General features: G+C 60.7%; 56 protein-coding genes and 1 tRNA gene. 46 read left to right on the top strand and 11 right to left on the bottom strand.

Annotated elements, in window-relative coordinates:
- Positions 1 to 403 precede the first annotated feature (403 nt).
- From GIW02_RS15135 to GIW02_RS15105, 7 genes are read left to right on the top strand one after another with little or no spacing between them, the layout of a single operon-like run.
- Positions 404 to 1,363: a sugar ABC transporter substrate-binding protein gene (locus tag GIW02_RS15135; RefSeq protein WP_236411126.1), complete on the top strand. Its 960-nt coding sequence runs from the start codon at positions 404 to 406 to the stop codon at positions 1,361 to 1,363.
- 57 nt (positions 1,364 to 1,420) lie between these two features.
- The gene (locus tag GIW02_RS15130; protein ID WP_236411124.1) at positions 1,421 to 2,974 is read left to right on the top strand and encodes a sugar ABC transporter ATP-binding protein; all 1,554 of its coding nucleotides are present in this window, start codon (positions 1,421 to 1,423) and stop codon (positions 2,972 to 2,974) included.
- Positions 2,971 to 3,948 (top strand): ABC transporter permease, encoded by a 978-nt coding sequence (locus GIW02_RS15125; RefSeq protein ID WP_016978155.1) that lies wholly within the window; start codon positions 2,971 to 2,973, stop codon positions 3,946 to 3,948. The genes GIW02_RS15130 and GIW02_RS15125 overlap by 4 nt, the downstream gene beginning before the upstream one ends.
- Positions 3,949 to 3,951: 3 nt before the next feature.
- The gene (locus tag GIW02_RS15120; protein WP_236411122.1) at positions 3,952 to 4,974 is read left to right on the top strand and encodes a LacI family DNA-binding transcriptional regulator; all 1,023 of its coding nucleotides are present in this window, start codon (positions 3,952 to 3,954) and stop codon (positions 4,972 to 4,974) included.
- Positions 4,975 to 4,997: 23 nt separating this feature from the next.
- Positions 4,998 to 5,915, top strand: coding sequence for a ribokinase (gene rbsK / locus GIW02_RS15115; RefSeq protein WP_236411120.1), 918 nt, complete (start codon positions 4,998 to 5,000; stop codon positions 5,913 to 5,915).
- Complete coding sequence (rbsD, locus tag GIW02_RS15110) at positions 5,912 to 6,316, top strand: D-ribose pyranase (protein ID WP_236411117.1); 405 nt, start codon at positions 5,912 to 5,914, stop codon at positions 6,314 to 6,316. Before rbsK ends, rbsD begins: the two co-directional genes overlap by 4 nt.
- Before the next feature lie 38 nt (positions 6,317 to 6,354).
- On the top strand, positions 6,355 to 7,383 hold the full coding sequence (locus tag GIW02_RS15105; protein ID WP_236411166.1) for a nucleoside hydrolase: 1,029 nt from the start codon (positions 6,355 to 6,357) through the stop codon (positions 7,381 to 7,383).
- 33 nt (positions 7,384 to 7,416) lie between these two features.
- Here the strand turns inward: GIW02_RS15105 and GIW02_RS15100 are convergent, their stop codons facing one another.
- Positions 7,417 to 7,629 carry a hypothetical protein gene (locus GIW02_RS15100; protein ID WP_236411116.1) on the bottom strand — a complete coding sequence of 71 codons (213 nt, stop codon included), beginning with the start codon at positions 7,627 to 7,629 and terminating at the stop codon, positions 7,417 to 7,419.
- A 155-nt stretch (positions 7,630 to 7,784) separates the two neighbouring features.
- Between GIW02_RS15100 and GIW02_RS15095 the strand changes: the two genes are divergently transcribed.
- Positions 7,785 to 8,093: a hypothetical protein gene (locus GIW02_RS15095; RefSeq protein WP_236411114.1), complete on the top strand. Its 309-nt coding sequence runs from the start codon at positions 7,785 to 7,787 to the stop codon at positions 8,091 to 8,093.
- A gap of 144 nt (positions 8,094 to 8,237) precedes the next feature.
- Entirely contained in the window at positions 8,238 to 8,558 is a 321-nt protein-coding gene (locus GIW02_RS15090) for an I78 family peptidase inhibitor (RefSeq protein ID WP_015884936.1), read from the top strand.
- A 74-nt stretch (positions 8,559 to 8,632) separates the two neighbouring features.
- Here GIW02_RS15090 and GIW02_RS15085 read toward each other — a convergent pair whose 3' ends face one another.
- Both GIW02_RS15085 and GIW02_RS15080 read right to left on the bottom strand, forming a co-directional pair.
- Positions 8,633 to 8,845: a cold-shock protein gene (locus tag GIW02_RS15085; protein WP_003234260.1), complete on the bottom strand. Its 213-nt coding sequence runs from the start codon at positions 8,843 to 8,845 to the stop codon at positions 8,633 to 8,635.
- Positions 8,846 to 9,134: 289 nt separating this feature from the next.
- On the bottom strand, positions 9,135 to 9,449 hold the full coding sequence (locus GIW02_RS15080; protein ID WP_236411113.1) for a hypothetical protein: 315 nt from the start codon (positions 9,447 to 9,449) through the stop codon (positions 9,135 to 9,137).
- Positions 9,450 to 9,816: 367 nt separating this feature from the next.
- Between GIW02_RS15080 and thrS the strand changes: the two genes are divergently transcribed.
- The 10 genes from thrS (at position 9,817) to GIW02_RS15030 (ending at position 17,713) form a co-directional block, all read left to right on the top strand.
- A complete protein-coding gene (thrS, locus tag GIW02_RS15075) occupies positions 9,817 to 11,739 on the top strand; it encodes a threonine--tRNA ligase (protein ID WP_236411112.1) in 1,923 nt (640 codons plus the stop codon).
- Positions 11,739 to 12,290, top strand: coding sequence for a translation initiation factor IF-3 (gene infC, locus GIW02_RS15070; protein ID WP_015884933.1), 552 nt, complete (start codon positions 11,739 to 11,741; stop codon positions 12,288 to 12,290). Before thrS ends, infC begins: the two co-directional genes overlap by 1 nt.
- Before the next feature lie 60 nt (positions 12,291 to 12,350).
- Complete coding sequence (gene rpmI, locus GIW02_RS15065) at positions 12,351 to 12,545, top strand: 50S ribosomal protein L35 (RefSeq protein ID WP_002553160.1); 195 nt, start codon at positions 12,351 to 12,353, stop codon at positions 12,543 to 12,545.
- Between the two features lie 30 nt (positions 12,546 to 12,575).
- On the top strand, positions 12,576 to 12,932 hold the full coding sequence (rplT, locus tag GIW02_RS15060) for a 50S ribosomal protein L20 (RefSeq protein ID WP_053257052.1): 357 nt from the start codon (positions 12,576 to 12,578) through the stop codon (positions 12,930 to 12,932).
- Between the two features lie 109 nt (positions 12,933 to 13,041).
- Entirely contained in the window at positions 13,042 to 14,058 is a 1,017-nt protein-coding gene (pheS, locus tag GIW02_RS15055) for a phenylalanine--tRNA ligase subunit alpha (protein ID WP_094952229.1), read from the top strand.
- Between the two features lie 26 nt (positions 14,059 to 14,084).
- Positions 14,085 to 16,463, top strand: coding sequence for a phenylalanine--tRNA ligase subunit beta (gene pheT / locus GIW02_RS15050; protein WP_236411111.1), 2,379 nt, complete (start codon positions 14,085 to 14,087; stop codon positions 16,461 to 16,463).
- Positions 16,464 to 16,466: 3 nt separating this feature from the next.
- Positions 16,467 to 16,769, top strand: a complete 303-nt coding sequence (gene ihfA / locus GIW02_RS15045; protein ID WP_002553164.1) for an integration host factor subunit alpha — start codon at positions 16,467 to 16,469, stop codon at positions 16,767 to 16,769.
- Positions 16,750 to 17,106 (top strand): MerR family transcriptional regulator, encoded by a 357-nt coding sequence (locus GIW02_RS15040; RefSeq protein ID WP_003174972.1) that lies wholly within the window; start codon positions 16,750 to 16,752, stop codon positions 17,104 to 17,106. The genes ihfA and GIW02_RS15040 overlap by 20 nt, the downstream gene beginning before the upstream one ends.
- Positions 17,107 to 17,225: 119 nt before the next feature.
- The gene (locus tag GIW02_RS15035) at positions 17,226 to 17,546 is read left to right on the top strand and encodes a MerR family transcriptional regulator (protein ID WP_236411161.1); all 321 of its coding nucleotides are present in this window, start codon (positions 17,226 to 17,228) and stop codon (positions 17,544 to 17,546) included.
- Positions 17,547 to 17,636: 90 nt separating this feature from the next.
- Positions 17,637 to 17,713: transfer RNA gene (locus GIW02_RS15030), tRNA-Pro, on the top strand.
- Positions 17,714 to 17,792: 79 nt separating this feature from the next.
- On the opposite strand, the gene GIW02_RS15025 is transcribed toward GIW02_RS15030, so the two are convergent.
- Positions 17,793 to 18,956: a tyrosine-type recombinase/integrase gene (locus GIW02_RS15025; protein WP_236411160.1), complete on the bottom strand. Its 1,164-nt coding sequence runs from the start codon at positions 18,954 to 18,956 to the stop codon at positions 17,793 to 17,795.
- Positions 18,842 to 19,984 (bottom strand): helix-turn-helix transcriptional regulator, encoded by a 1,143-nt coding sequence (locus GIW02_RS27315; protein ID WP_456361603.1) that lies wholly within the window; start codon positions 19,982 to 19,984, stop codon positions 18,842 to 18,844. The genes GIW02_RS15025 and GIW02_RS27315 overlap by 115 nt, the downstream gene beginning before the upstream one ends.
- A gap of 21 nt (positions 19,985 to 20,005) precedes the next feature.
- Between GIW02_RS27315 and GIW02_RS15015 the strand changes: the two genes are divergently transcribed.
- From GIW02_RS15015 to GIW02_RS14985, 7 genes are all read left to right on the top strand, one after another.
- Positions 20,006 to 20,425 (top strand): DUF4054 domain-containing protein, encoded by a 420-nt coding sequence (locus tag GIW02_RS15015; RefSeq protein ID WP_236411108.1) that lies wholly within the window; start codon positions 20,006 to 20,008, stop codon positions 20,423 to 20,425.
- Positions 20,426 to 20,803, top strand: coding sequence for a hypothetical protein (locus GIW02_RS27310; RefSeq protein WP_236411107.1), 378 nt, complete (start codon positions 20,426 to 20,428; stop codon positions 20,801 to 20,803).
- Positions 20,685 to 21,695 carry a baseplate J/gp47 family protein gene (locus GIW02_RS15005; RefSeq protein WP_236411158.1) on the top strand — a complete coding sequence of 337 codons (1,011 nt, stop codon included), beginning with the start codon at positions 20,685 to 20,687 and terminating at the stop codon, positions 21,693 to 21,695. The genes GIW02_RS27310 and GIW02_RS15005 overlap by 119 nt, the downstream gene beginning before the upstream one ends.
- A complete protein-coding gene (locus GIW02_RS15000; RefSeq protein ID WP_456362086.1) occupies positions 21,617 to 21,787 on the top strand; it encodes a tail fiber assembly protein in 171 nt (56 codons plus the stop codon). The genes GIW02_RS15005 and GIW02_RS15000 overlap by 79 nt, the downstream gene beginning before the upstream one ends.
- Before the next feature lie 58 nt (positions 21,788 to 21,845).
- Positions 21,846 to 22,355: a glycoside hydrolase family 24 protein gene (locus tag GIW02_RS14995; protein ID WP_236411105.1), complete on the top strand. Its 510-nt coding sequence runs from the start codon at positions 21,846 to 21,848 to the stop codon at positions 22,353 to 22,355.
- 200 nt (positions 22,356 to 22,555) lie between these two features.
- Positions 22,556 to 24,448, top strand: a complete 1,893-nt coding sequence (locus GIW02_RS14990; RefSeq protein ID WP_236469831.1) for an acyltransferase family protein — start codon at positions 22,556 to 22,558, stop codon at positions 24,446 to 24,448.
- A gap of 38 nt (positions 24,449 to 24,486) precedes the next feature.
- A complete protein-coding gene (locus tag GIW02_RS14985; protein WP_236411103.1) occupies positions 24,487 to 25,956 on the top strand; it encodes a hypothetical protein in 1,470 nt (489 codons plus the stop codon).
- A gap of 43 nt (positions 25,957 to 25,999) precedes the next feature.
- Here the strand turns inward: GIW02_RS14985 and GIW02_RS14980 are convergent, their stop codons facing one another.
- A complete protein-coding gene (locus GIW02_RS14980; RefSeq protein ID WP_236411102.1) occupies positions 26,000 to 26,365 on the bottom strand; it encodes a hypothetical protein in 366 nt (121 codons plus the stop codon).
- 1,028 nt (positions 26,366 to 27,393) lie between these two features.
- Complete coding sequence (locus tag GIW02_RS14975; RefSeq protein ID WP_236411100.1) at positions 27,394 to 28,797, bottom strand: L-lactate permease; 1,404 nt, start codon at positions 28,795 to 28,797, stop codon at positions 27,394 to 27,396.
- Between the two features lie 119 nt (positions 28,798 to 28,916).
- Between GIW02_RS14975 and GIW02_RS14970 the strand changes: the two genes are divergently transcribed.
- The 6 genes from GIW02_RS14970 to fecE all read left to right on the top strand — a co-directional run bounded on the left by GIW02_RS14970 (position 28,917) and on the right by fecE (position 35,748).
- The gene (locus GIW02_RS14970; protein WP_236411099.1) at positions 28,917 to 29,399 is read left to right on the top strand and encodes an Lrp/AsnC family transcriptional regulator; all 483 of its coding nucleotides are present in this window, start codon (positions 28,917 to 28,919) and stop codon (positions 29,397 to 29,399) included.
- 91 nt (positions 29,400 to 29,490) lie between these two features.
- On the top strand, positions 29,491 to 31,896 hold the full coding sequence (locus GIW02_RS14965; protein ID WP_236411097.1) for a TonB-dependent receptor: 2,406 nt from the start codon (positions 29,491 to 29,493) through the stop codon (positions 31,894 to 31,896).
- A 184-nt stretch (positions 31,897 to 32,080) separates the two neighbouring features.
- On the top strand, positions 32,081 to 32,995 hold the full coding sequence (locus tag GIW02_RS14960; RefSeq protein WP_456361604.1) for a Fe(3+) dicitrate ABC transporter substrate-binding protein FecB: 915 nt from the start codon (positions 32,081 to 32,083) through the stop codon (positions 32,993 to 32,995).
- Positions 32,996 to 32,997: 2 nt separating this feature from the next.
- On the top strand, positions 32,998 to 33,987 hold the full coding sequence (fecC, locus tag GIW02_RS14955) for an iron-dicitrate ABC transporter permease FecC (protein ID WP_236411094.1): 990 nt from the start codon (positions 32,998 to 33,000) through the stop codon (positions 33,985 to 33,987).
- On the top strand, positions 33,984 to 34,952 hold the full coding sequence (locus tag GIW02_RS14950) for an iron chelate uptake ABC transporter family permease subunit (protein ID WP_236421919.1): 969 nt from the start codon (positions 33,984 to 33,986) through the stop codon (positions 34,950 to 34,952). The genes fecC and GIW02_RS14950 overlap by 4 nt, the downstream gene beginning before the upstream one ends.
- 4 nt (positions 34,953 to 34,956) lie before the next feature.
- Complete coding sequence (gene fecE / locus GIW02_RS14945; RefSeq protein ID WP_236415360.1) at positions 34,957 to 35,748, top strand: Fe(3+) dicitrate ABC transporter ATP-binding protein FecE; 792 nt, start codon at positions 34,957 to 34,959, stop codon at positions 35,746 to 35,748.
- Positions 35,749 to 35,859: 111 nt separating this feature from the next.
- Here fecE and GIW02_RS14940 read toward each other — a convergent pair whose 3' ends face one another.
- The 3 genes from GIW02_RS14940 to GIW02_RS14930 are packed head-to-tail and all read right to left on the bottom strand — an operon-like array spanning position 35,860 to position 40,305.
- Entirely contained in the window at positions 35,860 to 36,792 is a 933-nt protein-coding gene (locus GIW02_RS14940) for a sulfonate ABC transporter substrate-binding protein (RefSeq protein WP_236415358.1), read from the bottom strand.
- The gene (locus GIW02_RS14935; RefSeq protein ID WP_236415356.1) at positions 36,789 to 38,120 is read right to left on the bottom strand and encodes an LLM class flavin-dependent oxidoreductase; all 1,332 of its coding nucleotides are present in this window, start codon (positions 38,118 to 38,120) and stop codon (positions 36,789 to 36,791) included. Before GIW02_RS14935 ends, GIW02_RS14940 begins: the two co-directional genes overlap by 4 nt.
- Before the next feature lies 1 nt (position 38,121).
- A complete protein-coding gene (locus tag GIW02_RS14930; protein WP_236415348.1) occupies positions 38,122 to 40,305 on the bottom strand; it encodes a TonB-dependent receptor in 2,184 nt (727 codons plus the stop codon).
- Positions 40,306 to 40,514: 209 nt separating this feature from the next.
- Here GIW02_RS14930 and GIW02_RS14925 point away from each other — a divergent pair, with 209 nt between their 5' ends.
- On the top strand, positions 40,515 to 41,555 hold the full coding sequence (locus GIW02_RS14925; protein WP_236415346.1) for a LacI family DNA-binding transcriptional regulator: 1,041 nt from the start codon (positions 40,515 to 40,517) through the stop codon (positions 41,553 to 41,555).
- Positions 41,556 to 41,617: 62 nt separating this feature from the next.
- Positions 41,618 to 42,232, top strand: a complete 615-nt coding sequence (locus GIW02_RS14920) for a TetR/AcrR family transcriptional regulator (RefSeq protein WP_236415343.1) — start codon at positions 41,618 to 41,620, stop codon at positions 42,230 to 42,232.
- 125 nt (positions 42,233 to 42,357) lie between these two features.
- On the opposite strand, the gene GIW02_RS14915 is transcribed toward GIW02_RS14920, so the two are convergent.
- Positions 42,358 to 45,111 carry a glycoside hydrolase family 3 C-terminal domain-containing protein gene (locus GIW02_RS14915; protein WP_236415341.1) on the bottom strand — a complete coding sequence of 918 codons (2,754 nt, stop codon included), beginning with the start codon at positions 45,109 to 45,111 and terminating at the stop codon, positions 42,358 to 42,360.
- Between the two features lie 510 nt (positions 45,112 to 45,621).
- Here GIW02_RS14915 and GIW02_RS14910 point away from each other — a divergent pair.
- The 12 genes from GIW02_RS14910 to GIW02_RS14855 form a co-directional block, all read left to right on the top strand.
- Positions 45,622 to 45,846 (top strand): hypothetical protein, encoded by a 225-nt coding sequence (locus GIW02_RS14910; RefSeq protein WP_236415339.1) that lies wholly within the window; start codon positions 45,622 to 45,624, stop codon positions 45,844 to 45,846.
- A 155-nt stretch (positions 45,847 to 46,001) separates the two neighbouring features.
- Complete coding sequence (gene gspE / locus GIW02_RS14905; RefSeq protein ID WP_236415337.1) at positions 46,002 to 47,732, top strand: type II secretion system ATPase GspE; 1,731 nt, start codon at positions 46,002 to 46,004, stop codon at positions 47,730 to 47,732.
- Positions 47,729 to 48,931 (top strand): type II secretion system inner membrane protein GspF, encoded by a 1,203-nt coding sequence (gspF, locus tag GIW02_RS14900; RefSeq protein WP_236415334.1) that lies wholly within the window; start codon positions 47,729 to 47,731, stop codon positions 48,929 to 48,931. Before gspE ends, gspF begins: the two co-directional genes overlap by 4 nt.
- Before the next feature lie 20 nt (positions 48,932 to 48,951).
- The gene (gene gspG, locus GIW02_RS14895; RefSeq protein ID WP_236415331.1) at positions 48,952 to 49,377 is read left to right on the top strand and encodes a type II secretion system major pseudopilin GspG; all 426 of its coding nucleotides are present in this window, start codon (positions 48,952 to 48,954) and stop codon (positions 49,375 to 49,377) included.
- 9 nt (positions 49,378 to 49,386) lie between these two features.
- Positions 49,387 to 49,818: a GspH/FimT family pseudopilin gene (locus GIW02_RS14890; RefSeq protein ID WP_236415329.1), complete on the top strand. Its 432-nt coding sequence runs from the start codon at positions 49,387 to 49,389 to the stop codon at positions 49,816 to 49,818.
- Positions 49,815 to 50,183, top strand: a complete 369-nt coding sequence (locus GIW02_RS14885) for a prepilin-type N-terminal cleavage/methylation domain-containing protein (RefSeq protein ID WP_236415327.1) — start codon at positions 49,815 to 49,817, stop codon at positions 50,181 to 50,183. Before GIW02_RS14890 ends, GIW02_RS14885 begins: the two co-directional genes overlap by 4 nt.
- Positions 50,180 to 50,809, top strand: coding sequence for a prepilin-type N-terminal cleavage/methylation domain-containing protein (locus GIW02_RS14880; protein ID WP_236415325.1), 630 nt, complete (start codon positions 50,180 to 50,182; stop codon positions 50,807 to 50,809). Before GIW02_RS14885 ends, GIW02_RS14880 begins: the two co-directional genes overlap by 4 nt.
- A complete protein-coding gene (locus tag GIW02_RS14875) occupies positions 50,806 to 51,531 on the top strand; it encodes a type II secretion system protein GspK (RefSeq protein WP_236415323.1) in 726 nt (241 codons plus the stop codon). Before GIW02_RS14880 ends, GIW02_RS14875 begins: the two co-directional genes overlap by 4 nt.
- Positions 51,528 to 52,571 carry a PilN domain-containing protein gene (locus GIW02_RS14870; protein WP_236415321.1) on the top strand — a complete coding sequence of 348 codons (1,044 nt, stop codon included), beginning with the start codon at positions 51,528 to 51,530 and terminating at the stop codon, positions 52,569 to 52,571. The genes GIW02_RS14875 and GIW02_RS14870 overlap by 4 nt, the downstream gene beginning before the upstream one ends.
- Positions 52,546 to 53,157 (top strand): type II secretion system protein GspM, encoded by a 612-nt coding sequence (gspM, locus tag GIW02_RS14865; protein ID WP_236415319.1) that lies wholly within the window; start codon positions 52,546 to 52,548, stop codon positions 53,155 to 53,157. Before GIW02_RS14870 ends, gspM begins: the two co-directional genes overlap by 26 nt.
- Positions 53,154 to 53,678, top strand: coding sequence for a general secretion pathway protein GspN (locus GIW02_RS14860; protein ID WP_236415317.1), 525 nt, complete (start codon positions 53,154 to 53,156; stop codon positions 53,676 to 53,678). The genes gspM and GIW02_RS14860 overlap by 4 nt, the downstream gene beginning before the upstream one ends.
- Positions 53,675 to 55,165: secretin N-terminal domain-containing protein (locus GIW02_RS14855; RefSeq protein WP_236421918.1), on the top strand; the 1,491-nt coding region annotated here is incomplete at its 3' end. The genes GIW02_RS14860 and GIW02_RS14855, both read left to right, overlap by 4 nt.

The raw sequence follows: 55,165 nt of genomic DNA, 5'->3' as shown, positions 1-55,165 counted from the left end.
GGATTTGTACCAAACTCAGGGTTCTCGCGTTTACGAATTAAGCTATTGATTTAAAACAAATTTAAATATGCAAATAAACGGTTTCCGAGGGTGCTTGTCCGGCTTTCCGAACAATGAGTAGTTTTTCGTTCGGTTGTCCGAAAACTCTTACGGGATTCTCGTGGAGCGCCTGTGGCGGAGCTTCACAGCCTATCGTTTTAGAGAACGGCTGGGGGAGGGCGATGTTTAATCACGTCGGCGCATTGCGCTGGGGCAGGGAGGGCAGCCGGGCTTGGATGAAAGGCTGTTTTCTACCGTTGACAAATCTCGACAAGGTTCTCATAGTTTGAATAACGCAAACGTTTGCGAGATGTTTCACGAGCGCAAGCGTTGCTCACAATAATCATAAGATCGGAGTGAACCCATGAAGCTGCCATTTGCTGGACGTCTTCTTGCTGTCGCTGTGCTTGCTGCCGCATCCGCCGCTTTACCTCTCTCTTCTGCATTCGCTGATGACGCTGCCAAAACGCCTACTGTCGGCTTGGTCATGAAGTCCCTTGCCAATGAGTTTTTCGTCACCATGACCGACGGTGCGAAGGACTACCAGAAAGCGCACCCAACCGAATTCAAGTTGATCTCCAACGGCATCAAGAACGAAACCGATACCAGCGCGCAGATCGGCATCGTCAATCAGATGATCAACTCCAAGGTCGATGCGATCGTCATCGCACCTGCCGACTCCAAAGCACTCGCCAGCGTGCTCAAGAAGGCTTCCGATGCCGGCATCAAAGTCGTCAACATCGATAACCGCCTCGACCCTGACGTGCTGAAAAGCAAAAACCTCGACATCCCCTTCGTAGGTCCGGACAACCGCAAAGGCTCCAAGCTGGTGGGCGACTACCTGGCCAAGCAATTGGCGTCGGGTGACAAGGTTGGCATCATCGAAGGCGTGCCGACCACCACCAACGCCCAACAGCGCACCGCAGGCTTCAAGGATGCGATGGACGCGGCCGGCATGAAGATCGTCTCTACTCAATCCGGCAACTGGGAAATCGACCAGGGCCAGAAAGTCGCATCCGCCATGTTGAGTGAGCACCCGGACCTCAAGGCATTGTTGGCCGGTAACGACAACATGGCCCTGGGCGCCGTCTCCGCCGTGCGTGCGGCGGGCAAGGCCGGCAAGGTCCTGGTAGTGGGCTACGACAACATCGAAGCCATCAAGCCTATGTTGAAGGATGGCCGTGTCCTGGCGACAGCCGACCAGGCGGCGGCCCAGCAAGCGGTGTTCGGTATCCAGAACGCGCTAAAGCTGGTCAAGGGTGAGAAAGTCGACTCTAAAGACGGCGTGATCGAAACGCCGGTCGAACTCGTCATCAAGAAGTAATCCTGGCAGCACCCAACAGCGCCCGCTCGTCCTGAGCGGGCGCCTGGAGATTTTCCTATGTCATCTTCCGCCCCGAACGCTGTCCTCTCGGTCAGCGGTATCGGTAAGACCTATGCCCAACCGGTTCTGTCCGACATCACCCTGACGCTCAATCGCGGGGAAGTGTTGGCGCTGACTGGCGAAAACGGTGCCGGCAAAAGTACCTTGTCGAAGATCATCGGCGGGCTGGTCACGCCGACTACCGGGCATATGCAATTCAATGGTCAGGACTACCGCCCTGGCAGTCGCACCCAGGCCGAACAGCTGGGCGTGCGCATGGTCATGCAGGAACTGAACCTGCTGCCGACGCTGACCGTGGCCGAAAACCTGTTCCTCGACAACCTGCCCAGCAACTGCGGCTGGATCAGCCGCAAGCAGTTGCGCAAGGCTGCGATCGAGGCCATGGCCCAGGTCGGGCTCGACGCCATCGACCCGGACACCCTGGTCGGCAGCCTGGGTATCGGGCACCAGCAAATGGTCGAGATCGCCCGCAACCTGATCGGCGATTGTCACGTGCTGATTCTCGACGAACCCACGGCGATGCTGACCGCCCGTGAAGTCGAAATGCTGTTTGAACAAATCACCCGTCTGCAGGCCCGGGGCGTGGCGATCATTTATATTTCGCACCGGCTCGAAGAGCTGGCCCGCGTCGCCCAGCGCATTGCGGTACTGCGTGACGGCAAGCTGGTCTGCGTCGAGCCGATGGCCAATTACAACAGCGAGCAACTGGTGACCTTGATGGTCGGTCGCGAGCTGGGCGAACACATCGACCTGGGCCCGCGCACCATCGGCGGCCCGGCCTTGACGGTTAAAGGCCTGACCCGCTCGGACAAAGTCCGCGACGTGTCATTCGAAGTGCGTGCCGGTGAGATCTATGGCATTTCCGGTCTGATCGGCGCAGGCCGCACCGAATTGTTGCGCCTGATCTTCGGCGCCGACCTGGCCGACAGCGGCACCGTGGCCCTGGGCTCGCCGGCCCAGGTGGTGAGCATTCGCTCGCCGGTGGACGCGGTGGGTCACGGCATCGCCTTGATCACTGAAGATCGCAAGGGCGAAGGCCTGCTGCTGACTCAGTCGATCAGCGCCAATATCGCCCTGGGCAACATGCCGGAAATCTCCGGCGGTGGAGTGGTTAACAGTCGTGATGAAACTGCCTTGGCCAAACGTCAGATCGACGCCATGCGCATCCGCAGTTCCAGCCCGGCGCAATTGGTGTCCGAGCTGTCGGGCGGCAACCAGCAGAAGGTGGTGATTGGCCGCTGGCTGGAGCGCGATTGCTCGGTGATGCTGTTCGACGAGCCGACCCGGGGCATCGACGTGGGTGCCAAGTTCGACATTTATACCCTGCTCGGCGAATTGACCCGCCAGGGCAAAGCGCTGGTGGTGGTGTCCAGCGACCTGCGTGAGCTCATGTTGATCTGCGACCGCATCGGCGTGCTCTCTGCCGGGCGCCTGATCGACACGTTCGAGCGCGACAGCTGGACCCAGGACCAATTGCTTGCCGCCGCCTTTGCCGGCTATCAGAAACGTGATGCGCTGCTCAATGACGCAGTGCTTAGGGATACCCCATGAAAACAACAACTTCCCCCGGTAAAACTGGCGGCAACTTCTACGGCCTGGGCACCTACCTGGGCCTGGCGGGTGCATTGCTGGCGATGATCGCGCTGTTCTCGGTGCTCAGCGATCACTTCCTGTCCTATGACACGTTCAGCACCCTGGCCAACCAGATCCCGGACCTGATGGTGCTGGCGGTGGGCATGACGTTCATCCTGATCATCGGCGGTATCGACCTGTCGGTGGGGTCGGTGCTGGCATTGGCGGCCTCCGCCGTCAGTGTGGCGATCCTCGGCTGGGGTTGGAGCGTCTTGCCCGCAGCGTTGTTGGGTATGGGCTGCGCCGCATTGGCGGGCACGATCACCGGTTCGATCACCGTGGCCTGGCGGATTCCGTCGTTTATCGTGTCGCTCGGCGTGCTGGAAATGGCCCGTGGCGTGGCGTACCAGATGACCGGCTCGCGCACGGCGTACATCGGCGATTCATTTGCCTGGCTGTCCAACCCGATTGCATTCGGCATTTCGCCGTCGTTCATCATTGCCTTGCTGGTGATCATCGCGGCTCAGTTGGTACTGACTCGCACGGTGTTCGGCCGTTACCTGATCGGCATCGGCACCAACGAGGAAGCCGTGCGCCTGGCCGGGATCAACCCCAAGCCCTACAAGATCCTGGTGTTCAGCCTGATGGGCCTGTTGGCCGGCGTGGCGGCACTGTTCCAGATCTCGCGCCTGGAAGCGGCAGACCCGAATGCCGGCTCCGGCCTGGAGCTGCAAGTGATTGCGGCCGTGGTGATCGGCGGCACTAGCCTGATGGGGGGGCGCGGTTCGGTGATCAGCACGTTCTTCGGTGTGTTGATTATTTCGGTACTGGCCGCCGGTCTGGCGCAGATCGGTGCCACGGAGCCCACCAAGCGCATCATCACCGGTGCCGTGATCGTGATTGCCGTGGTCCTGGATACCTACCGCAGCCAGCGCGCCAGTCGGCGGGGCTGAACCATGGCAACGATCAAGGATGTGGCAGCGCTTGCAGGTATTTCCTACACCACGGTGTCCCACGTGGTGAACAAGACGCGCCCGGTGAGCGAGCCGGTACGGATCAAGGTCGAAGCGGCGATCAAGCAGCTCGACTACGTGCCCAGCGCCGTCGCGCGCTCGCTCAAGGCCAAGACCACGGCCACCATCGGCCTGCTGGTGCCCAACAGCCTCAACCCGTATTTCGCGGAGCTGGCCAGGGGCATCGAGGATTATTGCGAGCGTAACGGCTACTGCGTGATCCTCTGCAACTCCGATGACAACGCTGAAAAGCAACGCAGCTATTTGCGCGTGCTGCTGGAGAAGCGCATCGACGGCTTGATCGTGACCTCGGTGGGCGGCGACGACAGTGGCCTGGCCGCCGGCTTGAGTGCGGTGCGCACACCCATGGTGATCGTCGACCGGGCGCTGGACGGCATTGATGTCGACCTGGTGCGCATTGATCACGAGCAGGGCGCCTACCTGGCGACCCGGCACCTGCTTGAGCTGGGCCATCGCGACATCGCCTGTATTGGCGGCCCGAGCCATACCCGCGTGGCGCAAATGCGCCTGGCGGGCTATCACCGCGCGCTGCGTGAGGCGGGTGTAGAGGTGGCGGCCAATCGCACCCAGGAAAGCGACTTCACCAGCACCGGCGGTTATGCTGCTGCCGTGCAGTTGCTGGCGCAGAACCCGCCCAGCGCGATTTTTGCCAGCAACGACATGATCGGTTTCGGCGTATTGCGCGCGGCTGCCGAGCGCAATATCCGAGTGCCGGGCGAGCTGTCGGTGGTCGGTTTCGATGACATTCAAATGAGCCGCTATGTCTACCCGGCGCTGACTACGGTCGGGCAGTCGATCCTGCAACTGGGTGAGACGGCGGCCGAGCTTTTATTGCGACGAATTGCTAGCCCCCAACTGCCGATCGATCAACGCATCGTGACGCCGAGCATTGTGTTGCGTGAGTCGACGGCGCCCGTCGCCGGTGTATTCGCGCAATACCGCTGAACCGAATTGATGAGTACTGATGTATGCCAGCAAAAGTAGTGGTAATAGGCAGCTTGAACATGGACCTGGTCACCCGCGCCAGCCGCTTGCCGCGCGCCGGTGAAACCCTGATCGGCCAGACGTTCTCCACCGTGCCCGGTGGCAAGGGCGCCAACCAGGCCGTGGCATCCGCGCGGCTGGGGGCGGATGTGGCGATGATCGGCTGCGTCGGCAGCGATGCGTACGGCACCCAGCTTCGTGACGCATTGCAGGTGGAAGGCATCGATTGCCAGGCGGTCAGCACCGTGGACGGCTCCAGCGGCGTGGCGTTGATCGTGGTGGATGACAGCAGCCAGAACGCAATTGTGATTGTCGCCGGCAGTAACGGCGAGCTGACCCCTGCCGCGCTGCAGGCCTTTGATGGCGTGTTGCAGGCGGCCCAAGTGATTGTCTGCCAGTTGGAAGTGCCGATGGCCACGGTGGGCCACGCCCTCAAGCGTGGTCGCGAGTTGGGCAAGACGGTCATTCTTAACCCGGCGCCAGCCAGCGCGCCGTTACCGGCCGAGTGGTACGCCTCGATCGATTACCTGATCCCCAACGAAAGTGAAGCCACTGCACTGACCGGCGTGACGGTCGACTCCCTCGACAGCGCCAAGCGCGCGGCGACGCAGTTGATTCAGGCCGGTGCAGGCAAAGTCATCATCACCCTGGGCGCGCAAGGCGCACTGTTTTGCGACGGCCAGCTGTTTGAGCACTTGGTCGCGCCCAAGGTCAAGGCAGTGGATACCACGGCGGCTGGCGATACGTTTGTCGGCGGCTTTGCGGCCGCCCTGGCCAATGGCAGCAGCGAAGCCGAGGCCATCCGTTTCGGCCAGGTGGCCGCGGCGCTGTCGGTCACCCGTGCCGGCGCTCAACCCTCCATCCCTACGCTGCACGACGTACAAGGTTTTGTGCCCTCATGAAAAAGACCCCATTGCTCAATATCGCCCTGTCGCGCGTGATCGCTTCCCTGGGCCACGGTGACATTCTGGTGATCGGCGACGCGGGTTTGCCGGTCCCGCCGGGCGTCGAGCTGATCGACTTGGCATTGACCCAGGGCATTCCGGATTTCATCAGCACCCTGCGCATTGTGCTCAGCGAAATGCAGGTCGAAAGCCATGTGCTGGCCGAAGAGATCCTGCTCAAGCAGCCGCCCGCCCTGAGCGAACTCAATACGCTCACAGAGCAGGCGGCGCTGGGTGAGCGCCGCCTGGTCAGCCATGAAGCATTCAAGCAGCTCAGCCGCACGGCGCGCGCCGTGGTGCGCACGGGCGAATGCCAGCCATATTGCAATATCGCGCTGGTGTCCGGCGTAACCTTCTAAAGTGTCCCAACGACAAGGAGTGTTTTATGCACCGTTTGATGCAACGTAGTCTTCCAACCCTGCAAAACCTGTTTCGGAGTGTTCTGCTTTTGTCTGCACTCACTGCTGCAAGCGCCCACGCGGCGGAAAAAATCGACCTGATCATCGACACCGATCCCGGGGCCGACGATGTGGTGGCCTTGCTGTTCGCCATGGCCTCGCCGGAAGAGTTGAATATCCGTGCGCTGACCACTGTCGCCGGCAACGTGCGCCTCGACAAAACCTCCCGCAATGCACGCCTGGCCCGCGAGTGGGCGGGGCGCGAGGACATTCCGGTGTATGCCGGTGCGCCTAAGCCAATGCTGCGCACGCCGATCTATGCCGAGAACATCCATGGCAAGGAGGGCATTTCCGGCGTTACGGTGCACGAGCCGAAACAGGGCCTGGCAGACGGTAATGCCGTGGACTACCTGGTCAACACCTTGAGCACCGCCAAGCCTCACAGCATCACTATTGCCATGCTCGGCCCGCAGACCAACCTGGCGCTGGCGCTGACCCAGGCACCGGAAATCACCCAGGGCATCAAGGAAGTGGTGGTGATGGGCGGCGCGCACTTCAATGGCGGCAATATCACGCCAGTGGCTGAGTTCAACCTGTTCGCGGACCCGATCGCGGCAGAGATCGTGCTCAAGAGTGGCGTCAAGCTGACCTACCTGCCGTTGGACGTGACCCACAAGGTCCTGACCAGCGAAGCGCGCTTGAAGCAGATTGCCGACATCAAGAACAACGCGAGCAAGGTCGTCGGCGATATTCTCAATGAATACGTCAAGGGTGATATGGAGCACTACGGCATTCCGGGCGGCCCGGTGCACGACGCCACCGTTGTTGCTTACCTGCTCAAGCCTTCGCTGTTCAGTGGTCGTGAGGTCAACGTGGTGGTAGACAGCCGCGAGGGCCCGACTTTCGGCCAGACCATCGTCGATTGGTACGATGGCCTGAAACAACCTAAGAATGCCTTCTGGGTTGAGAACGGCGACGCCCAGGGCTTTTTCGATCTGCTGACCGAGCGCCTGGCACGCTTGAAGTAAAATGCTTGCCGGTTGGCGTTCGCCGGCCGGTTCTTAATCGCGTCCGGGGTCTTGTGCCCCCGGATGATCGGCCGGGTATTTTTCGAATACCTGCCCGATGAACGCTTGTGCCGCTTGGGTGCCCAGTTCCTTCACTAGCAGGTCGATACCGATGATCGCCAACTCTTCAGGGCTTCCGGGGCTGTAGGAGCTTTGCCCTTGGGGCCACTTGGCTTTGATGTCGGCTTGGAGCGTTACGGTGGTCATGGGTGTCTCACGGGCTGAAAATACTGGGCAATGCGCTGGAATGCGGTTCTAACGAGCGCAGTTAAGCATTTTGCGCGGCGTTTGGCACTGCTACTTAGGCATGAAGCAGGTGCTGTGCGACACTGTCTGCCTGTTTAATTGCCGGGGACCACCGCGTGCAGATCGACTTGAACAACCCCGAGAGCCTGACCCTGGCGGCCGTGCGCCAATTGATTGCCAGTGCCAGTGACGACGAACACACCCAACTGCGTGTAACCAAGGGCGGAATCGCCTATATCTCCTGCGACGCAGCAGTGGGGGGTGTAGATATAGAAGGGCTGCTGTTTCGTCTCGAGACGTGGGCCAAAGGCTCGGGTTATGTAGGAAACGTAGCCGCCAGTGATGAAGTCTGGGTCATGCAGATTTTCAACGCACTGAAGCAGAACTGGCCAAAGCCGCCATTTGATTACATTGACGTTTACTGAGCGCGTTCATATCTGGTCACGATTGACCGGGCGAATGCCCGCCGAGAGTCAGGCAGACTTGCCACGCGGCGGTTTACGTCTTGAAACCAATCCGCTCCATCGCTGTCGCACGATCTCTGTCCATTTTTTATCATAGGAGGCTTCATGCCTTGGAAGCTCGCATCATTCGGTACCTTGTTGGCAGCACTCGCGTTGGCGGGTTGCAGCACCCCGGGTGCCTCTGAGCCAGCCAAAGACGCCGCCGTGGCCGACACTGGTCATAGCCGCTGTGAGTCGAAGGCCGCCGAATTCACAATCGGCCAGAAAGCCTCGCCCCAGTTGCTGGAGCAGGCCCGTACGCGTGCGGGTGCGCAGAACGCACGAATCCTCAAGCCCAACGATATGATTACCCTGGAATACCGCTCTGATCGCCTGAACCTGAACACCGATGACAACCTGGTGATCACACGGGTCAACTGCGGCTGATCGTCGCCGAGCTTTTGTAGCGCGCATAAAAAACCCCGTCACATGGACGGGGTTTTTTTTAGCTCAGCGGAGAATTACTCGCCGCGAACCTGTGCAGCTTGCATACCCTTTTGGCCTTTCTCAGCCACGAAGGAAACGGTTTGGCCTTCTTTCAGGCTTTTGAAACCGTCGCTTTCGATAGCTTTGAAGTGTACGAACAGGTCGTCACCGCCACCTTGAGGAGTGATGAAGCCGAAGCCTTTTTCATCGTTGAACCATTTAACGGTGCCGGTTTGGCGATTAGACATGGTGTATCTCCAAGAAACATATATTTTCAGTAGTGCTGTGCTGCTCAGGCCAACTGGGCACACCGGGCTATCATAGTCGAAATGTTCGACTTGGGAGCCCCCCCAAGGCACTGTTTGCTAATCAATAGCGTTGCGTTTAGTGCCTGGTTCGGCTGAAAGCCCCGATCTACGGGGCTTTGGCTCGAAATATCAGCTGGTAAAAAAAGCCGTAAAAGCTGCGTAATTTGTGAGAAATGGCAATTTTCAGGCTGTTTTTCCAGCAAAACGACCGTCAGATCTGTCGGCGTTCTTACTTTTTCTTCACGACTTTGCAAGACGAAATAGCCGCGACCGCTTTGTTTTTAAGTGGCGCGCTGGCGTTCGGATTGGTCATGAGTTCCTTGATCTCGGCAGTGGTCAGTTCTGCGTTGATCTTGTCCGCGCCACATTCGCAATGGGCTTTGGCAGTTTTGGCGTCCACGTTCTGGCTGGCAGCTGCACTGCAGTCGCTGACGAAGCTGTCACGGGCACCGGCTGGCCAGTTGGACGGGGCTGCAGCCTGCGCGCCGAGGGAAAGGAGGCTCAGGGTAGCGGCGAGAGCGAGGGTCGAAGTAAAACGCATCATGGGATGCTCCTTTGGGTCGAGGACGAACGGCGATTCTCAGGGGGTTTGATGCATGGCGTACAGCTCAAGTTCACTTTTGCAGCTATAAAGGCCGGAATTTGTCTTTGCGCAAGACAGCGACGCCGCGATGACCGTTCATCTGTGCTAGCATCTTGCGCTTGGCCAATTCCAGGCGCGCCAATTGCCGCCTTGCCATGTTTCTTTTTAGCTCACTCCAGTCACTCTGGTTCGATTATCGGTTGGCCGAAAGGCTCCTGCCGCTGTAAGGCAGGCGTTCATCACTGAACGGCCTGGTGTTGGATCTTGTACTGGCTCATCCCAACCCACGTGACCTTTGGTAGGGGTCACCACTAGGAGAGGAGGCGCCATGCCAACTATTACTCTTCCCGACGGCAGTCAACGTTCCTTCGATCATTCGGTTTCCGTAGCCGAGGTCGCCGCATCCATTGGTGCAGGTCTGGCCAAGGCCACCGTGGCCGGCAAGGTCGACGGCAAGCTGGTCGACGCCAGCGACCTGATCACCGCCGATGCCAGCCTGCAAATCATCACGCCCAAGGATCAAGAGGGGCTGGAGATCATTCGCCACTCTTGCGCCCACCTGATTGGCCATGCGGTCAAGCAGCTGTACCCAACCGCGAAAATGGTCATCGGCCCGGTCATCGACGAAGGCTTCTATTACGACATCGCCTATGAGCGTCCTTTCACTCCCGACGACCTGGCCGCCATCGAGCAGCGCATGCATGCGTTGATCGAGAAAGATTACGACGTGATCAAGAAAGTCACGCCGCGCGCTGAAGTGATCGACGTGTTCACTGCCCGTGGCGAAGACTACAAGCTGCGTTTGGTAGAAGACATGCCGGACGAGCAGGCCATGGGCCTGTACTACCACGAAGAATACGTCGACATGTGCCGTGGCCCGCACGTGCCCAACACGCGCTTCCTCAAGTCGTTCAAGCTGACCAAGCTGTCCGGTGCCTACTGGCGCGGCGATGCGAAGAACGAGCAACTGCAGCGGATCTACGGCACTGCCTGGGCTGACAAGAAGCAACTGGCGGCCTACATCCAGCGCATCGAAGAAGCCGAAAAGCGCGATCATCGCAAGATCGGCAAACGCCTGAACCTGTTCCACCTTCAGGAAGAAGCGCCGGGCATGGTGTTCTGGCACCCGAACGGCTGGACCCTGTACCAGGTGCTCGAGCAGTACATGCGCAAGGTTCAGCGCGACAACGGCTACCTGGAGATCAAAACTCCGCAGGTGGTTGACCGCAGCCTGTGGGAGAAATCCGGGCACTGGGCCAACTATGCCGACAACATGTTCACCACGCAGTCGGAAAACCGCGACTACGCGATCAAGCCGATGAACTGCCCGTGCCACGTGCAGGTGTTCAATCAGGGCCTGAAAAGCTACCGCGAGTTGCCGATGCGCCTGGCCGAGTTCGGTGCTTGCCACCGTAACGAGCCCTCGGGTGCGCTGCACGGCATCATGCGTGTGCGCGGCTTCACTCAGGACGACGCCCATATCTTCTGCACCGAAGAGCAGATGCAGGCCGAGTCTGCCGCGTTCATCAAGCTGACCATGGACGTTTACCGCGATTTCGGCTTTACCGAAGTCGAAATGAAGCTGTCCACTCGTCCGGAAAAACGCGTTGGTTCCGACGAGCTGTGGGATCGCGCCGAGGCGGCACTGGCCGCTGCGCTAGACAGCGCGGGGCTTGCGTACGATCTGCAGCCGGGTGAGGGCGCCTTCTACGGGCCTAAAATCGAATTCTCGCTGAAAGATTGCCTTGGCCGTGTCTGGCAATGTGGTACCTTGCAGCTCGATTTTAACCTGCCGATCCGTCTGGGAGCCGAATACGTCTCCGAAGACAACAGCCGTAAACACCCGGTTATGCTGCACCGGGCGATCCTCGGCTCGTTCGAACGGTTCGTCGGGATCCTGATCGAGCACTACGAGGGTGCATTCCCTGCGTGGCTGGCTCCGACCCAGGCAGTGATCATGAATATCACTGATAAACAGGCCGATTTTGCCGCTGAAGTTGAAAAAACTCTCAACGAAAGCGGATTTCGTGCCAAGTCCGACTTGAGAAATGAAAAGATCGGCTTTAAAATCCGCGAGCATACTTTGCTCAAGGTTCCCTATCTTTTGGTTATCGGAGATCGGGAAGTCGAGATGCAGACTGTCGCTGTGCGTACTCGTGAAGGTGCTGACCTGGGCTCGATGCCCGTCGCCCAGTTCGCTGAGTTCCTCGCGCAAGCGGTTTCCCGGCGTGGTCGCCCAGATTCGGAGTAATTATTATTAAGCGTGAAATGAGACAAGATAAACGAGCTGCACCGAAAGCCCCGATCAACGAGAATATCTCGGCACGCGAGGTTCGGTTAATTGGCGCTGACGGCGAGCAGATTGGCATCGTCTCGATTGATGAAGCGCTTCGTATTGCTGAAGAGTCCAAATTGGACCTGGTGGAAATTTCCGCCGATGCAATCCCACCCGTTTGCCGGGTGATGGACTACGGCAAGTCGATCTTCGAGAAGAAGAAGCAGGTTGCCGCAGCGAAGAAGAACCAGAAGCAGATTCAAGTAAAAGAAATCAAGTTTCGTCCAGGGACGGAGGAAGGGGATTACCAGGTAAAACTGCGCAACCTGGTACGTTTCCTGAGTGATGGGGACAGGGCCAAGGTATCCTTGCGATTCCGCGGCCGTGAGATGGCCCACCAGGAGCTGGGGATGGAACTCCTCAAGCGGGTTGAAGCTGACCTGCTCGAGTACGGTTCGGTCGAACAGCATCCTAAGATGGAAGGACGCCAGCTGATCATGGTCATCGCCCCGAAAAAGAAGAAGTAATCAACAGGGCACGGCAGGCCTTCTGATTATGTTTATCAACTGAATGCGGAGTATCCGAACATGCCAAAGATGAAGACTAAAAGTGGTGCTGCTAAGCGGTTTCTGAAAACTGCTAACGGTATCAAGCACAAGCACGCTTTCAAGAGCCACATCCTGACCAAAATGTCGACCAAGCGTAAGCGTCAACTGCGCGGTAGCAGCTTGCTGCATCCGTCTGACGTGGCAAAAGTCGAGCGCATGCTGCGCCTTCGTTAATTTTTGGATCAAGACTAGAGGAAGTAACTCATGGCTCGTGTAAAGCGTGGCGTCATTGCCCGTAAACGTCACAAAAAAATTCTGAAACTTGCTAAAGGCTACTACGGCGCGCGTTCACGCGTATTCCGTGTTGCCAAGCAAGCGGTAATCAAGGCAGGCCAATACGCCTACCGTGACCGTCGTCAGAAAAAACGTCAGTTCCGCGCTCTGTGGATCGCTCGTATCAACGCTGGTGCACGTGTTAACGGTCTGTCCTACAGCCGTTTCATCGCTGGCCTGAAAAAAGCGTCCATCGAAATCGACCGTAAGGTTCTGGCTGAACTGGCCGTGAACGATAAAGCGGTGTTTGCTGCGATTGTCGAGAAAGCTAAAGCCACCTTGGCTTAAGTACCCCCGACAGTCACCCTGGGTTGCTCCTGCAGCCCAAGGTGGTAAACGTCATAAATAGGGGAAGAGCCTTCAAGCTCTTCCCCTATTTTGTATCTGGAGTCTGTACATGGAAAACCTCGACGCGCTCGTCGCTCAAGCCCTTGAGGCTGTGCAAAGCGCTGAAGATATCAATGCCCTGGAGCAAATCCGGGTTCACTACCTTGGCAAAAAGGGTGAATTGACTCAGGTGATGAAGACCCTGGGGAATTTGCCGGCAGAAGAGCGTCCGCAAGTCGGTGCGCTGATCAACGTTGCCAAGGAGCGCGTCACAGAGGTGCTCAATGCGCGCAAGGCGTCGCTCGAGGAGGCCGACCTTGCGGCCAAGCTCGCCGCCGAGTCCATTGACGTTACCTTGCCTGGCCGTGGCCAGGCCTCGGGCGGTCTGCATCCGATCACCCGGACTCTGGAACGTATCGAACAGTTCTTCACCCATATCGGCTACGGCATTGCCGAGGGCCCTGAGGTCGAAGACGACTATCACAACTTCGAGGCGCTCAACATCCCAGGCCATCACCCGGCCCGGTCGATGCACGACACCTTCTATTTCAACGCGAACATGTTGTTGCGCACCCATACCTCGCCGGTACAGGTCCGCACCATGGAAGCGACCAAGCCGCCGATCCGCATCGTCTGCCCAGGCCGTGTGTACCGTAGCGACTCGGATATCACCCATTCGCCGATGTTCCACCAGGTCGAAGGCCTGCTGGTTGATCGCGATATCAACTTCGCCGACCTCAAGGGCACCATCGAAGAGTTCCTTCGCGTGTTCTTCGAGAAAGAGCTGGCGGTGCGGTTCCGTCCATCGTTCTTCCCGTTCACCGAGCCATCCGCTGAAGTCGACATGGAATGCGTGATGTGCAGCGGCAAAGGCTGTCGCGTCTGCAAGCAGACCGGTTGGCTGGAAGTGATGGGCTGCGGCATGGTTCACCCTAACGTGCTGCGCATGTCCGGGATCGACCCGGAAGAGTTCTCCGGCTTTGCCTTCGGCATGGGCGTCGAGCGTCTGGCCATGCTGCGTTACGGCGTAAATGACTTGCGTCTGTTCTTCGACAACGACTTGCGGTTCCTCGCGCAATTTCGCTAGTCGTAACGAATCTTTAGGAGAGCAGGATGAAATTCAGTGAACAATGGCTGCGTGGCTGGGTTAGCCCGCAGGTAGGTCGTGACGAGCTGGTTGCTCGTCTGTCGATGGCCGGTCTTGAGGTCGATAGCGTTACGCCGGCCGCCGGTGTTTTCAGCGGTGTAGTGGTGGGCGAGGTGCTGAGCACCGAGCAGCACCCGGACGCCGACAAATTGCGTGTGTGCCAGGTCAGTAGTGGTACGGAAACCTTCCAGGTCGTGTGCGGAGCGCCAAACGTGCGCCCGGGCCTGAAGATTCCGTTCGCCATGATCGGCGCCGAGCTGCCGGGCGACTTCAAGATCAAGAAGGCCAAGCTGCGTGGCGTTGAGTCCAACGGCATGCTGTGCTCCCAGGCTGAGCTGCAGGTGGGTGAAGGCAATGATGGCCTGATGGAACTGCCGGCCGACGCGCCCGTGGGTCAGGACATCCGTGTCTACCTGGAACTCGAAGATGCCAGCATCGAGGTCGACCTGACCCCGAACCGTGGCGACTGCCTGTCCCTGGCCGGCCTGGCCCGTGAAGTGGGCGCGTTGTACAACGCCCCCGTCACCCGTCCAGTGGTTGCCACTGTGCCGGCGGTGCATGATGAAGTGCGCTCTATCGACGTGCTCGCGCCAAACGCTTGCCCACGTTACCTGGGCCGTGTCATCCGTCACGTAGACCTGTCCAAGCCGACCCCGCTGTGGATGGTCGAGCGCCTGCGTCGCGCCGACGTGCGCAGCATCGACGCGGCTGTCGACATCACCAACTACGTGATGCTGGAGCTGGGCCAACCGCTGCACGCGTTCGATCTCGCCGAAATCAATGGCGGTATCCGCGTGCGTATGGCCGAAGCAGGCGAGAAGCTGGTGCTGCTCGATGGCCAGGAAGTCAGCCTGCGTGCCGACACCCTGGTCATCGCCGACCACTCCCGCGCCCTGGCGATTGCCGGCGTGATGGGTGGCGAGCACAGCGGCGTGTCCGCAACCACGCGTGACGTGTTCCTTGAAAGCGCGTTCTTCGACCAGATCGCTATCGCCGGCAAGGCCCGTTCCTATGGCCTGCACACCGATGCATCGCATCGCTACGAGCGTGGTGTGGACTGGCAGCTCGCCCGTGAAGCCATGGAGCGCGCCACTGGCCTGCTGCTGGAAATCACCGGTGGCGAGGCTGGCCCGATCACTGAAGTCGTCAGCGAGCAGTACCTGCCGTCGGTTGCACCGATTACCTTGCGCGCCAAAAGCGTTGAGCAAATGCTCGGCCTGGTGATTGCGCCGGCAGAAATCGAGCAATTGTTGTCAGCCCTGGGCCTCGGCATTTCTGCGGGTGGGGAAGGGCAGTGGCAAGTTGAAGTGCCAAGCCATCGCTTCGATATCAGCCTGGAAGTCGACCTGATCGAAGAATTGGCTCGCTTGTACGGCTACAACCGCTTGCCGGTTCGTTACCCGCAAGCGCGCCTGGCACCGCAACCCAAGGCTGAGGCGCGTGCGCACCTGCCTGAGCTGCGTCGCCTGCTGGTTGCGCGTGGTTACCAGGAAGCGGTGACCTACAGCTTCATCGATCCCAAGCAGTTCGAACTATTCAACCCGGGCGTCGAGCCGCTGCTGTTGGCCAATCCTATCTCCAACGACATGGCGGCCATGCGTTCGTCTCTGTGGCCAGGTTTGGTGAAAGCGCTGTCCCACAACCTGAACCGTCAGCAAGACCGCGTGCGCATGTTCGAAAGCGGCCTGCGTTTTGTCGGTCAGCTGGATGGCCTCAAGCAAGAGCCGATGCTGGCTGGTGTGGTCTGCGGTAGCCGCCTGCCGGAAGGCTGGGCGCAGGGCCGTGATGCAGTGGACTTCTTCGACGTCAAAGCCGACGTGGAAGCAGTACTGGGCTTCGCTGGCGCACTGGACGACTTCACCTTCGTGCCCGGCAGCCACCCTGCGTTGCACCCGGGCCAAACCGCGCGTATCGAGCGCGAAGGTCGCCTGGTGGGCTTCGTCGGCGCGATCCACCCGGAGCTGTCGAAAACCCTCGGTCTTGACCGTCCGGTCTTCGTGTTTGAGCTGGTCCTGGCTGAAGTCGCTTCGGGCAAGATGCCTAAATTCAGCGAGTTGTCGCGCTTCCCTGAAGTGCGTCGTGACTTGGCACTGATTGCCGATCGTGACGTCGCTGCCACTGCCGTTCTGGATGTAATCCGTGAAAATGCAGGGGAATGGCTGACAGACCTCAGGCTATTTGACGTTTATCAGGGTAAAGGCATTGATCCGCATAGAAAAAGCCTTGCAGTTGGCTTGACCTGGCAGCATCCATCGCGCACTCTTAATGACGATGAGGTGAATACCACGACACAAAATATCCTCACCTCGCTCGAACAAAGGTTGAACGCCACGTTAAGGAAGTGACGTATGGGGGCTTTGACGAAAGCTGAGATGGCGGAACGTCTGTACGAAGAGCTGGGTCTGAACAAGCGCGAGGCCAAGGAATTGGTCGAGCTTTTTTTTGAAGAGATCAGACACGCTCTGGAAGACAACGAACAGGTCAAATTGTCCGGTTTCGGCAATTTTGACCTGCGGGACAAACGCCAGCGGCCTGGCCGCAATCCAAAAACGGGAGAAGAAATCCCGATCACGGCTCGCCGTGTGGTCACCTTTCGTCCAGGGCAGAAGTTGAAGGCCCGAGTTGAGGCTTATGCTGGAACCAAGTCATAACGACGAGCTACCCGTCATCCCAGGCAAACGCTACTTCACCATTGGTGAAGTCAGCGAGCTCTGTGCGGTAAAGCCGCACGTGCTGCGCTATTGGGAGCAGGAGTTTCCTCAACTCAACCCCGTCAAACGCACCGGGAACCGTCGGTATTATCAGCGCCAGGATGTGCTGATGATCCGACAGATCCGCGCGTTGCTGTACGACCAGGGGTTCACCATCAGCGGTGCGCGTCAGCGCATGTCGGGTGATGAAGCCAAAGACGACACCACCCAATACAAGCAACTGATCCGCCAAATGATCTCCGAACTCGAAGATGTGCTGGTGGTTTTGAAGAAGTGATACAGGCTTTTAAAATACTTCCACATTTCAAAAGCTTGCGGTATATTCCTGATCGCTTCGTTGCGAAGCAAACCCAGTAACACGCCTAGTCGGGGCGTAGCGCAGTCCGGTAGCGCACTATCCCAGGCAAACGCTACTTCACCATTGGTGAAGTCAGCGAGCTCTGTGCGGTAAAGCCGCACGTGCTGCGCTATTGGGAGCAGGAGTTTCCTCAACTCAACCCCGTCAAACGCACCGGGAACCGTCGGTATTATCAGCGCCAGGATGTGCTGATGATCCGACAGATCCGCGCGTTGCTGTACGACCAGGGGTTCACCATCAGCGGTGCGCGTCAGCGCATGTCGGGTGATGAAGCCAAAGACGACACCACCCAATACAAGCAACTGATCCGCCAAATGATCTCCGAACTCGAAGATGTGCTGGTGGTTTTGAAGAAGTGATACAGGCTTTTAAAATACTTCCACATTTCAAAAGCTTGCGGTATATTCCTGATCGCTTCGTTGCGAAGCAAACCCAGTAACACGCCTAGTCGGGGCGTAGCGCAGTCCGGTAGCGCACTAGCATGGGGTGCTAGGGGTCGAGTGTTCGAATCACTCCGTCCCGACCATATATCTCAATGACTTAGGCCAATGTTCACAGCATTGGCCTTTTTCATGTGCGTGACATTTGCGTGACTTGTCGTTTTCTCACGCCTGCTTCCTCTTCAAAATTGTCAGGACCGGTCCGCGAGAATCGGTTGCTGATACCATGTTCGCAGCTTCAATCAGATGCCCGAGCTCAGCGCCCGAGTAGTGACTGGTGATGCTGCCGTTCTTGTGCCCCAAAAGGGCCTTGCGGTCTTCCTCGGTTACGCCTGCTGCGCGCAGCCGACGGCCAAACGTGTGCTTTAGGTCATGGATCCTGATGGATGCATACCCAGGGTGAGCGGGGCGAAGGTTTTCCTCCTGCCAGAGTTTCGCCGCTCTCACCCGCGCCTTCTTCCAGGCCGAGTCGTTCATGCGGTGCATCGCGGTGCCGTTGTATGGGAAAACCCATTCCTTACTGATGCCGCGCTGCTTCTCGATGATCGACCTGGCCACGCTGTTCAGCACCACCAGCCGCTCGTCACCGTTCTTCACGCCTGAGCGCTCATGCCGACCGCCAAAGTCGGCTGGTATCAGAAACACGCTCGTGCCCAGTTCTGGCACAACGATCTCCCAATCCCACCTCAGCTTGCAGACTTCCTGCTCCCGTGTGCCGGTGTTCACCTTGAACAGCGCCATCGTTTGCAGGTGAGCCGGCAACTCCCCGAAAAGAATCGACTGCTCCGGCCATGACATCGGGTACGGCTTGCGGCTCGACTTCTTCTCTTCCAGCTTTGTGAGCATCGGCACGCTATCCAGCCACGGCCTGCGCTCATCGTCTCGCCACTTCCTGGCACACAAAGACAAAACCCGAACCACACGCTCGATCGAGATATTCACCGTTCTGTTGCTGACACCCTTCTTTACCTTCCCGCCTTCCAGCTTCTTGGTCGCCAACCTGTCTTTGATGAATGGCACCAAGGCCTGGTCATCAATGTGGGTCAGCGGCATGTCGCCAATGAATGGGTCCAGCTGTGAAAGGTGGTGGGCAGAAAGCTTGATTGACGGCTGGTCTTTGAACTCCAGTAGGAAACGAGTTGCCGCCTCCCGCCAGATCCTCACCTTCTTTACTCCATACACCTTCTGTTGCCGGATCTGCTCCAGCCTGTAGATCAGGTAGCGTTCCGCTTCTTCCCGGTCACCAGTTCCAGTGCTTTCGTAAAGTCGTTCTCCGTTGATTTTCTTGTCGATATGCCAGATACCTTTCCTTTGGGATAGGCCTGTGATCGATTTTCGCGCCATGATTTATCTCCTTCCTGGCGCTCGCTGCGGGGCGATTGTTGCTCCGTTGCGCCTTTTTTATCAATCGCCTTTGCCTCGACGTATGCCGTGGCCCAGTCGTCCAGCTCCTGCCGATCGAAGCCGACGCCGCGGCCCCCAATGGGGAATTCGCTGACGAAGGGCCTGACTGTCTCCTCGAAAATTGCCCGGCACATGCCCAGGTATCCAGGTGCTTCCTTTGCTCTGATGAATCGAGGGATCAGCTGTTGAGCACCCATGGCTATCTCCCGCAGCCCATTCCGGGCCGCGCTGAATTGTTCGTCATTTGGTTTCCTTGCCGCGCTGGGCGGCAGAAGGTGGGTTAGGGTTGCTTCATGAAGGTTATCCAGTGCGTTTTCTCGCGCTTTGTCGGCAAGCTTTCGGCTGTTCTCGGTGAGTTGGTCGACACTGCCAGTCAGCGCATTGGCGCGCTTCATGGTTTCGTCTAGCTGCTCCACGCCGCCCGCCAAAGACCGGAACACACCGTCCGAGAGGCCAAGCGAGCTTTGAACCTGGGCGCGCTGACCCTCATCCAGCTTGGGGATCATGTCTGCGAGCGCGCGCATGAATTCCTCGCCAGTATTCGTCTGGTACAACGAACTGACATCAATGCCGGCGGTGGCCAGGTCACTGATTGGTCCGGCATCCCCCTTCAGGCGCAGGTTGTTCTGGATCTCTTCGAAGTGCGCGAGGGTCTCGACAGCATCCGCCGCATCCCCACCCATCAGCTTCAGGGCATTGCCGTAGTTGTACACGGCCGCCTGTGAGGTTCGCAGGTTCTGCGTGGACATTGCCAGCTTGTCTACGCGGTTGGCCACGCCAACGATGGCGCTGGCGCCCGCGCCGAAGGCCCCGACGAGGGCCGCCGAGATGCCCAAGGCGTTAGACTTGATCCCATTGAGGCTGGCGCCAATCTTCTTGTCACCCGCCTCCAGCGCCTTCGTGTCATAGCCGATGCCGATCAGGAATGACTTCAGTACTTTGCTAGCGCCCAATCATTCATAGCTGGAGAGCCCATGTTAATCACCCCCGAGATGATTGCGGCTTTCCGCAGCAATCCAGTGTTTAAGGTATTCGAAGACCCAGTTAAGTGGCCCGACGAATACATCGTTGAGGCCCTTTGCGAGGCCGGCACCGAGACAGGCTCAACCCGTTGGGGCGCCCTCGAGCTGACCTGCGACAACTTCAAGTGGCGCGGCATGCAGTACTTCGCGGCGCATTGGCTGGCGACCAACTTTGCCACGCTCGGCGCCAACGGCACGCCCAACTCCGAGGCCCGCCTCAACGTGGCCCAGAAGTCGGTCGGCGATGAATCGATCGCCTACCGAGTGCCGCAGATGATGGATGCGGGCACCGACTGGCTGACCTACACCAACTACGGCCAGCAGTTCTACAAGCTCAAGAAGCGCGCCGGAATGGGTGCCAAGGCGGTTTAGATGATCACTCTCGACATCCAGGGCTTTCAGGATCTGCAGGACGAGCTGGCGAAAGAGCTGAACGCGCTGAAGTCGAACAAGGTCGTCACCGTCGGCATTCATGAAGAGGCCGGCGACGTTGAATCGGGCGACCTGACCATGGCCAGCCTGGGCGCGATCAACGAGTTCGGCGCCGACATCAAGCACCCAGGCGGAACGTCCTACGGCTACGCCAGCAAAGGGCAACGACCTGGACATTGTTTGCTCGCTGACTGGCACCATTCGTTCAGGCGGTTCGCGTTCGAGCGTTCAGCTGACCCTCACCGCGACTCCAGGCACGCCAATTCAGGCAGGCAACCGTTTCGAGTCGGTCACCACCGGCAGCCGCTGGACGACTGACCAAACCGTGACAGCTGACTCCCTGGGGTCGGCGACCGTCAATGCGACTTGCACAGTCGTCGGGCCTACCCAGGCTGACGCCGGCACTATTACCCGCATCGTGGACGTGGTGGCAGGCCTGGCAAGCGTTACAAACGCCACTCCGGCAACACCAGGCACTGACGGTCAGCGCGATGAACAGCTACGCGTCACCCGCGCGACGGCGGTGGGCAAGCCAGGGAACAACCAGATCGACTCTATGATCGGCGAGCTGTTCGGCGTGGATGGCGTGCGCCGGGTCAAGGTGTATGAAAACGACACCAACGTCAGCGCGGTTTCTGCGGACAACCCATATGGACTGCCACGGCACTCCATCGCACCAATCATCGACGGCGGCACTGATGATGACGTGGCTATGGCGATTTACCTGAAGAAGAACCCGGGCGCCTCGCTGTACCAAGCCGGCACGCCGTTCGAGGTAGAGGTCACATCGCCCAAGTACCCGACCAACAAGAAACTGATCAGAGCAAGTCGGCCAATCTACGTGGACATGATCGCGGTCATCCATGTCGTCAATGACGGTTCACTTCCTCCCAACGCTGACCAGCTTATAAAGGAGGCGATGATGGAATACGCCGCCGGCGACCTGATCCCGGCAGACGTCGGATTCAAGATTGATGGCTTCGACATTGGTGAGACGGTGCCATTCAGCACGATCTTCACGCCGGTCAACAAGGTCATCGGATCGTACGGTGACAGCTACGTTGACCTGCCTTCATCCAGCCTCAACGGAGGCCAAGCCAACGTCGCCATTGCCTACAACCAGATGTCCAGGTGGCAGCCATCAGGATCGCTCCGCTGCAGGATGCGGTGGATCTTGAAGAGGCAACATCTGCCGAAGTTGCACTTCTGAAAAAGTGGAAGCAATACCGCATTGCTGTAAACCGAATTCAGGACCAGTCCGGGTACCCTTCCAGCATCGAATGGCCGGTTGAGCCCATTTGAAAATCAAAAGAAAGCATCAGCCGCCATTGAGCGGTTTTTTTTAGCGCGGAGAAAAGCAATGGCCCGAATTTCCGAATCGCAAGCCGGCGGTCGCAACGCGTTGGCCTTCCTCGACATGCTCGCCTGGGGCGAGGGAACCAGCACGTCCCCGGTCACGGCCATGGATGGCTACGATGTGATCGTGACCGGCATCGACCGCAAGCCGGAGGTGTTCAAGGACTTCACGGATCACCCGTTCGCCAAGGGCCGCGCGTCGAAGGTCATCAATAGCAAGGGGCTCACGTCCAACGCATCCGGCCGCTATCAGCAGATGCTGAAGGACTGGCCGCATTACAAGGCGCTGCTCAAGCTGCCGGACTTCAGTCCGATCAGTCAGGACCTTGTGGCGCTGCAGCACGTTCGTGAGTGCCGGGCATTGCCTGAGGTGCTTGCGGGCCGTATCGAGACGGCCATCACGAAGTGTCGGAACATCTGGGCTAGCCTGCCTGGCGCTGGTTATGGGCAGCGCGAACATCGCCTGGAGGATCTGCTGAAACAGTACCGTATGGCAGGCGGGGGAATGTCTTGACTAGCCTCCAGGTCTTGGTTCGACTGTAGGGGCGGACGTCTCCTCCATTCACGCTATGAGCATAATCATTCCTGGAATTCGCTGCTATGGACGTGCCCGATTGATGTGAAAAACCCACAAGGTTAAACTCCGCGCCCTCGGAATGCAGATCAGGGGCCGTCCCTTGATTGGCTTAACACTATGGAAGGCACTAGCGCGATATGAGTTCACACCCACAATATAGGCCTGACATCGACGGGATGCGGGCGCTGGCCGTTATGGCTGTTGTGATCTACCACGCGTTTCCCACGTTAATTCCCGGTGGTTTTATTGGGGTTGACGTTTTTTTTGTGATCTCTGGTTATTTAATAACGGGCATCCTGCTAAAGAATTTAGCCAGCGGAAGGCTTGATATTTTTGACTTCTATGCGCGACGGGCCAAGAGGATTTTCCCGGCCCTGTCCCTTGTATTATTGTTTTGTGTAGTGTTTGGCTGGTTCTTTTTATTCGATTCTGAATATCGGAAACTCGGCAAGCACGTAGCCTCTGGAGCGGGGTTCGTGGCGAACCTGACGCTGTGGAGCGAGTCAGGCTATTTCGACGCTGCTGCAGAGCTGAAGCCTCTTCTTCATTTGTGGAGCTTGGGGGTAGAAGAACAGTTTTATCTGGCCTGGCCGCTGGTGCTGTGGTTGGGGTGGAAGTTTCGCAAAACCTCTTTGATTGTCATCCCGGCACTGGCAATCGCTTCGTTTTATTTGTGCGTGACTAAAGTTTCCAGTGATCCCGTTGAGGCGTTTTACTCGCCGCTGACACGTTTTTGGGAGCTGGCTTTCGGCGGTATTCTTTCCTATTTGCATATTCACCGTAGGGTCAGCCGAGCGGCACGGCCTCAATGGATTTCGGAAATAAGCGCGATTGGCGCTCTTATGCTACTGGCGGGTGGATTTGCGATAATCGATGCGAGTAAACCGTTTCCCGGTATGTTGGCAGCGGTGCCCGTGGCAGCGTCGTTGTTGTTGATCGGTCCGGCTGAAGGTTCCATGGTTACGCGTTTGGTGCTTGCGAACCGGTTTGCTGTATGGATTGGTCTGATTAGCTTTCCATTATATCTTTGGCATTGGCCTCTGATTTCGCTTGCCACAATTCTGAAGGGGGAGTTTCCTAGCGCAGAGTACCGCCGTTATGCTGTGCTCGCAGCCATTCTCCTTGCGTGGTTAACGTATAAGTTCGTTGAAAAACCTATAAGGTTTTCACAGCGTAGCATTGTACCTAAAGGTCTTGCCGCGCTTGTATTGGTTATCGGATGCAGCGGCTACCTTGTCTATAAGGGCGCCGCTGTAGAGATAAAAGGCCCGAACGAAATTGCTGCTGAGTACGGTCAAAAGAAGTTTTTCGACTATCTCGCAGGCAACTATCAGGTGTGCTCTGAGGCGAGCATTAGAGAGACAGCGCTCACTTACGATGGGCGCATACGGTGTATGCAGTCTAAGCCAGGTCCAAATGTCGATCTCGCCATAATTGGCGATAGTCACGCTGAGCATTTGTTTAATGGTATAGCAAATTCACTCCCAGATCTTAACGTTGCTTATTATATCAAGGCCAGCGCGCCATTCGTAGGCAATACCGACTTCAAAGAGATTTACGAGTTTCTTGAGCGTCCGGGGTCTCCGAAAAAGGTTATGATCGCTGTGCATTGGATTAAGCGAATGGATCAAATCTCTAAAAACTCTAGTTTGGAGAAAGAGGTTCTTGCGTCCGTACAGAAATTGCTAGCCAATGGCAAAGATGTCTATTTAGTCGATGATACTCCTAGGTTTCCTGTTGAGCCTAAGAAGTGCTTGATTAAAGCCCGAGTTCAAAAACATGCCTGCTCTGTACCCATATCTGAGGCTAAGAGAGAATTTGATGCTTATGAGGGGACGCTTCTTAACGTCCTTCGCAGAGAGCCACGGATAAAATACGTACCTATCAATCAATATTTCTGCGATAGCAAGCGCTGCAGTATGACCTTAAATGGAAGACTTTTGTTTCGTGATAAAAATCATCTGAACGTTTCAGGCTCAAACTATGTTGGCGAACTGCTGCTCAGGGATAACCCAGGGCTTTTTAATTAATTCGCCTAGATATGCTTTCGATCTGAAAATGATCTCATTTGCGTGATTTAAATTACTTGTCAGGAGACAGGATGTTATCTCGAAGGACCTTTCTTGCAGGATCTATTTCGTTAGCCGCCCTGGGTGCTCCTCTCAGTCGTGTGGCTGCGGAATCCTCAGCTTCAGACGGCCAGCGGTATAGCGTCAAAAGTGACTGCGCTGGTGTTTTCGCTACTCCAGATGGGTTCGAGTCTAGGATTTTCAAAGAATTTAATTACGAGTTGTTCAGCGATGGTTCATCCCGATTACTGAATGACCTATCCAAGTATTTGCCGATCGGAGCATCAATCTCTGCTGAAGAATCAAACCAGGATAAAGCTGGGCGCTATTACGTATCCAATGAAGGAAGCTCCTGGAACTCTGGACGTTCATGGGGTAGCGCGTTATCAAGCGTGAGTGACGCGCTTAGCAAGCCTGACGTTGACGTGGTTTATGTTAAGTCTGGCGTTTACTTTCATGGCTTTAATTTGGGTGAGTACAAACGTAATAGGGATGTTTCTATTCAAGGCGTTGATGGCCCTGTGTACTTTATCACCGTGCCAAAAACAGACTTCTTGAAATTCTCTAAAACTAGCGACAATACGGTATACGTTTGCGCTTTCAAGGACAAGAAAGTCAGAGGTTTCGTCTCACTTGATCATCTTGATTCTGCCGGTAATCCATTTGCCTTTGAGCGAGCCGAGAGCCTTGATGAGTTAAAAGACCGCACTGGGCTATGGTTTTCTGACGGGAATAAAGGGTTCATCTCCTGGCCTGATTCAAAAAGTGAACCCTCACGTGTTCTTCCATATCACTCAAGGAATATGGGGGTATATTCGAAGTCAGTAAAGTTTCATCACAGCGGCATCACCTACATAGGCGGTAAGGGCGGAGCTTTCACTGCTCGAGATGGCGACCTCGATACTGTTGTTTATGCAGAGAGAATCAACACCTGCGGCTCAACTCGCGACGGATATCAAGTTCTGGATATTGGGGTTTCCATATCAGTCAAATGCTCATCTTCAAGAAATGTGAACGACGGCTTTAACTACCACGAGCACAATGGTATCTCGCCCCACTTCTTAGAGATCAATTGCGTAGGCGCCGAAAATCTAAAAGCTCGCACTGGTAACGGCTCAACGTGTCATGAGGCCGTGCACGGATTTAGGTTAGGAGGGCTTTACTTCAAGAACCGCGGCCCCGGCGTGGCTGATATCAATGACGCGCGGACGTTCAATGCTAGGTGCACCAGCAATGAAAACGGTAACCGCGACCGCTTCGGCCATGGATTCCAAATTAGCGGCAAAAGAAATGATGAAACGCCTACGTCCCATATGTGGCTTCACAGCTGCATCGCGACAGGGAACTCGGGGGCTGCGCTTTCATCTGTTAATGGAGGCGTTCTGGAATACCTGGATACCTACATCGGCGGTGGCGTCGTCGAGGTGGATGATCGGAGTACCTCACGAAAATATCTGATTGCTGTGTAACGCGACCCTCCTGGGAAACACTTTAGTGCATAGTCTCTATTTTCTATCTGGTACTGCTGAGAGCTTGGGTTTGAGGAATCTCACTCAGCAGCCGCTGGTTCTCCCTGAACAGGTGGTCCCGCTGATCCACCACGGAAATCAGCCCCACTATCCGCGCGCCCATTTCTGAGTTTTCCCGGTTGAGCCGGCACACGTCGGCTAGTGCTACCGCGAGAGCTTTCTCGGCAGAGGCTTTGCCCGCGACCAGCGCATCATTCATTTTGATAAGGCCAGCGATGTTCTTTCTTGCCTTGGTCAGTTGTGCTTGAACCTCGGCGAACTCGTCTTCGAGAAGGGCGCATTGGTGCTTGTACATTTCCTCGGGCGTTGGGCAGCCAAGCCAATCAGAGGTGTCGTAATCGATGTCCATGGGGAGTTAGCTCAAATACTGTATGTGCGTACAGTAATCGAGGTGCGTCAGATTTGGGAGTGGTGTTCGTCGGCAGGACGCCGGGGAGGGTGCGTGAGTTTTGCGTGACATTCTCACGCAACTATAAGCTCTTGTAGGCATTCGATTGCAGCGAGCGCCAGTAAAAACAGCCATTTCACAAAGGCTTACGGTGTTACTGCGTGCATGGGGTGCTAGGGGTCGAGTGTTCGAATCACTCCGTCCCGACCATTATTCCTGAGTAAAATCAGACACTTGAGCCGATCAGCCAGATCGGCTTTTTTGTGCCTGCGCAAAACCCGCGTAAAACTACCCGATGATTTCGCTGATCTCAGGCCCGGAATTTGCCCGGACCTTGTCGAACCGCATCATGCGGCTAGCGCTACATGGGTCACGGCCTTGTGCGTTCTCGACCTTGGCCTCTTGTAGATGAAGACGTAGGCGAACCAGGGGGTGGCGATCATGGCGTCACCCCGGTTTCTGTCTTGAGCTCAGCGGAGAGTTCGGCAGCCAGGCCAACCGGCCACCCGTAGCGGGCGCGCTGATAATCCTGAGTGTGCTGGTGATTGGAGGGCCTTCTCCCACTTGCCCGCTGCGCCCCGCTGGCTTTCCTGCAGGCCGAATCACTCATTCGATAAATTGCCGCCGACCCGAACTGATCTGGTTGCCCGTCTGCATACGGGATTTTCGCCGGTCGGCGTGATTCGTTTAAGTGGGTGATATGCTTTGCTGCTTATCCAGCAAGGAGGTGGTAATGGCCGGTAAAAAACTCGAAGAGTTTCGCCAGTGGTTCACCCCGCGTAAGCGGCTATGGACAGGGATAGGCCTTTTTGCAATGGCTTTGGCCATACCCATGGTCAGCCCCGGAATGACCGTCGCTTGGCTCATAGGGCCTGCGACGGTCTTTTTCTTGGGTGGCTTGATTCCCGATACGAACAGAAGACGCTAGGGCCTGGCGGCAGCCCTGATCAAATTGCCAGTAACGCATACGGCGTTCCGGCAGTGCACGCTCAGCCTTGAAACCCAAACAACACCCATCCCGCCAGCGCCACCAGCACTGTGTTCAAGCACGCCAGCGCAAACCCGAAGCGCACCAGTTGGCCTTCTTCTTCGGGGCTGGTGCTGGCCAGGCCGAGTATCAGCATTACGATGGACAGCGAGCCGAGCGCCGCATGCCCGGCGGCGCTGTTTTGCAGGGCTGCCAGCAGCCAGCGCGATGACTCGGGCAGCAAGGCCACGGCTGGCATGAAGATCGCGTTGCCGCCCACATTCGAGCCGGTCATGTAGCCGGACAGCCCGCCCAGCAACGCCACCAGCGGTACGACGGCGACCTGCGGCAAATCGCTCAGCATCTGCACCAGGCCGTCGAGGAAGCCTGCCTTGACCATCATCTGTGACATGCCCAGGAAGAAAAAAATCGTCAGCAACGGCCGCCGTGCCCGTGTCACCAGTGCGCCGAGCAGGCGCTCGCTGGACGCTGCGCGCACCCACATCAGCACCAGCAGCAAAGCGATGCCCGGTGACGCCAGGGGCTTCCAGGCCACGTGCATGCCGCGCACCACCCAGGCCTCCTCAAGATGGGTGAGGGCATTGAGGCCCTTGAGCAGCACGATGCACAGGATCAACGCCAGGTACGGCCACGCAGCGCGCGGCCACGCCAGGGGCGCCGTACCCTGACGTCGATGCAGGGCCAGCAGCAAGGTGGCGCACGCGACGCTGAGCCCCGCGCCCACGCCGGCCACTTCCGGGCCCAGCCAACGGCTCAAGGAGTAGAGCACGGTCAGAAACAGCAGCCCCGAGCCGAACAGGGCACGGGAAATGCCCACGCCGCACAGGTACGAGGCCAGCGCCGCGAGCGCTATAAACACGGGCGCGCTGGTCAGCGCCGAGGTGGACGCCAGCGTCGTTGCGTCCACGTGGGCCAGTGCGGCCCCGATGACCGTCGCCAGGCCCAGGGTGCCCCACGGCATGATCGCCATGCCGGTCAACGCCACGCGCAGTGCGATACGTCGCTCGAACAGGCTGAGCAGCAACGGCACCGTGGCGATCAGCGACACGCCGAAGCCGGTCATGGCCTCCAGCAGCGGGGCCAGCCCCAGTACGATAAACATCACCAGCTCGGCGCGCTTCAGGCCCAGCGCTTGCACCCACTCGCTCAGCGCCTGGTTGACGCCCATGCGTTCGATCAAGATCACGAACGCCAGGCCCGGCACGATCACGAATGCGGTGCTGGCAAACAACACGGCGGTGTCCTTGGCGGCCGCCATGGCCGCGCTGGCCTGCCACCCTTCGATCAACCACAACAGCGCCACCAGGCCCGCGCCGGCGATGGCCGCTTGCACCGGCGGGCGGCGCAGTACCATCAGCATCGACATCACCAGCAACACCGGTGACAGGTGGATCAAAAAAGCCATGGGACACTCCGTTTCTGCCTGCGTGGGGAGTTGGGATAGTATTGGACCCCCGGTCGTCATTGGTCTCTGAATCGAGGCTGTTTTCGATAAATTTTCTCACCCCGTCGAGAGCGCCCCGAATGGCCAAACCCGCTTCTTCCCTGCTGGACCTGGATGGTTTCGACTGGTCGATCCTGGCCCTGGTACAGCGTGACAACGCCGTGCCCCTGCGGACACTGGCCGAGAAGGTCAACCTCTCCACCGCCGCCGTGCAGCGCCGCCTCAAGCGTTTGGAGGAGGGCGGGGTGATTGTCGCGAATGTGGCCGTGGTCGACCCGGCCAAGGCCGGCAAGCCGATCACGATCATTGCCGAGGTGTCGGTGGAGCGCACCAGCATTGAAGCGCTCAACGCCACCAAAGCCAGCTTCTGCGTGCCCCAGGTGCAGCAGTGCTATTACGTCACTGGCGAAGTGGATTTCGTGCTGATACTGAATGTCGCGAGTATGCAGGAGTACCAGAAGCTCGCCGGGCGGCTGTTTGCCGAGAATGCCAATGTGAAGTGGTTCAAGACCTTAGTGGCGCTGGATCGGGTCAAGGTGGGGCTGCAAGTACCGGTCGGTTGAGGCGTTCTAAAAAAGATTCGTCGAAGCCTGTCCCCTTTTTTCACTTCGCCTGTCATTCCAGGTAAGTGAACAAAATCGAGAGCTTCCTCCCATGCCCGCAGTTCTACCCTTTCGCTTGCGCCCGTTGCTCAAACTGAGCCTGATGCTGAGCCTCAGTGCCAGCCCGTTATTCGCCGCTGTCGGCTATGCCCAGGACGCCGACGCTCGCCGTAGCTATCAGGTGCCGGCCGGTAGCCTGAGTGCGGCGCTGACCCGTTTTGCCGGGTTGTCGGGGGTTAACCTGTCGGTCGACCCGGCGCTGGTCAGCGGGCGCAGCAGCGCCGGTTTGTCCGGCGAGTATGGGGTGCAAGAGGGCTTTGCGCGCTTGCTGCAGGGTTCGGGCCTGCAGTTGCAGCCGATGGGTGAGCAGGCCTACATGCTGGTGCCCGCGCCCGAGGGCAGCAGCCTGGAACTGGCGCCGACGTCGATTCTGGGCACCACCGGCCTGTACGACGGTGACACCTACGCCGGCGGCCAGGTAGCGCGGCGTGGCTCGCAGGGCATGCTGGGCACGCGGGACTTCATGGAAACGCCGTTCAGCATGACCACCTACACCCAGGACGCGGTGAAAAACCAGCAGGCCCGCACCCTCGGCGACCTGATCGCCAGTGACCCCTCGGTACGCGCCACCAACCCGGCCGGTGGGCGCTATGAACAGTTCACCATCCGCGGTTTCAGCCTGTTCAACAGTGATGTGTCCTACAACGGCCTCTATGGCGTGCTGCCGACCTACACCATTGATATGGAAATGGCCGACCGCGTCGACATCTTCAAAGGCCCCACTCAGTTGATCAACGGCATCTCGCCGCGCGGCAGCGTGGGCGGCGGGATCAACGTGGTGCCCAAGCGCGCCACCGACAAGGACATCAACTCGTTCACCGGCAACTGGGCTTCCGACAGCCAGGCCGGCGGCGCGGTGGATATAGGGCGACGCTTTGGCGAGGACAACAAGTTCGGCATCCGCTTCAACGGCGTGAAGCAGTCCGGCGACACGGAATGGGACCACCAGAGCGTGGATCGCGAAATGGCCGTGCTGGGCCTGGATTTTCGCGGCGAGCGCCTGCGCCTTTCCACCGATATCGGCCACACCGAGCGTGACACCGACGCCCCTCAAGAGCGTGTGCAGGTCGTGGCCGCCGCGCCAGTGCCGAGCGCCAACGACGTGCGCCGCAACTACGCTCAGTCCTGGAGCAAGGCCAGCACCAACGACACGTTTGGTACGGTGAATGCGGAATATGACCTGAGCGATTCAGTGATGCTCTACGGGGGCATGGGCGCGCGCAAAAGTAACCACGACTTCCTGCGCCACGCCGTGTCCGTCGCCAATGCCGACGGCGATTTCAGCGTGGCCCCACGGGACTTCACCCGCGATGAAAATGTGCGCACCTACAACGCCGGCGTGCGCAATTGGTTCCATACCGGCTCGGTCAGCCATGAGGTCAACCTGGCGGCCAGCTACTTCTACATGGACTTTACCAACGGCGGCGCGCGCTATGCGCCGGGGGCGAGCAATATCTATGACCCGGTGCAAACGCCGACGCCTTCGGTGCAGACCCGCCCCGATCCCAAGGTTTACACCGAGAACCGCTTCAGCGGCGTGGCGTTGTCCGACACCCTGGGCTTCTTCGACGATCGCCTGTTGCTGACCCTCGGCGCGCGCTGGCAGCGGGTCAAGGTGGATGACTGGAACAATGGAGTCAAAGGCAAGACCGGATACGACGAAGAAAAAATTTCACCGTCCGGCGGCCTGCTGTTCAAGGCCACCGACAAACTGTCGCTGTATGCCAACTACATGGAAGGCCTGAGCCAGGGCAAGGTCGCGCCGTCGACGTCGGATAACGACGATGAAATCTTCCCGCCCTTTATCAGCCGCCAGGTGGAAGTCGGCGCCAAATACGACGCCGGCGCCTTGGCCGTCACCGCTGCGGTGTTCCGCATCAAGCAGCCCGCCTATGAAACCAATAGCACCACGAACCGGTTCGGCCCCAACGGCAAACGTCAGAACACCGGGGCGGAACTGAGTGTGTTCGGCGAGCCGCTCAAGGGCGTGCGCCTGCTCGGCGGTGTGATGTATATCGACAGCGAGCTGCAAAAAACCACCGACGGCACCAACGACGGCAACCGCGCGCCGGCGACGCCCAAGTACAACGTCAACCTCGGCGCCGAATGGGACGTGCCGACGCTGGAAGGCCTGACCCTGACCAGCCGTGGCATCTACTCCAGCTCGCAGTACCTGGACGCGTCCAACGTCAAGGAGATAGACGCTTGGAACCGCATCGACGTCGGCGCGCGCTATGCGTTCAAGGTGGATGACAAGCACATCACCCTGCGCGCCAACGTCGAGAACGTCGCCGACAAGCGCTACTGGAGTTCGGCCGGTGCGTCGGATGACAGCGAGCCGGGGCTGACCTTGTCGACGCCGCGTACCTACTTGCTGTCGGCCACCGTCGATTTCTAGACGCCGATTAAAAATGTGGGAGGGAGCAAGCCCCCTCCCACATTTGATTTGTGGTGTCTGGGCCTGACTCATCATCTTAATGAGAATGTTTTTTGATCACGCCGCCCCGATATGGAATAGTACCCGCCGTTTTCCCCAGCCTGTCTCGCTGGGGTGTTTTAACGCCGAGGTACTTGTCATGCGAATGCTGCGCTCCATCCCGACCCTTGCCGCCTGCCTCCTGGCGTTTTCTTCAAGCGTATTAAGCGCTGCACCCATCGACCTCAACGACGGCCAGCACACGGTGCATCTGCCGGACGCGCCCAAGCGTGTGGTGGTGCTGGAGTTCTCCTTTCTGGACAGCCTGGCCGCCGTTGACGTGACCCCGGTGGGCGCGGCCGATGATGGCGACGCCAATCGTGTGTTGCCGCGTGTGCGCCAGGCCATCGGCCAGTGGCAATCTGTGGGCCTGCGCTCGCAGCCGAGTATCGAGGAAATCGCACGGCTCAAGCCGGACCTGATCGTCGCCGACCTCAACCGTCACCAGGCGCTGTACAGCGACCTGGCGAGTATTGCGCCGACCCTGTTGCTGCCCTCGCGCGGCGAGGACTATGAGGGCAGCCTCAAATCCGCCGAGCTGATCGGCAAGGCCCTGGGCAAAAGCCCGCAGATGGCGGCACGCATCGCGCAGAACCGCGAGAACCTGAAAAAGATTGCCGCGCAGATCCCTGCTGGCGCCAGCGTGTTGTTCGGTGTCGCCCGCGAAGACAGCTTCTCTGTGCACGGCCCGCATTCCTATGCCGGTAGCGTGTTGACCGCCATTGGCTTGAAAGTGCCGTCGGTACGCGCCAACGCCGCCCCCACCGAGTTCGTCAGCCTGGAGCAACTGCTGGCCCTCGACCCGGGGTGGTTGCTGGTCGGCCATTACCGTCGCCCGAGCATTGTCGATGCGTGGAGCAAGCAACCGCTGTGGCAAGTGCTCGGCGCTGTACGCAACAAGCATGTGGCTGAAGTGGACGGCGACAGCTGGGCGCGCAACCGTGGCGTGCTGGCGTCGGAGCAGATCGCCGAGGACGCCCTGGCGATTCTCAAGGGCGGCAACGCCGTACTGAGCCAATAAGTATGCCGCGTAGTTTCGCAGCGGCAGGCATTGTGCTGCTGGGCGCCTTGTTGTTCTGGCTCTCGTTGTACAGCTGGTCGCCGTTTACCCTCACGGCGGCGGACGCCTGGAATGGCCTGATGCACCAAGGCAGTGTGGGCGGCAATATGGCCTATATCGTCGCCCAGTTACGCGTGCCCCGCGCCGTGTGCGCGGCATTGGTGGGTGCTTGCCTGGGTCTGGCCGGCGCGCTGATGCAAGGCATCACGCGCAACCGCCTGGCCTCGCCTTCGTTGTTTGGCGTCACGGCGGGGGCGGCGTTGGGGCTCGCGTTGTTTTCCACCGGGTTGGTCGCGCCGCCGTTTGCCGGCGGCGCCTTGTTGATGACCTGCCTGGGCGGCGCGCTGGCCTGGATCACGGTGTTCAGCCTCGGCGGCGCCTGGTCGCCGACCACCTCCCAGGGGCGCCTGGTATTGGCCGGTGTGGCAGTGGCAGCGTTGTGTGCCGCGTTGACCCGGCTCACGGTGATTCTGGTCGAGGCCCAGGCGCAAAGCGTGTTGAACTGGTTGGCCGGCTCCCTGGCCAACGTCGGCGCGGCGCAGGTGCAATTGCTCTGGCCGTGCACCTTGATCGGCGGCCTCTGGGCGTTGTGGTGCGCGCCGCGCTTGAACCTGATCAACCTCGGTGAAGACGCCGCGCGCTCGTTGGGCGTGGGCATCGCCAGTCTGCGCCTGCAGGTGTTTATCGCCAGCCTGTTGCTGGTGGGGGCGAGTGTTTGCGCGGTGGGGCCGATTGGGTTTGTCGGGCTGATCGCGCCGAATATCCTGCGCCAGTTCCTCGGCAACGACTACCGCTGGCTGATCCCGCTGAGCGCGGCCCTGGGCGCGGTGATCGTGCTGGGCGCCGACCTGCTTAGCCGCGCGGTGGCCTTCCCGGTGGAGACCCCGGCGGGGGTTGTTACCGCCTTGATCGGCGCACCGTTCTTTCTGTTTCTTGCCAGGCGCGCCCTATGATCCGCCCACGTTTTCGCCTGGGGTTGCTGCTCGGCCTGTTGCTGCTGGCGACGTTTATCAGCCTCAGCGCTGGCACCTTGTGGCTCAAGCCCGCAACTGTACTCGAGCGCCTGCTGGCCCATGACGCCCTCGACTTCGAGGTGTGGAACCATCGCCTGCCACGCAGCCTGATCGCGATCCTCGCAGGTTGCGCATTCGGCCTGGCCGGGGCGATTGTCCAGGGCGTGATTCGCAACCCGCTGGCCTCGCCGGAAATTCTCGGCGTCACCCAGGGCGCGGGGCTGGCGCTGACCGTGGCGATCATCGGCTGGCCACAACTGCCGGTTGCCTGGTTGCCGTTGGTGGCGTGCCTGGGCGGAGCCGGCGGCGCGCTGCTGCTGGCGCTGTACAACACCGGCGTGAGTTTTTCCGGGGTGCGTTTTGCGCTGTCCGGGGTGGCGATTGCGGTGACCTTGTCCAGCGTCACCGAGTTTCTGATCCTGTCGCACCCGCTGGATATCAACACCGCCTTGCTCGCGCTGACCGGTAGCCTGTGGAGCCGCAACTGGCACCATGTGGTACTGGTGCTGCCATTTCTGCTGTTGATCCCGCTGGGGCTGTGCCTGGCCAAGCCGCTGAACCTGATCGCGTTGGGCGACGAAGCGGCCCACAGCCTCGGCACTGCGTTGAATCGCACGCGTTGGCTGGCGATGGCGTGCGCGGTATTGCTGACCAGCCTGGGCGTGGGCGTGATCGGGCCGATTGGCTTTATCGGCCTGGTCGCACCGCACATGGCCCGGCGCCTGGTGGGCGGGCATCACCAGTATCTGCTGCCGGCGGCGATGCTGATCGGCGCGCTGTTGCTGGTGCTGGCCGATACCCTTGGGCGCACCTTGATCGCGCCCAGCGAAATCCCGGCGGGGGTGCTCACGGCGGTGATTGGTGCGCCGTATTTTCTTTGGTTACTGGCACGGTTCAAGGGGTGATGACATGAGTATTCTCCAGGCCCGCCAGCTCGATATCGGCTATGGCGGCACACGCATCGTGCAGGGTCTTTCGTGTGCGCCGCCGGCGGGCAAAGTCACCGCGCTGATCGGCCCCAACGGCTGTGGCAAGTCGACCTTGCTCAAGACCTTCGCGCGTATCCTCAAGCCGAGCCAGGGCGAACTGACCCTGGACGGCCAGGCCTACGCCAGCCTGTCCGCCCGCCAACTGGCACGCCAGATCGCGTTTTTGCCGCAGGTGCTGCCGGTGCCCGAAGGCGTCAGCGTGCGCCAACTGGTCGCCTACGGCCGCAGCCCGCATAACTCGCTGTGGGGGCGCCTGAGCGGCAGCGACCAGGCCCATGTCACCCAGGCCATGCAGCGCCTGGAACTGGACAGCCTGGCCGACCGCGCCCTGGCGGACCTGTCCGGCGGCCAGCGCCAACGCGCGTGGCTGGCCATGGTGTTGGCGCAGAACGCGCCGGTGGTGCTGCTCGACGAACCCACCACCTACCTCGACATCAGCCATCAGGTCGAACTGCTCGACCTGATGCGCGAACTGGCCGCCGACGGCAAGACCGTGATCACCGTGCTCCACGACATCAACCAGGCCTGCCGTTATGCCGACCATTTGACGGTGATGCACGGCGGCAAGCTGGTGGCGGACGGTGCGCCGCGGGAGGTAATCAGTGCCGAGTTGATGCGCCAGGTGTTTGAGGTGCAGGTGCAGATCATCAATGAGCCGGTGTCCGGCACGCCGATGTGCGTGGTGGAAAAAAGCACCCGCCATCACGCCTGACGCGCTCAAAAAATGTGGGAGGGGGCTTGCTCCCGATAGCAAGGGGTCAGTCCATGCAGGAGGTGACTGACACTCCGCTATCGGGAGCAAGCCCCCTCCCACATGTGCATCTCAGTTGGCTTCAGATTTCCACACAGCCTGCTTCACATCGATGGCCTTGGGCAACAAGCGGTTCTGATAGAACAGGTCTGCCGTGGCCTGCTGCGCCGTGATGATGTTGTCGTCAATCGGCAAAATCGGCGAAGGCGGGCGGTTGTCCATGTAGCGCGCGACCACGTCGGCGGGCAGGCCCATGAAGGTGGTCAGCACGTTCAGGCTGTCGTCACGCTGGCTGCGGGTGAGCGCTTCGGCGGCGCTGAGTTCGCCGAGCACGTCATGGATAAACGCGCCATTGTCCCGGGCATACTCACGCCGTGCCGTGTACACCGGCCCCGACAGCCCCAACCCTTCACCGTTGGCCAGCACATGGCTGGGGCTCTGGCTCAGGGCGAGGGATGAGTAGGGTTCCCAAATCGCCCAGGCATCCACGCTGCCTTGCTCGAACGCCGCGCGGGCGTCGGCGGGTGGCAGGTACACCGGCTGGATGTCCTTGTAGCTCAGGCCGGCTTTGTTCAGCGCGCGCAGGATCAGGTTGTGGGAGCTGGAGCCTTTCTGGAAGGCGACTTTCTTGCCTTTCAAATCGGCCACCGAATGCAGCGGGCTGTCGTTGCGCACCAGGATGGTTTCAGCCGTAGGCTTGGGCGGTTCGGCGCCGATGTAGACCAGGTCGGCGCCGGCCGCTTGGGCGAACAGCGGTGGGATATCGCCGGTGGCGCCCACGTCCAGCGCACCCACGTTCAAGGCTTCGAGCATCTGCGGGCCAGCGGGGAACTCGATCCATTTGACTGAAGTCTGCGCGAAACGCTTTTCCAGCAGGCCATGTTCCTTGGCCAGCACCAGGGCGATGGAGCCTTTCTGGTAGCCAATGCGCAGAGTGGCGGGGTCGGCGGCCAGGGCGGTTTGCGTGACGGCCAACAGCGCCAGCAGCAGTGCTCGAATCTTCATACGGTGTCCTTTTTAAAACGGTGCGAGGGGCGCGCCAACCCGAGGTTTTCACGCAGGGTGGAGCCGCTGTATTCGGTACGGAACAGGCCACGGCGTTGTAGTTCTGGCACCACCCACTGAGCGACGTCTTCCAGCCCTCCGGGCAAATGTGGCACGAGGATATTGAAACCGTCGGCCGCGCCCTGTTCGAACCAGTGTTGCAGTTCGTCGACGATCTGCGTGGGCGTGCCGATCAGGCTGTAATGTCCGCGCCCCCCGGCAATCCGACGACCCAATTGCGCGAGCGTCAGTTGCTCGCGGTGGGCCAAATCACTCAGCAATTGCTGGCGGCTGCGTTGCCCGCTGTCAGTCAACGGCAACTCTGGCAATGGACCGTCCAGCGGGTAGCCGGACAAGTCGAAATTACCCAGCATGCGCCCCAGCAACGCCACGCCGACCTCCGGCTCGACCAGGTCCTGGAACGCCTCGAATTTCGCCTGGGCTTCAGCCTCGGTCTGACCGACCACCACAAACACGCCGGGCATGATTTTCAGCGCATCCGCGTCACGGCCATACCGGCCCAGGCGTCCCTTGAGGTCGGCATAAAACGCCTGGGCGTTGGCCAACGATGTCTGTGCGGTAAACACCACGTCGGCGGTTTGCGCGGCCAACTCGCGGCCTGTCTCCGAGGAACCGGCCTGCACGATCACCGGCTGGCCCTGGGGCGAACGCGCCACGTTCAGCGGGCCCTTCACCTGGAAGTGCTCGCCAACGTGGTCCAGCACGTGCAGCTTGGCGGGGTCATAGTAGTTGCCGCTGGCCTTGTCCCGCGTGAAGGCATCGTCCTCCCAGCTGTCCCAGAGGCCGGTCACCACCTGATGAAACTCCTTGGCGCGGCGATAGCGCTCGGCGTGGCCGAGGTGTTCATCGCGGCCGAAATTCTGCGCTTCGGCGGCGGCATCCGAGGTCACCAGGTTCCAGCCCGCGCGCCCGCCGGACAGGTGGTCCAGCGAGGCAAACTTGCGCGCCACATGGTAGGGCTCGTTGTAGGTGGTGGTCGCCGTGGCAATCAGGCCGATGTGCTCCGTCACTGCGCTCAGCGCCGAGAGCAAGGTCAGCGGTTCGAAATGATCCGAACGCGCCATGTGGCTGGCGATTTCACCCGTAGGTGCGGCGATGCTGTCGGCCACGAACAGCGCGTCAAACTTCGCCGCTTCGGCCACGCGCGCCAGGTGTTTGTACTGGGCAAAATCCAGCCCGGCATTCGCCGGCACATCCGGGTGGCGCCAGGCGGCCACGTGGTGCCCGGTGGCCATCAGGAAGGCGCCGAGTGTCAGTTGACGGCTCATGTTAGAAATCCTTGCGCAGCTGCACGCCAAAGTAACGTTCATCGTCACGGGGCACGGCACGGTAGATGTAGTTGCCACCGCTGGCCAGCAGCGGTGAGTAAGACTTGTCGGCGAGGTTCTTGGCCAACAACGCCACGCGCCAGCCGTTGCTGTAGTCAGCCAGGGCCACGCTGGCATTCCAGATGCCGTAGGCGCCTTGTTTGGTGTCGACGTTCTGGCTGATGTCGTACTGCACTTCGCTCTGCCAGCTGTAATCGGTGCCCAGCTCGATGTCCAGGCCGTTATCCAGCGGGATACTGTAGTCGGCGCGCACGTAGCTTTTCCAGTCCGGGCTGTAGGGCAGCGGCTTGCCATTCACATTGCAGGTGGCGGCAGCGCCCGCTGGGCAGGCGAACTCATCGATGCGCGCACGGGTGTAGGCCAGGGCGCCGGAGAGTTTCAGCTGCTGCGTGGCCTGCAAGGCGTAATCCAGCTCGACGCCTTGGGTGCTGACGCTGCCGGCGTTGATCAAGCGCGTTACGACCTGGCCGGCGACCGAATCGAAAAAGTTGGCCTGGTAGTTGTCGTAGTCGCTGTGGAATATCGCCAGGTTGGTGGTCAGGCGGTTGTTCCAGGCGGTGGCCTTGATCCCGGCTTCCCAGGTGTTGGAGGTTTCCGGCTTGAGCGCGTCGGTGTCGCGCGGCTGCATGTTGAAGAAGACGTTGTACGCCGGGCCCTTGTAGCCGCGCGAATAGGTGAGGTAGCTGGTGACGTTGTCAGTGATGTCGTACTGCACACCGAGGCGGCCGGACCAGCCGTCCTCATCCACCGACCCGGAACTCGAGGTGGCCGGCTGAATGCCGCTGACCGTGGTGGCCGAGGTGGAAACGCGGCGGTGATCGTATTTCAGGTCATCGTGGGTGTAGCGCAGGCCGGCGATGCCGCGAAAGCGCGAGGTGAAATTCAGCGTGGTTTCACCGAACACCGCATAGCTGTCGCTGGTGGTGCTGTAGTCGGCGATGCCACGGTCGGTACGCGCGGTCGTCGTCAGTGTGCGCTGGTAGGTTTCTTCGTCCTTGCCATGCATGTAGAACAGGCCGCCGACGTATTCCAGGAACTCGCCCTTGGGCGAGGCCAGGCGCAGTTCCTGGGAGTATTGGTCGAAGGCCAGCTCGCCCTTGTCGGCGGTACCGGGGAAGGCGGCGGTTACCGTGCCGAGGCGGTCGCCGTCCTGGTATTGGGTGTTGTCCCAACCGCGCCAGGCGGTGATCGAGGTCAGGGTGTAGTCGCCGAGGTTCCAGTCCAGTTGCGCAGACAAGCCTTTGTTGGTGTCTTCCACATGGCTGCGGGTGTCGGTGTTGATGTCGCGGTTGTCGCTGGCGCCGCGTACCGGGTTCAGTGCATTGGCGAACGCCGGGGTCAGGGCTTTGCTGACCACGCCATTTGGCGCGTCGTCATGGGACTGCATGTAGTCGGCGATCAGGGTCAGTGTCACGTCGTCGTTGGGGGTGAACTCCAGCTTGCCGCGAATACCTTTGTGGTTGTAGCCATTGACCTCCTGGCCATTTTGCTTGTTATCCACGTTGCCGTCGTAGCTGCCAAACAGCGTGCTCACCGAGCCCTTGAGTACATCCGGCACCAGGCTGCCGCCGATGCCGAAACGGGTGCGGCTTTCATTGCCGCTGTAGTACGACTGGTCGATATAGCCATGGGTCTCGGCGGTGGGCGCCTTGCTGGTGATATTCAGCACGCCGGCCGAGGCGTTCTTGCCGAACAGCGTGCCTTGCGGACCGCGCAGCACTTCGATGCGCTCCAGGTCCAGCAGGTCGAGGGTCGCCTGGCCGGGGCGGGCGTAGACCACGCCGTCGATCACTGTGGCCACCGTCGGCTCGACGCCGGGGGAGGTGGAGATGGTGCCCACGCCGCGCACGAACAGCGAGGTGTCCTTGTTCGACGCGCCGGTGCGGAAGTTCAGCGACGGCACTTGCTGTGCGATGCTTGCCACGCCGTTGCGGTTGTCGCGTTCGAGCTGTTCGCCATCCAGCACCGAGACGGCCACCGGCACTTTTTGCAGCGACTCTTCGCGGCGGGTGGCGGTGACCGTCACCGCTTTGAGGGTCGCCTCCGGCTCGTCGGCGGCAAAGGCGGCGGGCAGGGGGAGGGCGGTCAAACCGGCCAGGAGAAATACGTGAGTGTGCTTGTGCATGCTGTGTTCGCTCGAAAAGAATGCCCTGAACCGCTGCGGTTCTTGCGACCGTCAGCGCCTGTGAAACTGTCTTGGGCATTCGCTCGAGCGAGTAGCAGACAACGCGCTTTGTTAGCGCTAACATCGGCATTATTGGTAGGTGTGGTTTAGAGCGTCAAATACTAAAAAATTAGCCCTATATTCTTTTTGGTTTTTAACAGGATCATCCCGTGAGCGAAGACAAACCGCGCAAACGCCGTGGCGCCGGGCGCGTCACCCTGAACACCGTGGCCCGCCAGGCCGGGGTGTCGGCGATCACTGTGTCGCGCTATTTCAATCAGCCGGAGCAGGTTTCGCCCGAGCGTCGCGAGCGGATTGCCGAGGTGGTGGCCGAGCTGGGTTACGTGCCCAACTTGGTGGCCGGCGGGCTTGCGTCAGCGCGAGGCAGGATCGTGGCGATGGTGATCCCGAACATCTCCGGGCCGATCTTCGCCAACACCATCCAGGGCTTCAGCGACACCCTCAGCCGTCATGGTTATCAGCTGTTGCTGGCGTCGAGTTACTTCAGCGCCGAGCAGGAAGAAAGCGCGGTGCGTGCGTTCCTCGGCTGGTCGCCGGCGGCGCTGGTGTTGACCAGCCGCTTCCACAGCGCGGGCACCGAAAAGATGATTGCCGACGCTGATATCCCGGTGGTGGAAACCTGGGATTACGTGCCCGAACGCGAGCCGTTGCAGATCGGCTTTTCCCACTACGAAGTCGGCGTCACAGCCGCTCGCTACCTGCACGGCCAGGGCTATCGGCGCATCGCATTTGTGCAGAACAGCGCCCCTGGGGACTTCAGCGCGCAGGAGCGGGGTGACGGTTTTGTCGCGACCTTGAGCGAACTGGGCCTGGCACCCTGGCGCTTCGCCCCCGACGCCGATCGCGCGCCGTTCGAAGCGGGCAAGCAGGCCATGGACACCCTGATGAACCACGCCACGCCGCCCGACGCGATCTTCTTCGCCAACGACAACCTGGCGGCCGGTGGCCTGCTGGCCGGGCAGCGTGCCGGGCTGAAGATCCCCCAGGACTGCGCCGTGCTCGGGTTTGGCGATTACCCGTTTGCCGAAATGCTGTTGCCGAGCCTCAGTACCATCAAGCCGCCGGCGTTGGAGATTGGTGTGCTGGCGGCAACGCGGGTGCTGGAAAGCCTCGGAGTGCTGCCGGTGACTGACGAGGTACAACGCTTGAACCTGTTGGGCTGCCGCTTGATCGAACGGGAAAGCGCCTGAGCTTTATTTGCGGCTCAGGGGCAATTTGGATACGGTGCAAGCCTGACCACAAGGATGTTCCCATGACCGAACCTGCCCCCAAGACCCGTCGCGCCCCCAAAGGTGAAAAACGCCGCGAAGAGCTGCTGGACGCGGCCTTGCAGGTGTTCTCCCTGGAGGGCTACAGCGGCGCCTCAATGGCGCAGGTGGCAGCGATTGTGGGGATTTCCGTGGCCGGGTTGCTGCACCACTTCCCCAGCAAGATTTCATTGCTGATGGGCGTGCTGCAACGTCGCGATGAGGTCAACCAACGGATTGCCGATGAAGTGCGTGCGGAAAAGTCGCTGTCCGGCTTGCTCGGCAGCCTGCGCGCGATCAACCGTTCGAACGCCACCGCGCCTGGGGTGGTGCGCGCGTTTACCATTCTGAATGCCGAAAGCCTGCTCGATACGCAACCGGCGTGGGCCTGGTTCCAGGCGCGCTATGCGGGTATCCACCGACGTATGCAGGGGCAGTTTGCCGACCTGGTGGCGGCGGGGGAGGTGCGCAGCGACGTCGACATCGCCGGGCTGGTGGAAGAAATCCTGGCCATGATGGATGGCCTGCAGATCCAGTGGCTGCGTTTTCCGGAGCAGGTGGACCTGGTGGCGCGCTTCGATACCTACATTGCGCGGGTCGATGCGGCGATCAGGGTCTAAGGCCTGACACGGTCAAATGTGGGAGCGGGCTTGCTCGCGAATGCGGTGTGTCAGTGATGCATCTTTAACTGATCTACCGCTTTCGCGAGCAAGCCCGCTCCCACACAAAGCCCCTCTTTTACCCGTCAGTTACCGGCAGCGCTGCCTTGGGTGGTGTCATCGCTCATGTCATAGCCATCACCGTCGCTGGTGCCGCTGTCCCCTTCGTTCTGGTGCAGCACGCCACCGGTCTTCACCTGTGGCAGCTCACGCAGCGTCGAGTTCAGCGCCGAGCGCGGCAACGGGTTGCTGGTGGTGGTCGACAGTTCCTGGCGGAACGGGTTGACCAGCTTGGCGTTCAGGCGGATGTCCTGGGAGGACGCGCCCACCGACAGGTTGAAGCTATCGGCATCCACCACCCATTGCTTGCTGGCCACGTCGTAGTAGGCCAGCGAGCGGTCGTTCAGCTCGATGGTCACGCGCTTGCTCTCGCCGGGTTTCAAGAACACCTTCTTGTAGCCCTTGAGTTCCTTGATCGCGCGTTCGACTTTCGGGTTGTTCTGGCCCACGTACAACTCGGCAACTTCAGCCCCGGCCACCTTGCCGGTGTTGGACAGGTCGAACGATACCTTGATCGGCGCACCGGCCACGGCCACGCCCGGGCTGACGCTGATGTTGCTGTAGCCGAAGGTGGTGTACGACAAGCCATAGCCGAACGGATACAGCGGCTTGATGCCCTTCTTCTCGTAGCCGCGATAGCCCAGGAACAGGTCGTCCTTGTAGCTCATCTCGCTCAGGGTTTCCTGATTGTCGAACTTGGGGAAAGTCGCGTAGATCGGGTTGTCTTCGATGTTGCGCTCGATGCTGATCGGCAGCTTGGCCGACGGGTTGACCTTGCCCAGCAGGATCTCCGCCAGGGCCTGGCCGCCGTTCTGCCCAGGGTAGAACGCATGCAGCGCGGCCGGCACCTGGTCGATCCAGTCGCTCATCTTCAAGCCCGTGCCGCCGTGCAGGGTGACCACGGTGTTCGGGTTGACCTTGGCGATGCTCTGGATCAGCAGGTTCTGGTACTCCGGCAGATCGAAGCTGTGGTCGAAGCCTTCGCCTTCGTATTCGTTGCTGTTGCCGGCTGCCACCAGCACGGCGTCGTACTGGGCCAGGTCCTGCGGGGCCACCAACGACGCCCAGCTCATCTGCACGCCCACCAGGCCGCCCATGGTCGAGAGGTAGCCATTGCGGCGCGAGTATTCAAGCTTGATGTCGACCGGTTTACCGGCTTCAAGATTGACCTTGGCAAACACCGGAATGGTCGGCGGAATGCTGTTGTTCGGCAGCGGCTTGCCGTCGCCGTTGTCGAGGACTTTCTTGCCGTTGACGTAGAGGCGCACCGCACCGTCGGCGCGGATCTTGAACACCTGTTCGCCGCTGACGGTCGGGGTGATCTGGCCGCTGTAGCGGATCGACGTGGCGGCGGTGTCGCCGTTTACCGGCAGGCTGTCGGTGGACCAGTCGAGGTCGACATGCGTATCGGTGCGGCTGGCAGCCGGGTCACCGGACCAGTTGGTGTTGCTGAAGAACTCGGTCTTCAGGCCTTTAACGCTGTTGCCATTGCTGTCGGCGTGGGTCCACACGGAGGTGGCTGGGTCAAGTGACAGCCCGTCGATGAACTCGACCTTGGCCCCCGGCGCCAGTTGCTGCAGGCCGCTCAGCTCACTGATGTAGTTGGCGGCCATCACGTTGGCGCTGCCGAAACCGGTAGGCGGCGCGTACTTGGCCAGGGTACCGACCACGGCGATGCGCTTGACCTTCTTCGCGTCCAGCGGCAGCAGGCTGTTCTGGTTCTTGAGCAGCACGATGCCTTCGCGCGCGGCATTCAGCGCGACGCGGTTACTGGTGGCGCTGTTCATGTTGTGGCTGGTCAGCGGGGCCTTGCTGTCGAACTTGTACAGGTAGATCTGCTTGAGGATGCGGCGCACCTTGTCATCGATGGTTGCGCTGCTCAGCTCGCCACTGTCCAGGTACGGCTTGAGCACCGTGCTGTTCATCTGGTAGCCCATCATGTCCAGGTCGGTGCCCGCCTGTGCCGCCGGCAAGCCGTCGACCACGGCGTTGTAGTCGCTCTGGACGAAGCCTGGGTAGCCCCATTCGGTTTTCAGGATGTCGCGCATCAGGTGCTTGTTCTGGCAGGCGAACTCGCCGTTCACCTTTTGGAACGCGCACATCATCATCGCCACTTTGCTGTTCTTCGAGGCTGACTCGAAGGGCGGCAAGGTCATCTCGCGCAGCACGCGTTCGCTGATAATTTCATCGAGGTGGAAGCGGTTGCTTTCCTGGTCGTTGGCCGCGAAATGCTTGGCGTTGGCCCACACGCCGCGCGACTGGATGCCGTTGATGACCGCTGGCCCCAGGCTAGCGCCGAGGAACGGGTCTTCACCGGACAAATACTCGAATGCGCGGCCGCTGTACGGCATGCGGTACAGGTTCACGCCGGGCCCGGTGACGAACTGATAACCGCCGCTGGCGGTGTCATAGCCCAGGGCACGGCCCAGGTCGATGGCGCGGCGCGGGTTCCAGCTGGCTGCCAGGTTTGGACCAGAGGGGTACACCACGCCCTGGGCGTTGCCTTCGCTGGTGTAACGCACGCCCACGCCGCCGTCGGCACCGTGGATCTGCGGGATGCCGTACTGGGTCAGCGGCTTGACGTCCCAGCCACCGGTGCCGCCGATGTAGGCAAGTTTTTCTTCCATGGTCATTTTCGCCAGGGTTTTGTCCGCGGCCATTTCCGCGCGGCTCACCCGGCCTTCATCGAGGGCCGGGCTGGTGGCCGCGTGCACCTGGGACACGGCCAGCGCCAGCAGGGCGAATGCCGACTGCGCGCCGATCATCTTGCGTTTGTTCATGGAGTTTCTCCGACAACTGTTTATTGAAAATAAGGCGCCAAAACGCACGCGTCACACCGCACGCTCGTCACTTTTTTACGGGCAATAGTTCGCCTTGATCGCAATGTTTAACCGATGGCTAATTGCAACTACTTGGCGGGTTTCGCAGTTTTAAAAGTGTAATAATTGTATTGATTGTTGTTGTAAGTAATGTCTAATCGATATCACGCGATGGCGTTTTGAACCGCTAAAGCGGCATAATTAAGGCAATTCTTGCGGTTATAAGTCAAACGAAAGCTAATTTTTGCGTGAAATAAGAAATATTTCGTTGCGATTTTGAACTAAGACTAAACCTACCAGTCGATTGGTTTAAGAAAATATGTGAAGGCATGGCGAACTAGTGGCGTTGCTCGGTAGTTCTAAAAGGCCATGTTTTATACACGCTGTCATACACAACGCTTTGGTGTAGGGTCTTGAACGCATTCAAGGTGCAACCTGAGCTGTCCGCTGTTTTTTATCTGGAGAATGTTTATGAAAATGTCCCTGTTGGCTGCTGGTTTTGCGTTGAGCGTTGCAGTGAGTGGCACCGCCCTGGCGGCTGAAGCCACCGACACTGATGCCAAGTCCGGTGCCGCCGATTCCACCGTGTTGACCCAGACCCACGACGCCAAGGCAGCGAAAAAGCAGAAAGCCGAAACCACCAAGGGTGGCCGACCGTTGAATGGCAACCAGGCCGCGCCGAAGACCTCGAACTAATTTGGAAACGCGGTCCCCTGTGGGAGGGGGCTTGCCCCCGATAGCGGTGTATCAGTCAGCACATGCGCAAACTGGTCCACTGCTATCGGGGGCAAGCCCCCTCCCACAAGGGGTTCCCACAGTCCTGCAGAACAGTGCCCCTCAGATAGCTACCCATGCCCAGTCCCTCAACCCCCATCGATGCTTGCCAGATGCACGTCCCGGATACCGAACAGGTGTGCGCGTGGCTGATGCAAAACGCCGGGTTGAAAACCGTGGACCTGGAACGCGCCCGGCGCCTGTCCCAGGAGGGTGGCGACACAGAATTACTCGGCCTGCTCACCCGTCTTGGGCTGGTGTCGGAAGTTGAACTGGCCCGCGCCTGGGCTGACCTGCTCGGGGCGCCGCTGCTGTTGGCCGATGCCGCGCCGCCGTTGCTCGACCCCCTGCCGGCATTGACCGAGCGCTTCATGCGCCACTATCAAGTGGTGCCCGTTGGCTGGAGCCAGGGTGGCCTGCGGGTGCTGGCGGCCAACCCGTCGCTGGTGTATCCGTTCCAGGCCATGGCCTATGCCTGCGGCGTACCGGTGTGGTTGGCCGTGGGCCCGCGCAATGAAGTCGAAACGCTGATCGAGCGCTACTACGGCCAGGGTCGTTCCGCCATGGGCACGCTGATCGAAAATCTCGACGAGCAGGGCGGTGCGCTGGAAGACATCGAACACCTCAAGGACATGGCCTCCGAAGCGCCAGTGATTCGCCTGGTCAACCTGATCCTGCAGCGCGCGGTGGAACATCGCGCCTCGGATATCCATATCGAACCGTTCGAAAACCAGCTCAAGGTGCGCTACCGCATCGACGGCGTGTTGCATGAGGCCGAGGCGCCACCGTCGAGTTCATCAGCAGCGGTGATCTCGCGCGTGAAAATCATGGCGCGCCTGGACATTGCCGAACGGCGCCTGCCCCAGGACGGCCGCATCATGCTGCGCATCCAGGGCAAGGAGCTGGACCTGCGGGTGTCCACGGTGCCCACCAGTTTTGGCGAGTCGGTGGTGATGCGCTTGCTGGATCGGCAGACCGTGCAGTTCGATTTCCAGAGCCTGGGGTTCGACGGCCAGCGCCTGGAAACCTTCCTGGAAGTGCTCGAACGACCCCACGGCATCCTGCTGGTCACCGGCCCGACCGGCTCGGGCAAGACCACCACGCTGTACACCGCGCTGTCTCGGCTCAACACCGCCGAGCGCAAGATCATCACCGTCGAAGACCCGGTGGAATACCAGTTGGAAGGCATCAATCAGATCCAGGTCAAGCCGGCCATCGGCCTGGACTTTGCCGGGGCGCTGCGCTCCATCGTGCGTCAGGACCCGGACGTGATCATGATCGGTGAGATCCGTGACCTGGAAACCTGCCGCATCGCCATCCAGTCCTCCCTCACCGGCCACCTGGTGCTGTCGACCCTGCACACCAACAGCGCGGCGGCGAGTATCACGCGGCTGCTCGACATGGGGGTGGAGAGCTACCTGATCGCTTCCACCGTTAACGGGATCCTGGCGCAGCGCCTGGTGCGCCGCCTCGACCCGGCCACGCGCGAAGCCTTCGAAGCACCGCCCGAGTTGATCGCCGAACATGGCCTGGATCGCTTTACCGATCAGCGCCCGATCATGCTCTATCGCCCGCGTGCCGATGCCTCGGGTGGCGGCTACCACGGCCGCAGTGCAATCACCGAACTGTTGGTGATGAATGAGGAATTGCGCAGCCTGCTGATGCGCCAGGCCGACGCTGCCACCCTGGAAGCCGCCGCCCGCCGTGGCGGCCTGCGTACCTTGCATGAAGAGGGGCTGCGCCAGGCGGTGGCCGGTGTGACGTCACTGGAAGAAGTGTTGCGCGTAACCCGTGGAGAAGGCACGTGAGCCTGTTCAAATACCGCGCGCTCGACAGCCACGGTAAGGCGCAAAACGGCACCCTTGAGGCCAAGGACCAGGACGCCGCCGTCGCCGCGCTGCACAAGCGCGGTTTGTTGTTATTGCAGATTGATCTGGCCGGCGCCCAGGGGCTGCGCAAGGCGTTTGGCCGTGGCCAGTTGAACGGCGCGGCGCTGGTGAGTTTTACCCAGCAACTGGCGACGTTATTGGGCGCCGGGCAACCGCTGGAACGCTCGCTGGGCATCCTGCTCAAGCAGCCTGGTCAGCCGCAGACCCGCGCGTTGATCGAGCGCATCCGCGAACAGGTAAAAGCCGGCCAGCCGTTATCCAAAGCGCTGGAAGAAGAGGGCAGCCAGTTCTCGCCGCTGTACCTGAGCATGGTGCGCGCCGGCGAGGCGGGCGGGGCGCTGGAAAACACCCTGCGCCAGCTCAGCGATTACCTGGAGCGCAGCCAGTTACTGAGAGGCGAAGTGATCAACGCGCTGATCTATCCGGCCTTTCTGGTGGTTGGCGTGCTTGGCTCGCTGGCGCTGCTGCTGGCCTATGTGGTGCCGCAGTTCGTGCCGATCTTCAAGGACCTGGGCGTGCCGATTCCGTTGATCACCGAGGTGATTCTGGGCCTTGGCCAATTCCTCGGCGCCTACGGCCTGGCGGTGTTGGCCGGGTTGATCGTGATGATCTGGGCACTGGCCGCACGCCTGCGTGATCCGCAGCGCCGTGAACGGTATGACCGCCGCGTGCTGGGCATTCGGGTCATCGGCCCGTTGCTGCAGCGTGTCGAAGCAGCGCGGTTGACGCGCACCCTGGGCACCTTGCTGAGCAACGGCGTGGCGCTGTTGCAAGCGCTGGTGATCGCGCGGCAGGTCTGCACCAACCGCGCCCTGCAAGCGCAAGTCGCCCAGGCCGCCGAATCCGTCAAGGGCGGCGGCACCCTGGCCAGCGCCTTCGGCGCGCAACCGCTGCTGCCGGATCTGGCGCTGCAAATGATTGAAGTCGGCGAACAGGCCGGCGAACTCGACAGCATGCTGCTCAAGGTCGCCGAGGTGTTCGACGTCGAGGCCAAGCGCGGCATTGATCGCCTGCTTGCCGCGCTGGTGCCGTCGCTGACCGTGGTCATGGCGGTGCTGGTGGCGGTGATCATGCTCGCGATCATGCTGCCGCTGATGAGCCTGACCAGCAATATATGAACCCTCTAGGAAGCAAGCTGATGCGCCATACCCGATTCAAGTCCGCCCGCCGTCAGGGCGGTTTTACCCTGCTGGAAATGCTCGCCGTGATCGTGCTGTTAGGCATCGTCGCGACCATCGTGGTACGCCAGGTCGGCGGCAATGTCGACAAGGGCAAATACGGCGCAGGCAAGGCCCAACTGGCCAGCCTGAGCATGAAAATCGAGAGCTATGGCCTGGACGTCGGTTCGCCGCCCAAGACCCTCCAGCAACTGGTCGACAAACCGGCCAACAGCGCCGGCTGGGCTGGGCCATACGCCAAACCGTCAGACCTCAAGGACCCGTTCGGCCACGCGTTCGGCTATCGCTTCCCGGGCGAGCACGGCGCATTTGACCTGATCTTCTACGGTCAGGACGGCCAACTCGGCGGCGAAGGCTACAGCGCCGACCTGGGCAACTGGGAATAACCCCTGACCATGGCCAACGCCCAACGTGGCTTTACCCTGCTGGAAATGCTCGTGGTGATCGTCTTGATCAGCATCGCAGCCGGCTTGGTGGGTGTTGGCCTGCAACAAGGCCTGCGCGCCGCCAAAGAGCGCCAGGCGGTCGGGCAGATCGTCGAGGCGTTGCGCAGCACGCGGGCGCGGGCGATTGTCAGCGGCACCACGCAAAGCACGCTGTTCGATCTGCGCAGCCTCAGCTTTCAGGCCCCGGGCCGCCCGAAAAAACATTGGCCGGCCGAGTTGCAAGTGACCCTGCACACTGCCGAACAGGCCGGTGCGGCAGTGGCGTTCTACCCCGATGGCAGCTCCACCGGCGGCAACCTGTTATTGGCCAATGGCAGCCGGCGCTGGCGCATCGATATTGGCTGGTTGACCGGCAGCGTGCAGTCCAAGGCCTTGCCATGAAACACCAACGCGGGTTCACCCTCTTGGAAATGCTCGCCGCGCTGACGTTGATGGCGATCTGTAGCACGGTGCTGCTGGTCGCGTTCGGCCAGAGCGCGCGCTCGTTGTTGCAGGTCGCCCATAGCGACCGCCTGACCCATGCCGCCTTGAGTGTGATGGATCAGGAGGGCGCAGGCCCCTTGGCGAGCGGCACGCGCCAGGGCGAGCTGGAGGGCATTGGCTGGCAACTGCGCATCGCCCAACAGCCCAGCCGGATTGGCCAGGCGCAGCTGTTTCGCCTTGACCTCACCGTCAGCGAAGGCCCGCGCCAAGCCAGTTTCAGCACCTTGAAACTGCGCGCGGCCAGCGTCGGGGCTGGCTTGTGAAGGCGCGTCAGCAGGGCTTCACCTTGCTCGAAATCATGATTGTGCTCAGCCTGCTTGGCGTGTTGCTGATCCTGGTCGGCGGCGCGCTGCTGGGTGCCAATCGCGCGGTGCTCAAGGCCCAGCGCTACACGGTCAGCCTGGATGAAATGCGTGCCGCGCAGCAATTTTTGCGCACCTCCATCAGCGAGGCGTTGCCCTTGGACGTGACCGAGGATGACAGCCAGACCGACGGCTTTTTTGCCGGTGGGCCGCAGCGCATGCAGTTTGTCGCGACGCTGCCGGGCGTGCTCGGCGGCGGGATTCAGCGCTTCACCTTGCAGTTGGCCGGTCCCGGCACGCAGCGCGACTTGCAGGTGGCGTTTGCGCGGTTCGAGCCTCAGGCCCAGGTCAGTGTCCCGGCGTCGCGCAGTGAGCCGCAAGTGTTGTTGAAAAATATCGACGACCTGCAATTCAGCTATCGCGGTGTATCGCCCAAGGGCCAGGCCACCGGCTGGATCAGCGAGTGGCCGTGGACCAAACGCTTGCCCTCGGCAGTGCGGATTGCCGCGCGCCTCAACGGCCCGGTGCCGTGGGTGACCCAAGTGGTCGCCCTGCGCTTGAACCTGTCGAGCGGGGGCCCGGAATGATCAGGCATCAGCGCGGCGTCGCGCTGTTGCTGGTGCTGTGGGTGCTGGCGTTGCTCAGCCTGCTGCTCGGTGGCCTGGCCGGTTGGGTGCAACTGGAAACACGCCAGGCCGCTTGGCATCGCCAGCACACCCAGGCGCTGCTGGCCGCCGAGGCTGGCGTGGCGCTGGCCGTGCAGGGGCTGGCCGACCCGCTGCAGCGCAAGCAGTGGGTTGCCGTTGGGCGGGAGGTGCCGCTGGTGTTCGACGACGCGCAACTGCACGTCAGCCTGCGCAGTGAGCGCGGCAAGTTGTACTTGAACAGCGCAGAGCCGGGCGATTTTGCCCGTCTGGCCCTGGCCTGCGGCGCCACCCAGGCCCAGGCCAACCAACTCGCGCGGGACCTGGAAGTGCGCCGCAACCAGGGCCTGGCGCCGTTTCGAGTGGTGGAAGAAGTGCGCCAACTGCCCGGCATGACCCAGGCGCTGTACAGCGCGCTGGTGCCCGAGATCAGCCTGTGGAGCGGCCTGGACCGGCCCGATCCGGCCTTCGCCAGTGCCTTGATGCGCCGCGCACTCAACCTGCCGCACCAGAGCGCAGTGGGGGCGGATGCCGGTGAGGTGCTGGTGATCGACAGTCGCGCCCAGCGCCCCGGCGGCTATCACGCCCGGTTGCAAGCCACGGTCTTATTGAGCCCCGCGCAAGGCAGCGCACAACCTTATCGAGTCTTACGTTGGCAAGAATGAACGAACCCTTATCCGCACGCTTACAGGTGCTGGCCGAACCCATTGCGCAACGCTGGCGCGGCAGCCTGCTGCAACTGGGCTGGCGCCTGTGGCTCAAGGAGTTGCGTGGCTGCCTGCCGCGGTGGTTGTCGCTGCAAGACATCCCCGTGCATACCTACCGCTGGCCGTTGACTGTGCCCGTTGAACCGATCGCGGGCGAGGCACGCCAGGTGCTGGTGCTGGCTCCCTCGGCGGTGCTGGTGCAAACCCTGCAATTGCCGCCGGCCGCCGCGCGCAACCTGTCGACGGTGGTCGGTTATGAACTGGACCGCTTTACCCCGTTCGACGCCGCCCAGCTGTATTTCGTCGCGCGTCAGGAGCGGCGCACGCCCACGCACGTGCAGGTGACGCTGGTGGCGATCCTGCGTGAGCGCCTGGACCAGATGCTCAGCGACTGCGCGGCCCTGGGTTTGCAGCCCCATGCCGTGGATGTGGCGGATGGGGCAGGCGTACCCATGGGCGTCGACCTGTTGCCGACGCCGCTGCGCCCGCGTCAGCGCCCGGCGGGCAAAGGCTTGCAACGCAGCCTGCCGTGGCTGTGTGGCGCCTTGCTGATTGCCGCCATGCTGCTGTGGCTCAACGACCGCCAGCGCGTGCTCGACGCCATGCACCAAAGCGTGCGCGCGCAAAAAGCCCAGGTTGCGCAGGTCCAGGCGCTGCGCCAGCAACTGCTCAATACCCGTGGCGCCGCGCAGTACCTGATCCGCCGCAAGGCGGCCCAGCCGCCCCTGGCTGCGCTGCTGAGTGAACTGACCGCCTGCCTGCCGCCCGATACCTGGATCGACCAACTGGAAGTCAACGACGGCGCCGACGTGTCGTTCTCCGGGCAAAGCGCCAAGGCGAGTGCCCTGATTACGCGGATCAAGGGCTGCCACAGCCTGGAAAACGCCCAATTCGAAGGGGTGATCCAACCCGATGCGCAAACTGGCAAGGATCAATTCTCCTTGCGCGCCCACCTGCACCAGGAGGCCACCGATGCGCCGACCACTGACACCCCGTGAACGCCGTGGCGCGGCCTTGATCGCACTGGCGCTGGTGCTTGGCGCCGGTTACTGGTTGTTGATCGACAGCTGGTTCGCCGGCCCGCTGCGTGCCATCGGCGAGCAGGCCGAGCAGTTACGCGAGCAACAGCAACGCTACGCTGGCGTGTTGCGCCAGGGCGACAGCCTGCGCCAACAGCTCGAGCAGGCGCGACAGGACCCGGCCAGCAGCACCAGCCTGTTGCCCGGCGATGACCCCAGCGCCGTGGCGGCCGACCTGATGCAACGCATCGCCGACCTGATCAACAGCCGCGCCAGCCTCGGCGGCGGTTGCAGCCTGACCCAGCGCATGCCGATCACCCCGGAACAGGACGATGCCGAGCCGTATCGCCAGGTCAAGGTCAGCCTGACCCTCGAGTGCGCCATCGAACCCCTGACCGCGATCCTGCATGAGCTGGAGTACCAGCGCCCGTTTCTGTTCGTGGATGAAATGAGCATCCGCCGCCCGCCGAACGCGCCCGCCAGTGGCGGCGCCGGCAAGCTGGTGGTGCATCTGTTGGTGCGCGGTTACCTGCAGCCGGCGGCTGCGCAGAAGGTGCGCCGATGATCAATGCATTGCGCCCCCTGGAGTGGGTATTGCTCGGCGTGGCCGGGCTGTTGGGCCTGCTGATGGTCGGCATCCTCAGCAGCATCGGCGATGCTCCGCACTGGTTGCCCGCACCTGCGCCGGATGCCCGAGCCGACGCCTCGGCGAAAATATTGGTGGCCCCGACTGCCAGCCTGGAAAGCCTCGCCGGCACCTGGCAAGCGCCCCTGTTCAGCCCTGACCGCAGCCCTGATCGTGCGGTCGGCACCGCCGCCGTTTCCAGCCTGTCGAGCCTGACGCTGACCGGGATCGTCCTCGACGGCGACCTGCGCGTGGCGCTGCTCAAACGTGCGGACGGTCCGCCGCTCAAAGTCCGCCAGGACCAGACCCTGCCCAATGGCTGGCGCTTGGAACAGCTGACACCCCGCGAAGCCCGCTTTGTCCTCGACGGCCGTACGCAGACCCTGAGCCTGCGCGCCCTGCGTTTGCCTGCGCCGTCGACTACACCCCCGATTACCCTTCCTCACGAGTCCGCCCCTTGATCGATACATTCCCCGGCGCTTTGCGCACCACCGTGTTCTGCCTGGCCACCGCTGTTTCCCTCGGTGGCTGCGCAACATTCCCCGAGCACCTGGACCCGGACGAAGCCCTGCTGCACGAGGCGATGCAGGGCACCGGCTCGCAACGCCCGCCCGTAGACCCGGCCAGCGAGCAAGCCCCGCTCGACAGCGGCCAACCGCTGGCGAAGACGCCGCCCCAACGCCAATTGATTCGCGGCAACCAGCAGTTCGTGCGTCAACCGGTAGCGGCGTCGGCTGCCAAGGAGGAGGGCAGTGGCGACATCGTGTTCAACTTTGCCGACCAGCCGATCGAGGCGGTGATCAACAGCGTGATGGGCGACCTGCTGCATGAGAACTACAGCATCGCCCAGGGTGTGAAAGGTAACGTCAGCTTCTCCACCTCCAAACCGGTGAACAAGCAGCAGGCGCTGTCGATTCTGGAAACCCTGCTGTCGTGGACCGACAACGCGATGATCAAACAGGGCAACCGCTATGTGATCCTGCCGGCCAACCAGGCGGTGGCGGGCAAGCTTGTGCCGGAGATGCGCGTGTCGCAACCGTCCAACGGCCTCTCGGCGCGACTGTTTCCGCTGCGCTTTATCTCGGCCACCGAGATGCAGAAACTGCTCAAGCCGTTCGCCCGCGAGAATGCCTTCCTGCTGGTGGACCCGGCGCGCAATGTGCTGAGCCTGGCCGGTACGCCCGAGGAACTGGCCAACTACCAAGACACCATCGACACGTTCGATGTGGATTGGCTCAAGGGCATGTCGGTGGGCGTGTTCGGCCTGCAACGCGCGTCGGTCGCGGAATTGATGCCCGAGCTGCAAAAAATGTTCGGCCCCGATAGCGGCATGCCGCTGGCAGGCATGGTGCGCTTTTTGCCGATCGAGCGGACCAACTCGGTGGTGGCGATCTCGTCGCAGCCGCAGTACCTCAGTGAAGTCGGCGACTGGATCCACACCATCGACGAAGGCGGCGGCAACGAGCCGCAAATGTATGTGTACGATGTGCGCAACATGAAGGCCACCGACCTGGCCAAGTACCTGCGGCAGATCTACGGCAGCGGCGCGATCAAGGACGACACCCCGGCCAAGGTCGCCCCGGGCCTGCGCACCGCGACCCTGTCCTCGCCCGGCACCAACAGCACCTCGGGCAGCACGCCGGGTGGCCTGAGCAACAACCTGGGCAACAGCCAGCCCGTTGCCGAGGACGAGGACCAAGAACCCCAGGCCGAAGAGGACAGCGCCGAGCAGGACACCCCCGAAGGCGCCCCCACCAAAAGCCTCGACGCCGGCACCCGCATCACCGCGCAAAAAAGCAGTAACCAACTGCTGGTACGCACCCGTCCGGTGCAATGGAAAGAGATCGAATCGGCGATCAAACGCCTCGACAACCCACCGCTGCAAGTGCAGATCGAGACGCGCATTCTCGAGGTCAAACTCACCGGTGAACTGGACCTGGGTGTGCAG

The sequence above is a fragment of the Pseudomonas syringae genome (assembly GCF_021606685.1).
In the GTDB taxonomy this organism is placed as follows: domain Bacteria; phylum Pseudomonadota; class Gammaproteobacteria; order Pseudomonadales; family Pseudomonadaceae; genus Aquipseudomonas; species Aquipseudomonas syringae_R.
This window is presented reverse-complemented; position numbering and strand designations above follow the sequence as displayed.

Excerpts from the sequence above, each read along its gene's own strand:
- GIW02_RS15135 (WP_236411126.1), top strand. The coding sequence starts at position 404 with ATGAAGCTGCCATTTGCTGGACGTCTTCTTGCTGTCGCTGTGCTTGCT.
- GIW02_RS15130 (WP_236411124.1), top strand. The coding sequence starts at position 1,421 with ATGTCATCTTCCGCCCCGAACGCTGTCCTCTCGGTCAGCGGTATCGGT.
- GIW02_RS15125 (WP_016978155.1), top strand. The coding sequence starts at position 2,971 with ATGAAAACAACAACTTCCCCCGGTAAAACTGGCGGCAACTTCTACGGC.
- GIW02_RS15120 (WP_236411122.1), top strand. The coding sequence starts at position 3,952 with ATGGCAACGATCAAGGATGTGGCAGCGCTTGCAGGTATTTCCTACACC.
- rbsK (WP_236411120.1), top strand. The coding sequence starts at position 4,998 with ATGCCAGCAAAAGTAGTGGTAATAGGCAGCTTGAACATGGACCTGGTC.
- rbsD (WP_236411117.1), top strand. The coding sequence starts at position 5,912 with ATGAAAAAGACCCCATTGCTCAATATCGCCCTGTCGCGCGTGATCGCT.
- GIW02_RS15105 (WP_236411166.1), top strand. The coding sequence starts at position 6,355 with ATGCAACGTAGTCTTCCAACCCTGCAAAACCTGTTTCGGAGTGTTCTG.
- GIW02_RS15100 (WP_236411116.1), bottom strand. The coding sequence starts at position 7,629 with ATGACCACCGTAACGCTCCAAGCCGACATCAAAGCCAAGTGGCCCCAA.
- GIW02_RS15090 (WP_015884936.1), top strand. The coding sequence starts at position 8,238 with ATGCCTTGGAAGCTCGCATCATTCGGTACCTTGTTGGCAGCACTCGCG.
- GIW02_RS15085 (WP_003234260.1), bottom strand. The coding sequence starts at position 8,845 with ATGTCTAATCGCCAAACCGGCACCGTTAAATGGTTCAACGATGAAAAA.
- GIW02_RS15080 (WP_236411113.1), bottom strand. The coding sequence starts at position 9,449 with ATGATGCGTTTTACTTCGACCCTCGCTCTCGCCGCTACCCTGAGCCTC.
- thrS (WP_236411112.1), top strand. The coding sequence starts at position 9,817 with ATGCCAACTATTACTCTTCCCGACGGCAGTCAACGTTCCTTCGATCAT.
- rpmI (WP_002553160.1), top strand. The coding sequence starts at position 12,351 with ATGCCAAAGATGAAGACTAAAAGTGGTGCTGCTAAGCGGTTTCTGAAA.
- rplT (WP_053257052.1), top strand. The coding sequence starts at position 12,576 with ATGGCTCGTGTAAAGCGTGGCGTCATTGCCCGTAAACGTCACAAAAAA.
- pheS (WP_094952229.1), top strand. The coding sequence starts at position 13,042 with ATGGAAAACCTCGACGCGCTCGTCGCTCAAGCCCTTGAGGCTGTGCAA.
- pheT (WP_236411111.1), top strand. The coding sequence starts at position 14,085 with ATGAAATTCAGTGAACAATGGCTGCGTGGCTGGGTTAGCCCGCAGGTA.
- ihfA (WP_002553164.1), top strand. The coding sequence starts at position 16,467 with ATGGGGGCTTTGACGAAAGCTGAGATGGCGGAACGTCTGTACGAAGAG.
- GIW02_RS15040 (WP_003174972.1), top strand. The coding sequence starts at position 16,750 with ATGCTGGAACCAAGTCATAACGACGAGCTACCCGTCATCCCAGGCAAA.
- GIW02_RS15015 (WP_236411108.1), top strand. The coding sequence starts at position 20,006 with ATGTTAATCACCCCCGAGATGATTGCGGCTTTCCGCAGCAATCCAGTG.
- GIW02_RS27310 (WP_236411107.1), top strand. The coding sequence starts at position 20,426 with ATGATCACTCTCGACATCCAGGGCTTTCAGGATCTGCAGGACGAGCTG.
- GIW02_RS14995 (WP_236411105.1), top strand. The coding sequence starts at position 21,846 with ATGGCCCGAATTTCCGAATCGCAAGCCGGCGGTCGCAACGCGTTGGCC.
- GIW02_RS14990 (WP_236469831.1), top strand. The coding sequence starts at position 22,556 with ATGAGTTCACACCCACAATATAGGCCTGACATCGACGGGATGCGGGCG.
- GIW02_RS14980 (WP_236411102.1), bottom strand. The coding sequence starts at position 26,365 with ATGGACATCGATTACGACACCTCTGATTGGCTTGGCTGCCCAACGCCC.
- GIW02_RS14975 (WP_236411100.1), bottom strand. The coding sequence starts at position 28,797 with ATGGCTTTTTTGATCCACCTGTCACCGGTGTTGCTGGTGATGTCGATG.
- GIW02_RS14970 (WP_236411099.1), top strand. The coding sequence starts at position 28,917 with ATGGCCAAACCCGCTTCTTCCCTGCTGGACCTGGATGGTTTCGACTGG.
- GIW02_RS14965 (WP_236411097.1), top strand. The coding sequence starts at position 29,491 with ATGCCCGCAGTTCTACCCTTTCGCTTGCGCCCGTTGCTCAAACTGAGC.
- GIW02_RS14960 (WP_456361604.1), top strand. The coding sequence starts at position 32,081 with ATGCTGCGCTCCATCCCGACCCTTGCCGCCTGCCTCCTGGCGTTTTCT.
- fecC (WP_236411094.1), top strand. The coding sequence starts at position 32,998 with ATGCCGCGTAGTTTCGCAGCGGCAGGCATTGTGCTGCTGGGCGCCTTG.
- GIW02_RS14950 (WP_236421919.1), top strand. The coding sequence starts at position 33,984 with ATGATCCGCCCACGTTTTCGCCTGGGGTTGCTGCTCGGCCTGTTGCTG.
- fecE (WP_236415360.1), top strand. The coding sequence starts at position 34,957 with ATGAGTATTCTCCAGGCCCGCCAGCTCGATATCGGCTATGGCGGCACA.
- GIW02_RS14940 (WP_236415358.1), bottom strand. The coding sequence starts at position 36,792 with ATGAAGATTCGAGCACTGCTGCTGGCGCTGTTGGCCGTCACGCAAACC.
- GIW02_RS14935 (WP_236415356.1), bottom strand. The coding sequence starts at position 38,120 with ATGAGCCGTCAACTGACACTCGGCGCCTTCCTGATGGCCACCGGGCAC.
- GIW02_RS14930 (WP_236415348.1), bottom strand. The coding sequence starts at position 40,305 with ATGCACAAGCACACTCACGTATTTCTCCTGGCCGGTTTGACCGCCCTC.
- GIW02_RS14920 (WP_236415343.1), top strand. The coding sequence starts at position 41,618 with ATGACCGAACCTGCCCCCAAGACCCGTCGCGCCCCCAAAGGTGAAAAA.
- GIW02_RS14915 (WP_236415341.1), bottom strand. The coding sequence starts at position 45,111 with ATGAACAAACGCAAGATGATCGGCGCGCAGTCGGCATTCGCCCTGCTG.
- GIW02_RS14910 (WP_236415339.1), top strand. The coding sequence starts at position 45,622 with ATGAAAATGTCCCTGTTGGCTGCTGGTTTTGCGTTGAGCGTTGCAGTG.
- gspE (WP_236415337.1), top strand. The coding sequence starts at position 46,002 with ATGCCCAGTCCCTCAACCCCCATCGATGCTTGCCAGATGCACGTCCCG.
- gspG (WP_236415331.1), top strand. The coding sequence starts at position 48,952 with ATGCGCCATACCCGATTCAAGTCCGCCCGCCGTCAGGGCGGTTTTACC.
- GIW02_RS14890 (WP_236415329.1), top strand. The coding sequence starts at position 49,387 with ATGGCCAACGCCCAACGTGGCTTTACCCTGCTGGAAATGCTCGTGGTG.
- GIW02_RS14885 (WP_236415327.1), top strand. The coding sequence starts at position 49,815 with ATGAAACACCAACGCGGGTTCACCCTCTTGGAAATGCTCGCCGCGCTG.
- GIW02_RS14875 (WP_236415323.1), top strand. The coding sequence starts at position 50,806 with ATGATCAGGCATCAGCGCGGCGTCGCGCTGTTGCTGGTGCTGTGGGTG.
- GIW02_RS14870 (WP_236415321.1), top strand. The coding sequence starts at position 51,528 with ATGAACGAACCCTTATCCGCACGCTTACAGGTGCTGGCCGAACCCATT.
- gspM (WP_236415319.1), top strand. The coding sequence starts at position 52,546 with ATGCGCCGACCACTGACACCCCGTGAACGCCGTGGCGCGGCCTTGATC.
- GIW02_RS14860 (WP_236415317.1), top strand. The coding sequence starts at position 53,154 with ATGATCAATGCATTGCGCCCCCTGGAGTGGGTATTGCTCGGCGTGGCC.